This is a genomic window from Streptomyces sp. SX-6 (assembly GCF_059089585.1).
This window is the reverse complement of sequence record NZ_JBTHHU010000042.1, coordinates 1-55,075: the sequence shown is the minus strand read 5'-3', so window position 1 is coordinate 55,075 and position 55,075 is coordinate 1. Positions and strand designations below refer to the sequence as shown.

55 protein-coding genes and 1 pseudogene (1 of these 56 cut by a window edge) are annotated in these 55,075 nt (G+C 69.6%); 32 read left to right on the top strand and 24 right to left on the bottom strand.

Annotation, left to right across the window (positions count from 1 at the left end; all coding sequences use genetic code 11):
• Positions 1-540, top strand: partial view of a glycosyltransferase gene (locus ACV530_RS32765; protein ID WP_494336328.1) — the end only. 690 nt of this gene lie to the left of the window's left edge; only the last 540 of its 1,230 coding nucleotides appear in the window; its start codon lies beyond the left edge, outside the window; its stop codon occupies positions 538-540.
• 84 nt (positions 541-624) lie between these two features.
• A complete protein-coding gene (locus ACV530_RS32760) occupies positions 625-984 on the top strand; it encodes a peptidoglycan-binding domain-containing protein (protein WP_494336327.1) in 360 nt (119 codons plus the stop codon).
• Positions 985-1,050: 66 nt separating this feature from the next.
• Here the strand turns inward: ACV530_RS32760 and ACV530_RS32755 are convergent, their stop codons facing one another.
• A complete protein-coding gene (locus tag ACV530_RS32755) occupies positions 1,051-1,491 on the bottom strand; it encodes a DUF6196 family protein (RefSeq protein ID WP_494336326.1) in 441 nt (146 codons plus the stop codon).
• 4 nt (positions 1,492-1,495) lie between these two features.
• Positions 1,496-2,770: an MFS transporter gene (locus ACV530_RS32750; RefSeq protein WP_494336325.1), complete on the bottom strand. Its 1,275-nt coding sequence runs from the start codon at positions 2,768-2,770 to the stop codon at positions 1,496-1,498.
• 55 nt (positions 2,771-2,825) lie between these two features.
• Between ACV530_RS32750 and ACV530_RS32745 the strand changes: the two genes are divergently transcribed.
• Entirely contained in the window at positions 2,826-3,824 is a 999-nt protein-coding gene (locus tag ACV530_RS32745; protein WP_494336324.1) for a winged helix-turn-helix domain-containing protein, read from the top strand.
• Here ACV530_RS32745 and ACV530_RS32740 read toward each other — a convergent pair.
• Positions 3,819-4,691, bottom strand: a complete 873-nt coding sequence (locus ACV530_RS32740) for an aldo/keto reductase (RefSeq protein ID WP_494336323.1) — start codon at positions 4,689-4,691, stop codon at positions 3,819-3,821. The genes ACV530_RS32745 and ACV530_RS32740 overlap by 6 nt on opposite strands.
• Positions 4,692-4,751: 60 nt before the next feature.
• Here ACV530_RS32740 and ACV530_RS32735 point away from each other — a divergent pair, with 60 nt between their 5' ends.
• Positions 4,752-5,099 carry a MerR family transcriptional regulator gene (locus ACV530_RS32735; protein ID WP_494336322.1) on the top strand — a complete coding sequence of 116 codons (348 nt, stop codon included), beginning with the start codon at positions 4,752-4,754 and terminating at the stop codon, positions 5,097-5,099.
• Here the strand turns inward: ACV530_RS32735 and ACV530_RS32730 are convergent, their stop codons facing one another.
• Complete coding sequence (locus tag ACV530_RS32730; protein WP_494336321.1) at positions 5,100-5,909, bottom strand: AraC family transcriptional regulator; 810 nt, start codon at positions 5,907-5,909, stop codon at positions 5,100-5,102. It abuts the gene before it with no gap.
• Between the two features lie 56 nt (positions 5,910-5,965).
• On the opposite strand from ACV530_RS32730, the gene ACV530_RS32725 reads away from it, so the two are divergent.
• Positions 5,966-6,391, top strand: coding sequence for a DUF2000 family protein (locus tag ACV530_RS32725; protein WP_494336333.1), 426 nt, complete (start codon positions 5,966-5,968; stop codon positions 6,389-6,391).
• 35 nt (positions 6,392-6,426) lie between these two features.
• Here ACV530_RS32725 and ACV530_RS32720 read toward each other — a convergent pair whose 3' ends face one another.
• Positions 6,427-7,350: a hypothetical protein gene (locus tag ACV530_RS32720; protein ID WP_494336320.1), complete on the bottom strand. Its 924-nt coding sequence runs from the start codon at positions 7,348-7,350 to the stop codon at positions 6,427-6,429.
• A gap of 429 nt (positions 7,351-7,779) precedes the next feature.
• Here ACV530_RS32720 and glnA point away from each other — a divergent pair, with 429 nt between their 5' ends.
• The 7 genes from glnA (at position 7,780) to ACV530_RS32685 (ending at position 14,751) form a co-directional block, all read left to right on the top strand.
• Positions 7,780-9,141, top strand: a complete 1,362-nt coding sequence (glnA, locus tag ACV530_RS32715; protein WP_494336319.1) for a type I glutamate--ammonia ligase — start codon at positions 7,780-7,782, stop codon at positions 9,139-9,141.
• A 162-nt stretch (positions 9,142-9,303) separates the two neighbouring features.
• Positions 9,304-9,729 carry a DUF2563 family protein gene (locus tag ACV530_RS32710; protein WP_494336318.1) on the top strand — a complete coding sequence of 142 codons (426 nt, stop codon included), beginning with the start codon at positions 9,304-9,306 and terminating at the stop codon, positions 9,727-9,729.
• Between the two features lie 30 nt (positions 9,730-9,759).
• Entirely contained in the window at positions 9,760-11,211 is a 1,452-nt protein-coding gene (locus ACV530_RS32705; protein ID WP_494336317.1) for a WXG100 family type VII secretion target, read from the top strand.
• Positions 11,212-11,243: 32 nt separating this feature from the next.
• Positions 11,244-12,593 (top strand): S8 family serine peptidase, encoded by a 1,350-nt coding sequence (locus tag ACV530_RS32700; RefSeq protein WP_494336316.1) that lies wholly within the window; start codon positions 11,244-11,246, stop codon positions 12,591-12,593.
• 77 nt (positions 12,594-12,670) lie between these two features.
• On the top strand, positions 12,671-12,994 hold the full coding sequence (locus ACV530_RS32695) for a hypothetical protein (RefSeq protein ID WP_494336315.1): 324 nt from the start codon (positions 12,671-12,673) through the stop codon (positions 12,992-12,994).
• Positions 12,995-12,997: 3 nt separating this feature from the next.
• Positions 12,998-14,302: an amidase domain-containing protein gene (locus tag ACV530_RS32690; RefSeq protein ID WP_494336314.1), complete on the top strand. Its 1,305-nt coding sequence runs from the start codon at positions 12,998-13,000 to the stop codon at positions 14,300-14,302.
• Positions 14,303-14,367: 65 nt separating this feature from the next.
• Complete coding sequence (locus ACV530_RS32685; protein WP_494336313.1) at positions 14,368-14,751, top strand: hypothetical protein; 384 nt, start codon at positions 14,368-14,370, stop codon at positions 14,749-14,751.
• A gap of 287 nt (positions 14,752-15,038) precedes the next feature.
• Here ACV530_RS32685 and ACV530_RS32680 read toward each other — a convergent pair whose 3' ends face one another.
• Positions 15,039-15,686, bottom strand: a complete 648-nt coding sequence (locus ACV530_RS32680; protein WP_494336312.1) for a peroxiredoxin-like family protein — start codon at positions 15,684-15,686, stop codon at positions 15,039-15,041.
• A gap of 134 nt (positions 15,687-15,820) precedes the next feature.
• Between ACV530_RS32680 and ACV530_RS32675 the strand changes: the two genes are divergently transcribed.
• The 5 genes from ACV530_RS32675 (at position 15,821) to ACV530_RS32655 (ending at position 18,530) form a co-directional block, all read left to right on the top strand.
• Complete coding sequence (locus tag ACV530_RS32675) at positions 15,821-16,411, top strand: TetR/AcrR family transcriptional regulator (protein ID WP_494336311.1); 591 nt, start codon at positions 15,821-15,823, stop codon at positions 16,409-16,411.
• A 63-nt stretch (positions 16,412-16,474) separates the two neighbouring features.
• Positions 16,475-16,990: a GNAT family N-acetyltransferase gene (locus ACV530_RS32670; protein ID WP_494336310.1), complete on the top strand. Its 516-nt coding sequence runs from the start codon at positions 16,475-16,477 to the stop codon at positions 16,988-16,990.
• Positions 16,990-17,430: a hypothetical protein gene (locus ACV530_RS32665; protein ID WP_494336309.1), complete on the top strand. Its 441-nt coding sequence runs from the start codon at positions 16,990-16,992 to the stop codon at positions 17,428-17,430. The genes ACV530_RS32670 and ACV530_RS32665 overlap by 1 nt, the downstream gene beginning before the upstream one ends.
• An 88-nt stretch (positions 17,431-17,518) precedes the next feature.
• A complete protein-coding gene (locus tag ACV530_RS32660; protein WP_494336308.1) occupies positions 17,519-17,956 on the top strand; it encodes a hypothetical protein in 438 nt (145 codons plus the stop codon).
• Positions 17,957-18,110: 154 nt separating this feature from the next.
• Positions 18,111-18,530 carry a hypothetical protein gene (locus ACV530_RS32655; RefSeq protein ID WP_494336307.1) on the top strand — a complete coding sequence of 140 codons (420 nt, stop codon included), beginning with the start codon at positions 18,111-18,113 and terminating at the stop codon, positions 18,528-18,530.
• Positions 18,531-18,753: 223 nt separating this feature from the next.
• Here ACV530_RS32655 and ACV530_RS32650 read toward each other — a convergent pair whose 3' ends face one another.
• Positions 18,754-18,972, bottom strand: coding sequence for a hypothetical protein (locus ACV530_RS32650; RefSeq protein ID WP_494336306.1), 219 nt, complete (start codon positions 18,970-18,972; stop codon positions 18,754-18,756).
• A 137-nt stretch (positions 18,973-19,109) separates the two neighbouring features.
• Between ACV530_RS32650 and ACV530_RS32645 the strand changes: the two genes are divergently transcribed.
• From ACV530_RS32645 to ACV530_RS32615, 7 genes and pseudogenes are all read left to right on the top strand, one after another.
• Positions 19,110-19,964: a helix-turn-helix domain-containing protein gene (locus ACV530_RS32645; protein WP_494336305.1), complete on the top strand. Its 855-nt coding sequence runs from the start codon at positions 19,110-19,112 to the stop codon at positions 19,962-19,964.
• Positions 19,933-20,130 (top strand): DUF397 domain-containing protein, encoded by a 198-nt coding sequence (locus ACV530_RS32640; protein ID WP_494336304.1) that lies wholly within the window; start codon positions 19,933-19,935, stop codon positions 20,128-20,130. The genes ACV530_RS32645 and ACV530_RS32640 overlap by 32 nt, the downstream gene beginning before the upstream one ends.
• A 195-nt stretch (positions 20,131-20,325) precedes the next feature.
• Positions 20,326-20,496 (top strand): annotated as a pseudogene (locus ACV530_RS32635) (transposase); the annotation flags it as partial.
• A gap of 473 nt (positions 20,497-20,969) precedes the next feature.
• Positions 20,970-22,223: an MFS transporter gene (locus ACV530_RS32630; protein ID WP_494336303.1), complete on the top strand. Its 1,254-nt coding sequence runs from the start codon at positions 20,970-20,972 to the stop codon at positions 22,221-22,223.
• A gap of 97 nt (positions 22,224-22,320) precedes the next feature.
• Positions 22,321-22,938 (top strand): hypothetical protein, encoded by a 618-nt coding sequence (locus tag ACV530_RS32625; protein WP_494336302.1) that lies wholly within the window; start codon positions 22,321-22,323, stop codon positions 22,936-22,938.
• 192 nt (positions 22,939-23,130) lie between these two features.
• Positions 23,131-24,213: a hydroxymethylglutaryl-CoA reductase gene (locus ACV530_RS32620; RefSeq protein WP_494336301.1), complete on the top strand. Its 1,083-nt coding sequence runs from the start codon at positions 23,131-23,133 to the stop codon at positions 24,211-24,213.
• A gap of 95 nt (positions 24,214-24,308) precedes the next feature.
• The gene (locus ACV530_RS32615; RefSeq protein WP_494336300.1) at positions 24,309-27,362 is read left to right on the top strand and encodes a bifunctional [glutamine synthetase] adenylyltransferase/[glutamine synthetase]-adenylyl-L-tyrosine phosphorylase; all 3,054 of its coding nucleotides are present in this window, start codon (positions 24,309-24,311) and stop codon (positions 27,360-27,362) included.
• 84 nt (positions 27,363-27,446) lie between these two features.
• On the opposite strand, the gene ACV530_RS32610 is transcribed toward ACV530_RS32615, so the two are convergent.
• Together ACV530_RS32610 and ACV530_RS32605 are read right to left on the bottom strand one after the other, a co-directional pair.
• Positions 27,447-28,304, bottom strand: coding sequence for a phosphatase PAP2 family protein (locus ACV530_RS32610; protein ID WP_494336299.1), 858 nt, complete (start codon positions 28,302-28,304; stop codon positions 27,447-27,449).
• 220 nt (positions 28,305-28,524) lie between these two features.
• Positions 28,525-30,159 carry a glycoside hydrolase family 13 protein gene (locus ACV530_RS32605; protein ID WP_494336298.1) on the bottom strand — a complete coding sequence of 545 codons (1,635 nt, stop codon included), beginning with the start codon at positions 30,157-30,159 and terminating at the stop codon, positions 28,525-28,527.
• Between the two features lie 158 nt (positions 30,160-30,317).
• On the opposite strand from ACV530_RS32605, the gene ACV530_RS32600 reads away from it, so the two are divergent.
• A complete protein-coding gene (locus ACV530_RS32600; protein ID WP_494336297.1) occupies positions 30,318-31,286 on the top strand; it encodes an endonuclease/exonuclease/phosphatase family protein in 969 nt (322 codons plus the stop codon).
• A 9-nt stretch (positions 31,287-31,295) separates the two neighbouring features.
• Here the strand turns inward: ACV530_RS32600 and ACV530_RS32595 are convergent, their stop codons facing one another.
• The 6 genes from ACV530_RS32595 to ACV530_RS32570 all read right to left on the bottom strand — a co-directional run bounded on the left by ACV530_RS32595 (position 31,296) and on the right by ACV530_RS32570 (position 37,419).
• A complete protein-coding gene (locus ACV530_RS32595) occupies positions 31,296-31,976 on the bottom strand; it encodes a TetR/AcrR family transcriptional regulator (RefSeq protein WP_494336296.1) in 681 nt (226 codons plus the stop codon).
• 73 nt (positions 31,977-32,049) lie between these two features.
• Entirely contained in the window at positions 32,050-33,990 is a 1,941-nt protein-coding gene (locus tag ACV530_RS32590) for a hypothetical protein (RefSeq protein ID WP_494336295.1), read from the bottom strand.
• A gap of 147 nt (positions 33,991-34,137) precedes the next feature.
• Entirely contained in the window at positions 34,138-34,920 is a 783-nt protein-coding gene (locus ACV530_RS32585) for a tyrosine-protein phosphatase (RefSeq protein ID WP_494336294.1), read from the bottom strand.
• A 63-nt stretch (positions 34,921-34,983) separates the two neighbouring features.
• Positions 34,984-35,631 carry a LuxR C-terminal-related transcriptional regulator gene (locus ACV530_RS32580; RefSeq protein WP_494336293.1) on the bottom strand — a complete coding sequence of 216 codons (648 nt, stop codon included), beginning with the start codon at positions 35,629-35,631 and terminating at the stop codon, positions 34,984-34,986.
• Between the two features lie 53 nt (positions 35,632-35,684).
• On the bottom strand, positions 35,685-36,131 hold the full coding sequence (locus tag ACV530_RS32575; RefSeq protein WP_494336292.1) for a cupin domain-containing protein: 447 nt from the start codon (positions 36,129-36,131) through the stop codon (positions 35,685-35,687).
• Between the two features lie 22 nt (positions 36,132-36,153).
• On the bottom strand, positions 36,154-37,419 hold the full coding sequence (locus tag ACV530_RS32570; RefSeq protein WP_494336291.1) for a sensor histidine kinase: 1,266 nt from the start codon (positions 37,417-37,419) through the stop codon (positions 36,154-36,156).
• A 179-nt stretch (positions 37,420-37,598) separates the two neighbouring features.
• Between ACV530_RS32570 and ACV530_RS32565 the strand changes: the two genes are divergently transcribed.
• Positions 37,599-39,854 carry an MMPL family transporter gene (locus tag ACV530_RS32565; protein WP_494336290.1) on the top strand — a complete coding sequence of 752 codons (2,256 nt, stop codon included), beginning with the start codon at positions 37,599-37,601 and terminating at the stop codon, positions 39,852-39,854.
• On the opposite strand, the gene ACV530_RS32560 is transcribed toward ACV530_RS32565, so the two are convergent.
• From ACV530_RS32560 to ACV530_RS32550, 3 genes are all read right to left on the bottom strand, one after another.
• Positions 39,824-40,366, bottom strand: coding sequence for a winged helix-turn-helix domain-containing protein (locus tag ACV530_RS32560; protein WP_494336289.1), 543 nt, complete (start codon positions 40,364-40,366; stop codon positions 39,824-39,826). The two genes, ACV530_RS32565 and ACV530_RS32560, sit on opposite strands and share 31 nt — an antisense overlap.
• 331 nt (positions 40,367-40,697) lie before the next feature.
• On the bottom strand, positions 40,698-41,948 hold the full coding sequence (locus ACV530_RS32555; RefSeq protein WP_494336288.1) for an RNA-guided endonuclease InsQ/TnpB family protein: 1,251 nt from the start codon (positions 41,946-41,948) through the stop codon (positions 40,698-40,700).
• 104 nt (positions 41,949-42,052) lie between these two features.
• Positions 42,053-42,421, bottom strand: a complete 369-nt coding sequence (locus tag ACV530_RS32550) for an arsenate reductase family protein (RefSeq protein ID WP_494336287.1) — start codon at positions 42,419-42,421, stop codon at positions 42,053-42,055.
• A 118-nt stretch (positions 42,422-42,539) separates the two neighbouring features.
• On the opposite strand from ACV530_RS32550, the gene ACV530_RS32545 reads away from it, so the two are divergent.
• The 4 genes from ACV530_RS32545 (at position 42,540) to ACV530_RS32530 (ending at position 46,427) form a co-directional block, all read left to right on the top strand.
• The gene (locus ACV530_RS32545; protein ID WP_494336286.1) at positions 42,540-42,818 is read left to right on the top strand and encodes a hypothetical protein; all 279 of its coding nucleotides are present in this window, start codon (positions 42,540-42,542) and stop codon (positions 42,816-42,818) included.
• Positions 42,819-42,904: 86 nt separating this feature from the next.
• Complete coding sequence (locus ACV530_RS32540; protein WP_494336285.1) at positions 42,905-43,429, top strand: PadR family transcriptional regulator; 525 nt, start codon at positions 42,905-42,907, stop codon at positions 43,427-43,429.
• Positions 43,426-44,112 (top strand): ABC transporter ATP-binding protein, encoded by a 687-nt coding sequence (locus ACV530_RS32535; RefSeq protein ID WP_494336284.1) that lies wholly within the window; start codon positions 43,426-43,428, stop codon positions 44,110-44,112. Before ACV530_RS32540 ends, ACV530_RS32535 begins: the two co-directional genes overlap by 4 nt.
• A complete protein-coding gene (locus ACV530_RS32530; RefSeq protein WP_494336283.1) occupies positions 44,109-46,427 on the top strand; it encodes an FtsX-like permease family protein in 2,319 nt (772 codons plus the stop codon). The genes ACV530_RS32535 and ACV530_RS32530 overlap by 4 nt, the downstream gene beginning before the upstream one ends.
• 3 nt (positions 46,428-46,430) lie before the next feature.
• Here the strand turns inward: ACV530_RS32530 and ACV530_RS32525 are convergent, their stop codons facing one another.
• From ACV530_RS32525 to ACV530_RS32505, 5 genes are all read right to left on the bottom strand, one after another.
• On the bottom strand, positions 46,431-47,195 hold the full coding sequence (locus ACV530_RS32525; RefSeq protein ID WP_494336282.1) for a DUF4118 domain-containing protein: 765 nt from the start codon (positions 47,193-47,195) through the stop codon (positions 46,431-46,433).
• Between the two features lie 185 nt (positions 47,196-47,380).
• Complete coding sequence (locus ACV530_RS32520) at positions 47,381-48,223, bottom strand: geranyl diphosphate 2-C-methyltransferase (protein WP_494336281.1); 843 nt, start codon at positions 48,221-48,223, stop codon at positions 47,381-47,383.
• A gap of 32 nt (positions 48,224-48,255) precedes the next feature.
• Positions 48,256-49,383: a family 2 encapsulin nanocompartment cargo protein terpene cyclase gene (locus ACV530_RS32515; protein WP_494336280.1), complete on the bottom strand. Its 1,128-nt coding sequence runs from the start codon at positions 49,381-49,383 to the stop codon at positions 48,256-48,258.
• 10 nt (positions 49,384-49,393) lie between these two features.
• Positions 49,394-50,827, bottom strand: a complete 1,434-nt coding sequence (locus ACV530_RS32510) for a family 2B encapsulin nanocompartment shell protein (protein WP_494336279.1) — start codon at positions 50,825-50,827, stop codon at positions 49,394-49,396.
• Between the two features lie 192 nt (positions 50,828-51,019).
• Positions 51,020-51,574 carry an AAA family ATPase gene (locus tag ACV530_RS32505; protein ID WP_494336278.1) on the bottom strand — a complete coding sequence of 185 codons (555 nt, stop codon included), beginning with the start codon at positions 51,572-51,574 and terminating at the stop codon, positions 51,020-51,022.
• Positions 51,575-51,765: 191 nt separating this feature from the next.
• Here ACV530_RS32505 and ACV530_RS32500 point away from each other — a divergent pair, with 191 nt between their 5' ends.
• Positions 51,766-52,626, top strand: a complete 861-nt coding sequence (locus ACV530_RS32500; protein ID WP_494336277.1) for a S1 family peptidase — start codon at positions 51,766-51,768, stop codon at positions 52,624-52,626.
• Between the two features lie 282 nt (positions 52,627-52,908).
• The gene (locus ACV530_RS32495) at positions 52,909-53,643 is read left to right on the top strand and encodes a dienelactone hydrolase family protein (RefSeq protein ID WP_494336276.1); all 735 of its coding nucleotides are present in this window, start codon (positions 52,909-52,911) and stop codon (positions 53,641-53,643) included.
• A 114-nt stretch (positions 53,644-53,757) separates the two neighbouring features.
• Here the strand turns inward: ACV530_RS32495 and ACV530_RS32490 are convergent, their stop codons facing one another.
• Positions 53,758-54,639 carry an RICIN domain-containing protein gene (locus ACV530_RS32490; protein ID WP_494336275.1) on the bottom strand — a complete coding sequence of 294 codons (882 nt, stop codon included), beginning with the start codon at positions 54,637-54,639 and terminating at the stop codon, positions 53,758-53,760.
• Positions 54,640-55,075 lie beyond the last annotated feature (436 nt).

Below are 55,075 nucleotides of genomic sequence, written 5' to 3'. Positions count from 1 at the left end.
GAGGACTTCCTCACCGCCGGTCCGCCGCCCGTACTCATCGGCTTCGGCAGCATGGCCCCCGGCGACAGCGAGCGCCTGAGCGAGCTCGCGGTGGATGCGCTGCGCCGCGCCGGGCTGCGCGGAATCCTCCAGTCCGGCGCGGCGGGGCTCGCCGCGGATGCCGACGGCATCCTCACCGTCGGCGACCTGCCGCACTCCCTGCTCTTCCCCCGCCTCGCGGCCGTGGTGCACCACGCGGGCGCGGGTACGACAGCCGCCGCCCTGCGCGCGGGAGTTCCGTCGGTCCCCGTGCCGGTCACGGCGGACCAGCCGTTCTGGGCCCACCGCCTCGCCACCCTCGGCGCGGCCACGGCGCCCGTCCCCTTCGTGGACCTGACGGCCGAGCGCCTCGCGGACGCACTCAAGCGCGCGGTGGAGGAGCCGTCGTACGCGCACGCCGCCGGCGCGGTGGCCCGGGCGATGGCGGCGGAGGACAGCGCGGGGCGGGTGGCGGAGGCGGTGGAGCGGCTCGGCGTCCCAGCGCGTCGTCATGCGGGGTGAGCAACGGCCGAGGCCAGGCGGTGGGACGTCCCAGAGTCTCCCTGCGGCAGGCGGTGCCCGGCGGGGGTGGGACACCATGACGGCATGACAGCGAAGAGAGCAATCGGAGTGGGAATCGGGGCCGTACTGCTGGGAGTCGGCTCCCTCGCCGCGACCCAGGCGCAGGCCCAGGTGGCGCAGCCGCACTACTCGTGCAACTACAGCGACGACATGCCGACCATCGGCCTCGGCTCCTCCGGCCCGGCGGTCAAGCAGGCCCAGTGCGAGCTCAACAGCGTGCTCGACCGCCACGTCGTCGCCGACGGCAGCTTCGGCAAGAACACGAAGAGCGCGACCCGCGCGTTCCAGCAGTGCGCCGGCCTGGCGGACGACGGTGCCATCGGCCACGCGACGTGGCCGGAGCTGAACTACTGGTACAACGAGGCGATCGACTGCCACAAGTGAGTCGCGTACGGGTTTCCTTGCGCGCGGGGGCCTATGGCGTAAGGAAACCCGTACCCGACCGGCTGCCTACGGTCGCAGGCCGTCGATCGCCTTGACCGCGTCGCCGAGCAGGTCCGCCGGGCAGCCCCAGTGGTCGTAGATGCCGCCGCGGTCGCGGTTGCTGCCGCAGATGACGAACACGCCTGTGCCGAGCGTGCGCTTGAGGTGGGTGGCGAGCCAGCCGACGAAGCCGCTGTTGTCGAGGCCGGGAGGGAAGTGGAAGGAGAAGACGCCGAACCGCTCGACGTCCGCCGCCGTCGTCGCGTCGTCCGGGACGGGGACGAGCGCGCTCCAGGAGTCGGCGTCCCGCACCACGGCAAGTGTGTCCGGGGACAGGGACGGCGGCCGGGACGCCGGGGTCTCGTGGAAGTACCAGGTGCCGTCCTGGACGACCATCTCGGCGGCGGCGAGGACATGGCGGAGCCGTGCCTCGGTCTGCTCGGGCGTTTCTCTGCTGACATCGACCATGGGGTCACCTTAGGGCTGTGGTGCTCAAGTTGACGTCTGAGGTGATCTGTTGCTGCTGTGGCAGCTCGCGGCGCGTACGGACCGGCGACAGCAGGATCGGCAGAACCGACAGCGCCAGGCAGCAGCCGCCCGTCCACAGGGCCGTGCGCATGCCCGCGAGTTCGCCGATCGCACCCGCGACGGCGGAGCCCACCGCGAGGGCGCCGGTGAGCATGAAGCGGAAGGTGGCGTTCATGCGGCCGAGGAGGGGGTCGGGGGTCAGGCGCTGGCGCAGCGTGACGCCGAGGACGTTGCTGACGCCCGTACGGAACGTGGCGAGCAGCCACCCCGCTCCGGAGGCCCAGATCCAGAAGCCATGGCCGGCGAGGGGGACGAGCAGGCCGGCCGGCGCGAACCACAGGCCGCAGGAACCCAGCGCGCGGCCGTGGCCCAGGAGGCGGGCGAGCGGGGCGGCGAGACGCGCGCCCAGGAACATGCCGACGCCGCCCGCGGCCCAGTAGAGGCCCAGCGCGCTTGCGGGCAGGCCGAGTTCGCGGGTGAAGAGGACGGGGAGCAGCGTGTTGATGATCTGCGAACCGAAGTTGGAGAGGGAGGTGGCGAGCACGAGGGCGCGCAGTTCCGCGTTGCCCAGGACGTGGCGCAGGCCCTCGGCGATCTGCGCGCCCATACGGTCGTCCGGCCGAGGCTGTACGGGACGACCCGTGCCGCGGACCGCCGTGAGGCCGAGCGCGGACGCGAGGTAGAGGGCGCCGGTGGCGGCCACGGCGACCGGTGCCGTGAGGAGCTGGACGAGGCCGCCGCCCGCGCCCCGCCCCGCGACGCTTCCGGCGGCCTGGAGCGTGACGACGGCGGAGTTGGCCCGTACCAGCCCGTCGCGCCCGACCAGTTGGGGCAGGATGCTCTGCGAGCCGACGTCGAAGAACACCGTGGCGCAGCCGTTCAGCAGGGTGACGGCGTACAACTGCTCCAGCGTGAGGGTGTCAAGGGCCCAGGCCACCGGTACCGAGGCGAACAGGATCGCGCGGGCCAGGTCCGCGGCGACCAGCATCCGGTTCTGCCGCATCCGGTCGACCCAGGCCCCGGCGGGCAGGCCGATGAGGAGGAAGGCGGCGGTGCTCAGGGTGGCCAGCAGGCCGACCTGGCCGGGGCTCGCGTCGAGGGTGGTCACCGCGATGAGGGGGACGGCGACATAGCCGGTGTTGGTGGCCAGCTGGCTGAGCGCCGATGCGGCGAAGAGTCTGCGGAAGTCGGTTGTCCGCCAGGGGTTTTCGGTGGGCATGACGGGTACGGTGCCGGGCTCCCGGCGCCCGGCCCAATGATTTAGCCTGGGCTGAATGGTGGCCCATGAGGAGCTCAAAGGCGGCACGCTGGAGGTCGAGTTCTCGGCCGAGGACGTGGCCCGCACGCGGTTCGCGGTCTCCCCGCTGTGGGAGGTGATCGCGAGCGTACGGGTGCTCAAGGGCGCGGACGAGAACGGCCTGCACCGGCGGTGGGCCGATGACGTACGGCCGCGGATCGCGGCGGCGAAGCTGGACCTGTCGCCGCTGTCGCGCCTGCTCCCCGCACCCGGCGGCGTCCCCGGCTTCCTGGTGCCGCCGCCCACCACCCCGCAGGCGTCGCTCGAGGTGGAGCTGGCAGTGCTGAGCGCGACGCCGCCCGAGCTGCTGACCACGACAACGCCGGGCGCGCGGGCCGGTGTTGAGGCGCTGCGGGAGGAGGGGGCGGGCGGTCTGGAGCGGCTGACGGAGGTGATCGCCGCGTACTGGGAGGTGGCGCTGGCTCCGTACTGGCCGCGGCTCCTCGCCCTGTTCGAGGGGGACATCCTGCACCGGGCCCGGCGCCTCGCGGACGGCGGCGCCCGGCGGCTCTTCGACGACCTCGGCCCCCGACTCGCCTGGGACGCGGGCACGGTGCGCATGGTCAGCCGCTGCACCCGCGGGGTGCGGAGGCTGGACGGCAGGGGGCTGCTGCTGGTGCCGTCCGCGTTCGTGTGGCCGCGGGTCTTCTCGACGTTCGCGAGCGACAAGTGGCAGCCCACCCTCCGCTATCCGCCGCGCGGCATCGGCACGTTGTGGGAGCGGCGTCCCCAGCCGTGCTCCGACGCCCTGGCCGGCGTGCTGGGCCGGGGCAGGGCCCTGCTGCTGGCCGAACTGGCCGCCCCCGCCTCCACCACGGAGCTGTCCCGCCGCACCGGCCTCACCCCGGGCGGCGTCTCCCAGCACCTGACGGCACTGCGCGCGGCGGGCCTGGTGAGCGCGCACCGTACGGGGCGGGTGGTGCTGTACGCGCGGACGAGCGTGGCGGAGGCGCTGGTGGGCGGCGGGGGCTCATGACCGTATCGCGGACAGGGCGGCGAACTGCTCGCCGGTGAGCCGGATATCGAGCGCCGCCGCATTCTCCGCGAGGTGCGGGACCGAGGCCGTGCCCGGGATGGGGATCACGGTGGGGGAGCGGTGCAGCAGCCAGGCCAGGGCCGTCTGGGACGGGGTCGCGCCGATCTCCCGCGCGACGGCGGCGAGCGCACTGTCGGGCCCGGCCGCGTGGTTGCCCAGCGAGACGGGGAAGTAGGGGATGAAAGCGATGCCGTGCTCGGCGGTGAAGTCGACGACGGCCTCGCTCGTGCGGTCGCCGAGGTTGTAGAGGTTCTGCACGCTGCGGATCGGGGCGATGGCGGAGGCCTCGCGGATCTGCTCGACGGTGACCTCGGACAGCCCGATGTGCCGGACCTTGCCCTCGTCCTGCAACTGCTTGAGCGCACCGATCTGGTCGGCCAGCGGGTACTCGGGGTCGATGCGGTGCAGCTGGAGCAGGTCGATGCGCTCGGTACGCAGCCGGCGCAGGCTCAACTCGGCCTGCTGGCGCAGGTAGGCGGGGTGGCCGAGGGGCACCCACTCCGTGGGCGACGGGCGGGTGTTGCCCACCTTGGTGGCGACGGTGACGGAGCCCTCGTACGGGTGCAGGGCCTCGGCGAGGAGCTCCCCCCCGCCGCCGAGGGAGTAGGCGTCGGCGGTGTCGAAGAAGTCGATGCCGAGCTCGACCGCGCGCCGCAGCAGGGCGATCAGCTCGCTGTGTTCGTCGGCGACCCGCCAGATGGTGCCGGACATGCCGCGCCGGTCCTCGGGAGCGCCGGTGAGCCGCATGGCTCCGTAGCCGATGCGGCGCACGGGGAGGTCGCCGCCGATGGGGAAAATGGTCTGCATGGCGGCAACGCTAGAAGCTCACATGGGTGTGAGCTTCAAGGGCATGTGAGGGGGATCACGATGAGGATCGGCGAGCTGGCGGAGGCCACGGGGGTCAGCGTGCGACTGCTGCGCTACTACGAGGAGCAGGAGTTGCTGGCCTCCACGCGGACGCCGGGAGGCCACCGTTCGTACGCGGCGGACGCGCCGCTGACCGTCCGCCGCATCCGCATGCTGCTGGAGGCCGGACTGCCCACGCGGGTCATCCGCGAGGTGCTGCCGTGCATCGAGGGCGACGGCATGGAGGTCCACCCCTGCGTGAGCGGTCAACTGCGCGACCAGCTGCGGGGGATGGACGAGCGCATCGCCGGGCTCCAGGACAGCCGCAGCTCGCTCGCCGCGATCCTCGCCGCGACGGACGCAGCGTAGTCAGCGCCCTGTGCGGGCGTACCGCCCCGGCGCGATGCCGACGACGCGCTTGAAATGCCGTGTCAGGTGCGCCTGGTCGTAGAAGCCGGTGTCCGCCGCGACCGTGTGCGGCGGCAGGCCCTCGAGCAGCAGGTGGCGGGCGCGGTCGACGCGGCGGGTGGTGAGGTAGCGGTGCGGTGGGATGCCGAACTCGGCGCTGAAGGCCCGTACGAGATGAGCGGGGTGCGCATGCAGGAGGCCGGCGGCCTCCTGGAGGGGCAGGCCCTCGGCGATGCGCTCGTCGAGCAGCTCGCGCAGGCGGTGCGCGAGCCGGCCGCGGTCACGGCGCGGCAGCGCGGGCAGGCCGCGCCGGTCCAGGTGCCGGACGAGCCGGTCGCAGACCAGGGCGAGCCGGCTCTCGGCCTCCAACTCCTCGCCGCGGTACGCCAGTACGGTGTGCAGCTGGTGCACGCGACGGCGCAGGAGCGGGTCGTCCAGTACGGATCCGTCGACCGCCGCACCGGTGTGCCGTTCGCTCAGCAGGTCCGTGTCCAGGTAGAGCACGCGCTTGCGGAAGCCGTGCGGCGTCGCCGGACAGCCGTTGTGCGGGACATGTGGGGGAAGGAGGCACACCGCGCTGGTGGGAACGCCGTGTTCGTGGCGGTCGAGGTCGTAGCGGATCGCGCCGTCGTCCACGATGAGCAGCGTCCACGTGTTGTGGGCGTGCATGGGGTAGGCGTGGTCCGTGAAGCGGGCGTGGAAGACCTCGGTGACGCCCGTCAGGGCCGGCCGCCATGCCGTGACCTCGGGCCGGGCGGCGTCGGCGGGCATGCAAAGAGCGTACAAGACCGGAATCTTGGGGCACGGCGAGACTGCGACGCATGAACATGTACGCGGAGACCGAAGCACCCCGAACGAAGATCGCCGTCCTGCTGCGGGACGACCTGGCGACCTGGCAGCGGCTGAACGTCACGGCCTTTCTGGTCAGCGGGTTCGGCACGGAACTCAGCGAAGTGATCGGCGAGCCCTACGCCGACGCCGACGGCTCGCGCTATCTGCCGATGTTCCGGCAGCCGGTGCTGGTCTTCGAGGGGACGAAGGAGGTGCTCGCCGCCGCGCACACCCGTGCGCTGGGGCGTGACCTGCCGATGGCGGTGTTCACCTCGGACCTGTTCGCTACCGACAACGACCGCGATAACCGCGCCGCGGTGCGGGCGGTGGGCCGGGATCACCTGGACCTGGCCGGGCTGGCGGTGTACGGCCCGCGCAACGGTGTGGACAAGGTGCTCAAGGGGGCGAGCATGCATCCATGACCGCTGTGCGGGCCGGGGCCCTGCCAGGGGAAGCCTCAGCCGTTCTTCGCGCCGAGGAACATGGCCGCACCGATGATGTCCTGCGGCTTGAGCTCCTTCGCACCGGCCGGGGCGGTGGGTTTGCCGGTGCCGCCCTTGAGCCCGATGATCAGCGGGAATTCGCCGTGGATCTTCTTGTCGAACTGGGCCAGGTCGACGGACAGTCCGTTGACCGCGCCGTTCTTGATGCCGACGACGATGGTGGCCTTCTCGTTCGGGGCGTTCTTCTTCATGTTCTCGAGGTCGCCGTCCTTGCCGAGTTTCTTCTCGACCGGCTTGAGAGCGTCGGCGAGAATTCCGGCCGCCTTCTTGGCCGGGACGGTGACCTCGATGTGGTTCACGCCGTCGTGGGTCCCGGCGTCCTTGAACTCGGCGCTGTCGCCTATCGCCTTCTTGAGGCCGTCGAAGACCTGCTTCTGGGTCTTCGGGTCGAGCTCGTTCTTCTCGCCGGAGTCCCCGCCCGCCGCCTTCGCGAATTGCCTGACACTCTCGGCGTCGACGACGACCCATTCGCCCTTGACGACGGCCTTGAACGAGTCGAGGGAGGCGGGCAGCTTGTCGGCGTCCTTGAGCATGTCCTCGACGTCCTTGTCGGGCGCGAGGCGGGTCAGGGCCTTGAGGTCGGCCCGCACGTAGGCCTTCTCATCGATGTAGCGGAGGTCGAACAGGTCCTCGTCGCCGCTCTTCGCCACGCGCATCGACATGGAGGAGGTGTCGTCGTCCTTCGCCGTGACCTCCTTGAGCGGCTTCTTGTATTCCGCGCTCACGGCGAACCGGAGTCCGGCGAGCAGGTCCGCGTCCTTGCGCTCGAAGTCCTTGGAGTCCTTCATCGCGGAATAGATCTTGTCCGCGTCACCCTCGAAACCGAATTCCGCGGAGAACGACTTCTGTTCTCCCAGCTTCTCGAAGGCGCGCTGCACCTTCACTCCCGCGCTCAGCTGCTCGGCGGTTCCGCAGGCGGTGGACGCTGCTGCGACGACGACGATGCAGCCCGCGGCTGCCAGACCCTTGCGCTTCGTAAAGATGACGTGCTCCCCACGGTTCGGTTCTGTTCAGGTAAAGCGAAAGTAAATGTCAGGCCAAGGGTTGCTGTCAAAGTGATTCTGGATCAGTGCAACTCCGCACCGGACGGTCCGACCGCGCCCCCGGGGTCCACATCCCCTCGCGGCTCCCTCGCGCAGCAGTGCGAGCAACACGGGCCAAGCGGGCATAAGTACGATGCCCTCAGGGGTTGGATGGGGTAACGCGACCGGCCGGAAACCGTCCGGTAACCCGCAGACGTGATACTCAGGACCAGCCCCGCCCGCACTCGGTGCACCGAGCCGTCTGACCTGCGAGGATAGGTAGCCATGGATAAGCAGCAGGAGTTCGTGCTCCGCACGCTCGAAGAGCGCGACATCCGGTTCGTGCGGCTGTGGTTCACCGACGTGCTCGGCTATCTGAAGTCCGTGGCCGTCGCCCCCGCCGAACTCGAGCAGGCCTTCGATGAGGGCATCGGCTTCGACGGGTCCGCGATCGAGGGATTCGCGCGGGTCTATGAATCGGACATGATCGCCAAGCCGGACCCCGGCACCTTCCAGATCCTGCCGTGGCGCGCCGAGACCCCCGGCACCGCCCGGATGTTCTGCGACATCCTCATGCCGGACGGCTCCCCGTCCTACGCCGACCCGCGCTACGTCCTCAAGCGCATCCTCGCCAAGACCTCCGACCTCGGCTTCACCTTCTACACCCACCCCGAGATCGAGTTCTTCCTGCTCAAGGACAAGCCGGTGGACGGCCGCCGCCCCGAGCCCGCCGACTCCTCCGGCTACTTCGACCACACCCCCACCGGCGTGGGCATGGACTTCCGCCGCCAGGCCATCACGATGCTCGAATCCATGGGCATCTCGGTCGAGTTCAGCCACCACGAGGGCGCCCCCGGCCAGCAGGAGATCGACCTGCGCTACGCCGACGCGCTCTCCACGGCCGACAACATCATGACTTTCCGCATCGTGATGAAGCAGGTAGCCCTGGAACAGGGCGTGCACGCAACCTTCATGCCGAAGCCGTTCTCCGAGTACCCCGGCTCCGGCATGCACACCCACCTCTCCCTCTTCGAGGGCGACCGCAACGCCTTCCACGAGTCGGGCGCGGAGTACCAGCTCTCCAAGGTCGGCCGCTCCTTCATCGCCGGCCTGCTCCGGCACGCCGCCGAGACCTCCGCCGTCACCAACCAGTGGGTCAACTCCTACAAGCGCATCTGGGGCGGCTCCAAGCGCACCGCGGGCGCCGGCGGCGAGGCCCCCTCATACATCTGCTGGGGCCACAACAACCGCTCCGCCCTCATCCGCGTCCCCATGTACAAGCCCGGCAAGACCGGCTCCACGCGAGTCGAGGTCCGCTCCATCGACTCCGGCGCCAACCCGTACCTGACGTACGCGGTACTGCTCGCCGCCGGCCTCAAGGGCATCGAGGAGGGCTACGAACTCCCGGCCGGCGCCGACGACGACGTCTGGGCGCTGTCGGACGCGGAGCGCCGCGCGATGGGCATCGAGCCCCTGCCGCAGAACCTCGGCGAGGCGATCGAGCTCATGGAGCGGAGTGAGCTGGTCGCCGAGACGCTGGGTGAGCACGTCTTCGACTTCTTCCTGCGCAACAAGAAGCAGGAGTGGGAGGAGTACCGCTCGGAGGTCACGGCGTTCGAGCTGCGCAAGATGCTGCCGGTGCTGTAGGCGGAAGTCGGCCTGCCCGTATGTGGGTTGGACGTACTCGTTCGGGTGACTAGAGTGACTGTAAGCAACAGTTAGTTGCCCGTGGTTCTTGGAGGTGTGGGGGGCGGGTCATCCCGCGCCCCACACCTGCGTCGGTTGCTGGGGTTTTTGAGGGGGAACATCATGGGGTCGCCGCCCGACCTGCACGCTCCGAGTGACTCGCTGCAGGACTTGAAGAAGAGCGTCGAGAAGCTGCTGCGAGACCTGAACAAGTCGCCGGGCTCACACGACAGCATCGAGCGCCAGAAGGTGAGCCAGGCGTCGTACGGGCACCTGACGGAAGCTCAGGAGCTGGGCAAGCAGTACGACGTCGTGCATGCGAAGTTGGTGCTGCTCGCGCGCGTGCTGACCGACCAGTTGCAGGCGGCGGGCATCGCCGTCGACTGCGCGGACAAGGGCTACCAGAACGTCGACGGCGACTACGCGCGACGGCTTGCCGCCATCGAGGAGCGCTCTCGGCATGACTGGAAGCAGCAACAGGAGTGGGCGCAGCACGCAAGCCCTGACGTCGGCGCCAGCAAGCCGACCAGTGGCACTGGAACGAAGTGATCGGGGGCGAGGATGACAAGCGTTGACGGTGTGCCGTACGAGACCATGTACGCCAGCTTCCAGGGTGCCAATGGGCAAGAGCTGATGGACAAGGGCAACGCTCTGCTCGATGCGCACAAGCACATCAACGACGTCGGTGAAGCCCTGAAGCAGCATGCGTCCCGGGTGACGTGGGACGGCGACGGCGGCAATGCCTTCCGGGAGTGGGGTGATTCCTTTGCCAAGGACGTCCTCAAACTCGCCGGGGTTGCGGAGAAGACCGGCCACAGCATGGTGCGTGCAGGGGTGGCGTTGAAGACGGCGACGAGTCAGCTGAAGCCGCCGCCTGCGGGTGCGTCCTCGTCCGTCTGTTCCGCGGACCCGGAGAAGGACAAGGGCCGTTTGGAGCTCGAGCGGATGGCCAAGGAGCATCAGGCCGTTGCGAACAGTGCGGCCTCGCAGTGCCACGTCGAGGCGCAGGCGCTTCAGGAGCAGAACAAGCAGATGCCGCAACTGCGGCTCATACCGACTGAGGCGCTGCCGCCGGCATTCCGTCATGACGGTTGGCAGCAGGAATATGGCTCTTCGGCGGATGGCCAATCCGGTTCCTACGGAGGCGGCGGCAGAGACGGAGTCAGTACTGGTTTCGCCGACACGGGTTCCGACGCCCAGAGCGACCGTTCCGTTGGGCACACGACGAGCAGGGTTCAGGGCGACGTGCTGAGCAACCCAACTCACCATGATCCTGCGCCGACCCGTGACCCCGTGCCGACTCACGACCAGACCAGCACAAGGACCGACAGCACGGACATAAAGACCGTGCCGCCGACCACGCCGTCCGGCCCAAGCACACCTACGCTGCCAAGCCACACAGGGCACAGCCAGACCACCACGCTGCCACCGATACCGGGCCCGGTTCCGTCGCAAGGGCCCGGCCCGACGAAGCCTGGCACACAACCCCGTACCAGCGAGGTCAGGCTGCCTTCTCAGGGGGTTGGGCGCACGGGCACCGTTCCGGGAGTGGGGCGTCCGGGCTTTCCGGGCAACACCGGCGTGATCAAGCCGCCGGCCACGCCACGTGGTGACACTGGCGTCATCGGCGGGACGCCAACACAGGGGCAGCCGGGTTCTGGCGCTGCGCGAAGCGTGTCTCGTGGCACCGTCATCGGTGGCGAGCCACAACAAACGGGCCGGGGCCCCATGGGGGTTGGCGGGCCTGGGGCCGTCGGCGCGGGCAGCGGCTCGCCACGCAGCGGTGGTTCCTCGAGGAGGCTTGTTTCCGAGCCCGGAGGTGTGGTGGGCACGTCCAGAGGAGGTCGCGGTACTGCTCGGGGGGAGTTCACCCCAGGTGGCAGTGGACTCGTCCGAGGCGCCCAGGCCCAGGGGCAAAGGCGTCCGGCGGAGAAGAAACGCCAGGGTTCGCAGGTTCCGGACTACCTCAGCGAGGACGAAGACACCTGGACGCCCAAAAACCGTAAGGTCGTCCCGCCAGTGATCGATTAGAAGTGATGGCGAGCAAGGAATCGGTTCGTGTCATGAAGATGAAGGTGATGCGTGTGCGTGGCCGAACGATGGCAGCACTCTCTCTGCTCGGTTCCTTGCTCGCCGTTGCTGGCTCCGTTGCCCCTCCGGCTCTGGCCGACACGATGCGCGAGCGTCAGTGGTACCTGGAGACCATGGAGGCCGAGAAGATGTGGAAGGTCACCACTGGCGCGGGGGTCACCGTTGCAGTCCTTGATACCGGCGTCCAAGCCTCACAGGCTGAGTTGGATGGCAAGGTGCAACCGGGTAGGAACTTTGTCGGTGGTGATTCGGAAGACGGCCGCATGGATCACGACGGGCACGGAACGGCGATGGCCACGCTTATCGCTGGTGACGGTTTGCACGACCAGGGTGTCCAGGGTGTAGCCCCGGACGCAAGGATTCTCCCGGTCAAGGTGATCGGTACGACAGGCAAGGAGAAAAGAGGCAGCGTAAAGGCGGTAGTTGCTGGCATTCGCTACGCGGCAGACAGTCCTGCACAGATCATCAACCTGTCGATGGGGGTTCCTGAATATGCCCTCGCAGACGGCGACCGGGCAGCGCTCCAGGCAGCTGTCGATTACGCTATCCAGCGCGGCAAGTTGCTGATGGCAGCGACCGGTAACAGCGGCAAGGACAGCACCGTCGATTACCCAGCTGCTAGTTCAGGCGTTGCCGGAATCGCGGCAGTCGATGACAACGTGACCGTGTCCAAGGAGTCGACCCAAGGGCCGCAGGTAGCTTTCGGTTCTCCCGGTGAAGAGATCCCAATTCCCTGCGTCGACGGCAAGCCCGGTTACTGCCGCAGTGGTGGCACCAGCCAGGCAACAGCCATCGCCGCCGGCTCAGCGGCGCTGCTCTGGTCCATGCACCCGAAGTGGACCGGCAATCAGGTCCTTCGCGTACTGATGGACACCGCCGGCAGGCCGACATACGGCCGTGTCCCCAACGAGCTCATCGGTTACGGCTTCATCCGCCCCCGCATCGCGGTCCTGGAGAAGAAGGGTGACCCCGGCTCGCCGGACGTCAACCCGCTCGTGGCGGCCAAGGCATCCAAGACCGCTTCTCCCAGCCCGTCTCGGAGCACCCCAAACGAATCGGCCACCCCTGCCCCTGCGACCGGGGCTAATGCATCAGCCTCTGACAACAAGGGCGTTGGCGTCCTTCCTTGGGCGATTGCCGGGGCAGTGGCGGTTGCCCTGGCCGGTGCCGGAGTCTTCGTCCTGCTCCGCCGCCGGGCGAAGGCCCAGCAGACCGCTGCCGTGAGGGCTAATCCGTACGCGAACATGCCCTACGGCACCCCGCCCCCGCCAACTCGACCGCCGCACAACCCTTACAGCGGCTCGCCGAACGGAGACCGCTGAGCAGTGAATCGGCCGCCATCACGTTATGCGAACAACCAGCCGTAGCATTTCGGCTATTCGGTCACTCAGGGGGATCAATGAGCATAGACGTCACCACGGGCCAGGTGCGGAAAGGCGCCGGAGGAACTGAGTCGGCTGCACATACAGCGCTGGATAAACTCCGCCGGTCCCTCCATTCGAGCGGTACGGCAGCCGATGGTCACCACGGCTGGACAGCTGCGGCAGCTTTGAAGCAATGCGCGAATGCCTGGGAAGACCACATGGTTGACCTGGCCAAGCAGATGAACACCATGGCAGAGGCTCTCCACGGCTCGGCGAACGCCTACGACACGACTGATGTGCAGGCGAGGGACGCCTTTTCCCGACTCCAGCACGGACTCTCGGAATTCGGGAGGCGCTGAGCCATGGTCTCCTATCACGACCTGTACGACTGCCGCGTCGAGCAGTGGAGGAAGGCAGCCGACGACTGGGTCGCCCTCTCCGGCCAGTCCCAGACCGCCGCCGAAGACATCCGCGACCAGGGCAAGAAGCCGCTCGACGAGCACTGGGCGGACGCCACCGGCAAGAAGGCGGGCAAGCGCTTGGAGGACATCGCCAATCGCCTGGAGGCCGGCGGCGACATCACCAAGGGCGTGGCCATGGTGCTCGACGGTCTGGTCTACTCGATGGAGTTGGCCCAGCGCACGTTGTTCCACGCGGTCGAGCTCGCGAACGGGTACGGGCTCCACATACGGGATGGCCAGGCCGTCGGACTCTACGGCGGTGCCCCTCCGTTGGGGCCCACCATTCCGCAGGCCGCGTGGGACTCCTACAACAAGGAGCAGAAGCACACAGCCGAGGTCAACGGCCTGATCGAAGAATCGTTGCGCCAAGCCACACAGGCCGACGAGAAAGCGGCCGCCGAGCTGGCCAAGCTGGCGAAGACGGTCAATATCGCCGACACCAGCAAGGCGCACAACGAGATCGAGGTCGAGACCTCCCATGTCGAGTTCGACATGCTCAGGGCGGACATCCCGGTCGGCAAGGACCCGGCCCTCATCCGCTCCTGGTGGGACGGGCTGACATCAAAGCAGCAGCAAGACCTCATGCGGGCGGATCCCGTAACGCTCGCGGACCTCAAGGGGCTGCCGAAGGGCGTCTATACGGAGCTTCAGGGACCCGACGGGAAGATCGACCGGGTCGAGATGGTGCGGTATGCACTGGACCACTGGAACAAGAAGGACGACCTGGACTACGGGTCGGTCGGCAACTGCACCAACTTCGTGTCGTCGGCACTCGAAGCCGGCGGGATGGAGAAGAAGATCGACACCTGGTCGGGTCTGCTCGGCGACAACACCTGGGGCCGGGAGACCGGTGTGGGCTGGGCTAGGCTCGACAAGAAGTTGTACCACTCCGAGTCATGGGCACGGGCCGAAAGCCTGCAGAACTTCCTGCTGCGCAATGGCGGCAAGGAGGTCTCGAGGTCGGAAGCGCGCCCCGGTGACATCATCTTCTACGAGCAGGTGGCTCCCGGCAATCCGGAGACTGCACAGGGTGAGACCCACCATGCCGCCGTCGTCACCTCGGTGACCCCTGACGGCGACATCAAACTGACCCAGCACACCAACTCGTTCCAGAATGTGAGCCTGGACAGCCGGGAGCACATCGCCAACAAAAATTGGGGTGAGCAGCGCATGCGCATCGTTCGGCCGAAACCGAATTGGTACTAATGGCTACTTCCCCTTCCCCGGGTAAACTCGACGACCCTGCGCAGCAGCGCTCTGTCACACCAGGCATGGTGATCACGGCACTGCTGGTTCCGCTCATAGGCGTTGCCGGCCTGCTCACATCCTTGAACACCGACGACATTGAAAACGACTGGGCAGACCGGCAACGGGAGGCATGCCGACACATGCCCTTCCCGAAGACGGAATACGCTGCCGCGTGGGCCGGACTGGTCCTCGGCGTAAGCGCGTTGATCGTCTGCGTGCTGCTCACCAGGAGGCTCCGCCGACAGTACGGCGCCCAGCTCGGGGAGGCATGGCCGCGTCTGGTGACCTACATCGGCGTGCAGCTGTGCATGTGGCTCACGGTGTTGACGATCCCGGTCGAGCTGATCCAGCTGTACGCCGCGTACAAGTCTGCTGGATCGGGGATCGTCCTGGGCGACTGCGGATAGAGGCCATCCGCCCGCCATGGCGGCAATCGCACTTGCCGGAGCTGGTGCCGACGGTCACCAGGGTGGGCTTGGCGGGCGCGTGGAGGGTGGAGAACCAGTCCCAGGCCAACTCCTGGTGGCCATGAGAGTGGAAGCCGCAGGGCCACCGCGTCAAGCGCCGCTGTCAGTCGTCGCCTTCGGCACGCCGAAAGGTTGCGCGGATGCGACGGCAGGGCCCCGGAAGATCCCACCCTCGGGTCCGACGAGGAATTGCTCAAATGCGTTGAGCTGTATCGGGAGCGTAGTGGCTACCCCAGTGCGTCGAGTGCCGCCAAGATCTCGGAGGGTTCGGCCCGTACGGTGTAGTCGGTCTCGACGAAGGCCCACCGGATGGTTCCGGTGCGGTCGATGACGTAGGTGGCGGGCAGCGGCAGGGTGCGGGCGTGGCCGTCGTTCACGTGGTGCAGGTCGAACCCGAACCGGTCGTAGAGCTCGCCCAGTTCGCCGGAGAGATCGAAGGCTATGCCGAACTGCTTCGCGACGTCAGAGCCGATGTCGCTGAGCACGTCGAAAGCGAGCTGTTCCTTCTCGGTCAGGGAGAGCGACTCGTCGGGGATCTGCGGTGAGACGGCCACCAGGCGCGCCCCTCGGGCCGTGATCGCGTCGTGGTGCTGCTGGAGGGCGCGCAGGGCGAGGTTGCAGTACGGGCACCACGCGCCGCGGTAGAAGGTCAGCACGACAGGTCCGTCCGCGAGCAGGCCCTCCAGCGTGACCTCCGTCCCGGTGGCCGTGGGGAGCGTGAATCGCGGAGCTTGTGCGCCGACTCCAAGGGCGCGGCCCGCCATGCCGGTTGCGGCAAGCTCGCGCGCGCCCCGGTCCATGACCTCGAGTGCGTCGGCGGGCAGCTTGCGGTGCTTGTTCTCGTACAGGTCCAGCAGCTCGTCGCGGAGGCTCATGTCCGCCGTCCTCTCTCTGGGGGGATCCTGGAATGATCGTTCCCGGATGGGCTGGTGACAGGATGGCCGCCTGGGCGGGTACGCGTCAAGAGTTATCCTGGAACGGTTATTCCAGGCACTGGGAGCGGCAACTCATGCCCGATATCAAGCACTTCGACCCTGAGCATGCGCTGGAGTGTGCCGAGCACCTCTTCTGGCAGCACGGCTCCGCCAAGGTGTCGATCCAGGAGGTCACCGTCGCGACGGGCCTCAACCGATCCAGCCTCTATGCCACGTTCGGCAGCAAGAGTGAGCTCTACCTCGCCGCCCTGCGCCGTTACGTTCACCACCGAGCGGGGCCGGCGCTGCGAGGGCTCGCGGATGACGGCCGCGGCCTGCCCGCCGTGCGGGATTTCTTCGCCGGGCTGATAGCGGTTCGCTGTTCGGGCGAGTATGCGGGCTGGGGCTGCATGCTCGTCAACGCTCACTCCGACACCGGCCAGACCGACCCCGAGATCGGTGCCGTGCTGGAGGAGCATCACCGGCAGCTGCGGGATGCGTTGCGGTCTGCGCTGGAAACGGCGCGTGACCGAGGGCAGTTGTCGGCGGGGCTCGACCTCGAGGCCGCCGCCGAGGCCTTGGTGTTGCTTGCCTATGGGGTGAATGTCCGTTCCCGCACGGGGGTCGACGCCGATGCGCTTCTCGGTACCGTCACTGCAACCCTCGGGCTGCTCGGTCCGAGATGAGCTTCGCGCGGCGTCCCATGGAATCCGATGGCGCGACGCGGTTTTGGCGTCAAGAATCGCCGGATGCGTGAAGTGAAGCTGTCCGACGGGGTCATCACCTTGTCCCCGCTGTGCCTGGATGATGCTGAGGCGCATCTTGCCGGGGAGGACGAGTTGCTCGTTCGCTATCTCAACGGCGGTCCCGGCACGCGCGAGGGCGTCGAGGCCTACATCCGGCATTGCCGGGAACAGTGGGACACGGCCGGGCCGCTCCGCGCCTTCGGCATACGGGCCGGCGCTGACGAGGTGCTTGCGGGGACGGTCGACCTGCGGTTCGCGGCGGAGGGGTTGACTCCCGGCCAGGTGAATGTCGCCTACGGCCTCTACCCTCCCTGGAGGGGGCGCGGCCTGGCCACCCGTGCGGTCCTCCTGGTCTGCCGATACGCGGCAAGCGAGGGCGGGGAGGAGGCGGTGATCCAAGTAGAGCCGGAGAACGCCGCATCTGTCGCAGTCGCCCAGCGGGCAGGGTTCATCCCCGGCAGGGACGGGACACGGCTCGACTGGTACACCCGGGACCTGCCCCATCCGGATTGGTGCTGATGGCTAGTTCACCTTCCTCTGCCCTTTCCGGCCACGCAACACAGAAGCGGCTCGTCACGCCCGGCACGCTGATCGCTGCGTTGTGCGTGCCACTCGCGACCGCTGTCGGGGTGGTCATTTCCCTGCAGGCGCAGTACATCGACCAGGATTGGGTCGAACGGCAACAGGCGGTATGCCGGAACATGCCTTTCCCGAAGGTGGAATATGTCGTCGTGTGGGCGGGGTTGCTCCTGGGTATTTCGGCGGTCGTGGTCTGCTTCCTACTTGCCAGGCGGATCCGCCGACGGCATGGCGCCCGGATCTCGCAAACGTGGTGGGGGCTGCTGGCCTGCACTACTGCGTGGTTCGGTGTGCTGACGATTCCGCTGGAGCTGTTCATGCTCTACGCCACGTACTCGCCACTCCAGACAGGGATGCCGATCCTGGGCGATTGCGGCTGAGCTTGATCTTCATTCCTGCTGCCAAGGCCAGTTGTCCACCAGTGGTACGGGCTGGCCGCACTGTCCTACCGAAAACGAATTGGTACTGATGGCCACTTCCCCCGCTTCCGAGAAGTTCGAGGCCGCCCCGCAGACGCGTCCTGCCGCGCTCGGGATGGTGATCGCCGCGCTGTTGGTGCCTGCCATGACCGTTGCGGGTGCGGTCAGTTCCTTGCGCGTTCAGGACATCGAGAACGATTGGTCATGGCGGCAACAGCTCGCATGCCGGCACATGCCCTTTCCCGTGACGGAATACGTTGCCGCATGGCTGGGGGTGACCCTCGGCGTGGCGGCTGTGGTCGTCTGCGTGCTGGTTTGCAAGCGGATCCACCGCCGGGACGGCGTCCCGTTCTGGCAGCGATGGCCTGGGCTCGTGGCCTTCATTTGTGTGTGGCTCAACGTCCTCACGATTCCGATAGAACTGATCATGCTGTACGAGGCGTATTCCGTCGCCGGATCGGGGGTGTTCCTGGGGGACTGCGGGTAAGTTGCCCGGCCTTGCTGCTTACGCAGTTCTGCGGTGATTATGAGAAATGAATGAGTAAGCTGTGGAGACGTTGGCGAAACGTGGCCTCTGCTGAACTGGGGCGCAGTGAGAGGGCCGTAAGGGCTTTCTCCCCTCCCGAGAGGCTTGGATCAGCATGAATCGCATCCGTATATCGCGTCGTAAGTCCCTCTACGCCACCGGTATTGCGGCGGCAGTTCTCGGCACGGTGGCTTTGGGCGGGACGGCCTTCGCCGCGGACAGTCATTCCGGTAGCAATGCCAAGCCGTCCGCGAAGTCCGCTCAGTTTGCGCAGACTGACAGCAAGGGGAGCGTCTGCTTCTCGACCACCAAGCCGATGAAGGACGGTGTGAAGGCCGTCCCGGCGCAGAAGGTCAATGGCAGCGCCAAGGCCGCAGCGGGCAAGGGGAAGGTCGTCCGCCTGGACGCCAAGTCGGCGAAGGCGTGTGCTCCGCTGCAGAAGGCCAACGGCAAGTACGTTGTCGCGGACCGCTACGGCAATGTCCACCAGACCGACGTCATGCCGTCGGGCGGCGCCCCCGCGCAGAAGCGGTGACCGAACTCGGCTGAGCGGCCGGGGTGCCGCGCCCTCATCGCTTGTCGGTGCGGTGAGGGCGCGGTGCGTCATGCGTGTGTCTTCCAGAAGTGGGCGCTCATGGCCTCGGTCAGCTTCACGGCTGTTTGGCGGTCGCCGGTCGTGAGGGCTAGGGATCTCTTGTACTTGATGTCCTGGCACTCCTGGCAGCGAGGTGCTGTGCCGGCTTCGCGAGTCTGCTTGTTCATGCCCGGCCCTGCCCCTGGTTGCTGCGGCTGTTGACGTCGGCCAGCTTTGCTCGCAGCCGGTCGTGCGTGGTCGCCGGGCGGACGTCGCAGGGGAGGGCTTCCCAGGTCCGGCCGTCGGACGGGGAGCGCAGCAATAGTCGTCCGTCGGACGATTCGACGACCTCGCCGAGGCGGTCCCGGCGGGCGTCGACAACCAGTGTGCCAGGGTCGTGCATGCGCTGATGCTCCCATCATTGGCCCCCGGAAGGGGGACGGTGTGGCCGTCAGCCTTGCCGAGGAGGCGTGCCGGGTCCACGCTTGGGCTGTTACCAAAGCCCCCTTGTGGACAGCGAGTTGAAGGCGCGTTCGATCAGTGGAACTCAACAATGAGGACGGCAGCAGGCCCACACCGCGCACGGCGCTCGGGCGGCGCTTGCGTCGGCTGCGGGAGGGGCAAGGGCTCTCGCTGCGTGCGCTCGCGGAGAAGGTCGGGTACCCGCACACTTACCTCAGTCGGGTCGAGCGCGGAGAGCAGCTCCCGTCCACCGCCCTTGCCGAGGCGCTGGACATGTACTTCGCCGCCGACGGGCTCTTTGTCGAGCTGTTGGCCATGGCGCAGGACTCCTCGATCCCCGATTACGGGCGTGTGGTCGTGGACAGTGAAGGGAAAGCGGCTCGGATCCAGGTGTTCGCCAGCAGCTTGGTCCCCGGCTTGCTGCAGACCGAGGATTATGCGCGTGCGCTCTTTCGTGTGTCGATTCCGGGAGAGTCCGAGGAGCAGGTGAGCGAACGGGTGGCTGCGCGAATGCGTCGCAAGCGCGTATTCGAAAGCGAAGAAACACCGTTCTACTGGGCAATCCTGGATGAAGCGGCACTGAGGCGTCCAATCGGCGGCGCAGCGTGCATGGCCGGGCAGATTCGCCACATGCTCGAGGTGATGGAGTCGCCTCACGTCTCCGTTCAGGTTCTTCCCTTTGTGCAGGGCGAACATCCCATGCTGGGCGGGAGTTTGAGCCTGCTCACGTTCCGCAACGGCACCACGATCGGTTACGTCGAGAGCTTTGATTCCGGCGAACCGGTCGAGTCGCCGAAGAGGATCCTCAAGCTCACGCAGATGTTTGACGTGGCTCGTTCGAAGGCGCTACCGGAGAAGGAATCTCTCGATCTTGTCCGCAGTTACCTGAAAGAGTACGAAGATGAAGACGATGTGGCGCAAGTCCAGCTATAGCAACGGACAGGGCGCCGAGTGCGTCGAGATTGCCGATGGGTTCCCCGGTGCCGTCCCCGTCCGTGACTCCAAGAACCCGTACGGTCCGTCTCTCCGCATAGCCTCAAGAGCATGGGCGGAGTTCATATCCGGCATACGAACCGGAGCCTTTCCTGCGGTCGGCTAGAGGGTGTTTGAAGTCCCTTGCGGGAAAGCTGACTTGGTAGTCGCTCCTTCGGTGGAGGCGGGCGGTGGCTGGTCGGCGGGCTGCGTATGTGACGGATCTGTCCGACGCGGAGTGGGGGCTTCTTGCGCCTCTCATGCCGCAGCCGAAGCCGGGTGGCCGGCCGCCCAAGCATCCCCGCCGCGCGAAGTGCCGCTGTTCACCGTGGTCCCGCGCAGGCGGGTGATCGAGCGGAGTTTCGCCTGGCTGGGACGCTACCGGCGACTCGCCAAGGATTACGAGTACCGACTCGGCACCTCCGAGAGCGCCGTCTGTCTCGCCGCCATCATGCTCTTGCTCCACCGAACAGCTGCAAGAGCCCGCCCCTGAGCGGGACTTCTCAGACACCCTCCAGCTCGGTGCCAGCCTCACGGTGGAGAGGTGGGGGGCGCGCGTCCCATGCAGCGCCCGGGTGGTGTGCTCTGCGCCCGGGTGGCACGCCCTTTGCGCTGGTTCCGCGCCCTCTGGTGTTGGCTGCGGGGACGCAGGATAGTGACCGCAATTCGCCGTACAGCGGATCCACAAACAGGATTCCGTGGGCGGTCAATGTGATCCCGACGCGGAGGATCAAGCAGTTCCCCTAGCTCAACTAACCAGTCCTGACAGGGGTTCTGCGCGCAAAGGACAGTCAACTGCTTCGGGCCCTGGTCGGTTCCTGGTCGGTTACGGGCCGGATTCTGGTAGCTATCTGGAGGCCGACGGTGGGACAGTGGGCGCCCGTCTCTGTGGCGACGGTTTTTTCGGTTTTCACGCGAAATCGCGCTAGTAGCCCAGTCTTTGCTTCGGGCGCTGTGCGCCGAGCGGTGATCGCGAGTCTGCTGGGCAGCACGTTGGTGTGGTACGACTTCTTCCTCTTCGTCAGAGCCTCCGCCATGGCGTTCGATCACTTGTACTTTCCGGCGGCTGTGCCGCTGACGGGCACTCTGCTTGCGCTCGGCATGTTCGGATCCGGGTTTGTGACACGGCCTTTGGGCGGCCTGGTTTTCGGATACATCGGCGACCGATACGGCCGACGTCCGATGATGGTGGGGGCTTTGATGCTCACGGCGGTTCCCACCGGGTTGATCCCGCTGTTGCCTCCGTACTGGACGATCGGGCTCGGCGCTCCGATCGTTCTGGTCATCCTGCGTCTGGTGCAGGGCCTGGGTCTGGGGGGAGTCTGGGGTGCCGCCGTGGTCCTGTCATGGGAACACGCTCACCCGAGCCGACGCGGGCTGGTCACAGCCTGGGCCTTGGTCGGGATGCCGGCCGGCTACCTTCTGGCGGCGGTGGCCCTCAACACGATGTCCACCGCCCTTCCCGCGCATGACTACCTGGCTTGGGGCTGGCGGGTGCCGTTCCTGCTGTCCCTGGTTCTGGTGGTTGTCGCGTGGTGGACACAGCAGAACGTTGCACAGGCCTCGGTGTTCGCCACACCCGCCGACAAGCGCACGCGGGTCCGGTTTCCGCTGGTCGAGGCAGTGCGGCGTCACCCGCGACGCCTGCTTGTCGCGATCGGCGTGACGATTGGCGTCGAGGTCGCGTTCTACACGTTCTCGTTCGGTTTTGCCCTGTCGTACTTCCTGAGCGTCGCAGGCATGCCGCCCTCCGAAGTCATCATCTTGTTGACCGGTGGGCCGGTCCTGCTGGCAGGGCTGATCCCGGGGTTCGCGGCACTGTCGGATCGCTATGGCCGGCGACGGGTCTGCCTGATCGGACTCCTCGCCACCGCAGTCCATACGGCGGTGTTCTTCCCTCTCGTCGAGACTCTCTCCCGAACCCTGATGATCGCGGTATTTGTCGTGGGTCTCGTCGCATTCGCCGCACTCTGCGGGCCCACGGCCGCACTCCTGGCCGAACAGTTTCCCTTCTCGGTGCGCTGCACCGGAGTCTCGGCCGGCTACCAGGGCGGGGCGCTGTTGGGAGGCACCCTCGTCCAGGTTCTCCTTGTGCGAGGGGATTTCCCCAGTCCCCACCTGGTCTCGGTCTACACCCTGGCCGCGTTGGCTGTCGCCGCACTCGCTCTGGCATTTGCCCGACCGGAAGCGCCCCAGGACGCCCCCCACCACGACCTCTGATATCCCCGGCCCGGCGGAACACCGCCCGCACGCCTCTCCTTGCCAACGCCCTATCGACCGTCAGTCCCCCCTCCCTTCGAGAATGGAGGAACACATCATGAAACCGGATCCCGTCAACGGGGCACAGCACGACGGCAAGCCTGGGCGCCGGTGGTGGATTCTGGCCGCCGTACTCACGATCCTCGTCGGCACGGGCGGCCTCCTGGGCGTTTCCGTGAACCAGGCCAACGCGGCCCAGACCATCACCTGCAACATCACGTGGACGCAGCACTGGGACACCCCCATCAGCACTACTCCCGCCACCGTTACGTTCAAGACGGTGCCCACCACCAGCGCCAGAATCTGGTCCTGCAGTGGAGATCCCTACCTGAACAGCGATGTCGCCGACGGCAACACGTTCCAGGCGCAGAGCTCGCCGACGGACGCCAGTTGCCTGGCCGGCGTCTACGCGAACGACGGCTCCACGCAAGAATCCTTCTGGAACGTCTCCGGCGGGCCTGCCACCAGCACCTTCATCTGGAACGAGCCCTCGCTGGCCGACCTGACCAACGGGGCCCAGACCATCTCCGCGTCGTACACCTCCGGAAGGTACGCGGGTGGCACCGTCACCATTGTCGTCAGCGGAACCCAGCCGGAACACGCCGTGACGGCATGCTCGACGAGCGGCTTGTCCGATCTCACGGTCACCGGGGTCATGACGATCGTCGTGCCGTGACATGACACCCGAGTGTGTGGTCCGGGTCAGTGGGACCACACACTCGGCCAACGCGATCCTGGTGAGAGCCTGATGAGAGGTAGTGCCGTGGGGTTGGGAAGGTACGTTCCGGCGCGAGGAATCTACACGGAGTCGGCTCGGCTTCAACGGCTCAACTGGATTCGCTCCATAACCGGGCTCGGCCTGAATTCCATGGAACACACGCGGCTCGACGCCAGTAGGCTGACCGGGAATATCGAGGGATTCGTCGGCAGCGTCGAGGTCCCGGTCGGCCTGGCCGGGCCGTTGCTGTTCCGTGGAGAGAACGTCAAGGGAGATATCTACGCCCCCTTGGCGACTACCGAGGGCGCTGTGGTGTCATCGGTGACTCGTGGATCGCTGGCTGCCAGCATGGCGGGCGGAGTCAGTACCTGTGCCGTCTCTCAGAGAATGACACGTGCACCGGTGTTCGCCTTCTCCAGGATGTCGGCCGCCAGACTCTTCGCGTCAACGATTGCCCGGTACTTGGGTGAGCTTCGGGCGGTCGTCCGGCAGGTCTCGAAACATGCGGAACTCATCTCGATCGAACCCGTATTGCTGGGCAGGACCGTCCACTTGAAGTTCACCTACACCACCGGGGACGCAGCCGGCCAGAACATGACCACCGCCTGCACCTGGCATGCCTGTCAGTGGATCCAGGCACAGCCTCACCTGATCAAGGGCCGGGAGCTCGAGTCCTTCATCATCGAGGGAAACACATCCGGCGACAAGAAGGCGTCCGTCCAGAGGATGACGGAAGGCCGCGGAATCAGGGTGACCGCCGACTGTGTCCTTCCCGAAGGCATCATCAAACGGGTCTTGAACACAACGCCCGCTGAACTGGTCATGGGATACCACCACATCGCGTCCGGGGCAGTCCACGGCGGAGTATTGGGTTCGAACGCGAATGTCGCCAACATTGTGGCGGCGATTTTTGCCGCGACAGGTCAGGACATCGCATGTGTTCACGAGTCAAGCGTGGGGCAGTTCATTCTCGAACGGACGTCGGACGGCGTCTATGCCAGCATGACTCTCCCCGGCCTGGCCGTCGGAACGGTCGGTGGCGGCACCCACCTTGCCGCGCAGCGCGAACTTCTGGAGTTGATGGGCTGCACGGGAGAGGGAAGTGCGGCCCGCCTGGCCGAAATCATCGCCGGCTTTGCCCTCGCCCTCGACCTCTCGACGGTCTCCGCAGCAGTTTCCGGACATTTCGCCAGCGCTCATGAACGCCTCGGGCGCAACAGATATACCGGCTAGCCAGCCGTCGCGGTGTCGGCGGTGGTGGATAGGCTGGAGCCAGAGGTCCACCGCAGAACGACACCGCACGCCAGAGCCAGAGCCGGAGGCTGCCGATGACCGTGCCGCAGGGGCGTCGCAGCAGTACGTACACCCAGTTGCTGCGTTGCGGCTTCACCGATCCCGCCCTCGCCGAGCGGCTCCTCGGCGAGCTCCCCGGGCTGCGCGGTGATGCCATGCTCCTCGACGCGCTCGGCGCCACCGCCGACCCCGACCTCGCGCTGCGCGGGCTCGTACGGTTTGCCGAGGCGCTGGACGAGGGGGAGCGGCGGGTGCTGCTCGACACCCTTGTCGCCGCCAAGCCGCTGCGCGACCGGCTGCTCGGGGTGCTCGGTGCGTCCGAGGCGCTCGGCGACCACCTCGCCCGGCACCCGGGGGACTGGCACGTCCTGGTCGCCTTCGAGCCGGATGATCTGCATCCCGCGACACCGGAGTTCGCCCGAGCGCTCGCCGAAGGCATGGAGAGAGCGTACGGCGCCGGGCTCACGCCCCCCGACGCGCTGCGTGCCGCCTACCGGCGTTGTCTGCTCGCGATAGCCGCCCGGGACGTCACCGGCACCATCGACGTCGCCCAGAGCGCCGCCGAGCTGGCCGACCTCGCCACCGCCACGCTGCGCGCCGCCCTGGTGATCGCCGCCGAGGAGCTGCCCGAGGAGGCCGCCGCCTGTCGGCTCGCCGTCATCGGCATGGGCAAGTGCGGTGCGCGGGAGCTGAATTACGTCTCGGACGTGGACGTCATCTTCGTCACCGAGGCCCGCGACGGCGCCGAGGAGGGGCTCGCCCTGCGTGCCGCCACCCGGCTCGCCTCCCGCCTGATGCAGGTGTGCTCCGACACCACCGCCGAGGGCACCATCTGGACCGTCGACGCCAACCTCCGCCCCGAGGGGCGTAACGGTCCGCTCGTGCGCACGCTCTCCAGTCACCTCGCCTATTACCAGCGTTGGGCGAAGACCTGGGAGTTCCAGGCTCTCCTCAAGGCCCGGCCCGTCGCCGGTGACAGCGCCCTCGGGCAGAGCTACGTCGACGCCCTCGCCCCCCTTGTCTGGCAGGCCGCCGAGCGCGAGAACTTCGTTCCCGATGTGCAGCAGATGCGGCGTCGGGTCATCGCCTCGATCCCTGTCGGGCACGTCGAGCGCGAACTCAAGCTCGGGCCGGGCGGGTTGCGTGACGTCGAGTTCGCCGTGCAGATGTTGCAGTTGGTGCACGGGCGCAGCGATGCCACCCTGCGTCAGCCGGGCACCCTCGAGGCGCTGGCCGCCCTCGCGGTGGGTGGCTACGTCGGGCGCGCCGATGCCGCCGCGCTCGACGCCGCGTATCGCTTCCTGCGTGCCATGGAGCACCGCATCCAGCTCTACCGGCTGCGCCGCACCCACCTCATGCCCGAGGACGAGGGTGAACAGCGGCGCCTGGGGCGCTCGCTCGGCTTCCGTACGGACCCCGTCACGGAGCTCGGCAAGGAGTGGAGACGCCATGCGCGTGAGGTGCGGCGGCTGCACGAAAAGCTCTTCTACCGGCCCCTGCTGGACGCCGTCGCCCAGCTCGAGCCCGGCGAGATCCGGCTCAGCGCCAAGGCCGCCGGCCAGCGCCTCGAGGCCCTCGGCTACGCGGACCCGCGTGCCGCGCTGCGCCACCTGGAGGCACTCGCCTCGGGCGTGACCCGCAAGGCGGCGATCCAGCGTACGCTGCTGCCCGTGCTGCTGGGCTGGTTCGCCGACTCCGCCGATCCCGACGCCGGACTGCTCAACTTCCACAAGGTCTCGGACGCGTTGGGCAAGACCCCCTGGTACCTGCGGCTGTTGCGCGACGAGGGCGCCGCCGCCGAGAACCTGGCCCGTGTGCTCTCCGCCGGGCGGCTCGCCCCCGATCTGCTGCTGCGCGCTCCCGAGGCCGTCGCCATCCTCGGTGCCGAGGAAGGGCTGCGCCCGCGCGACCGGGAGGCGCTCGAGCAGGAGACGCTCGCCGCGGTCGGCCGTGCGGAGGACGCCGAGGCGGCGATCGTCGCGGTGCGCGGGGTGCGGCGGCGCGAGCTGTTCCGTACGTCCGCCGCGGACATCATCGGTGCGTACGGCAGCGGGGCTTCGGAGAAGGAGAAGGAATACGGTACGGGCTCGCGTGGTGCCGCCGAGACCGCCGGTGAGCCCGGCGATCGCGTCGATGTCGTCGGCCAGGCCGTCTCCGATCTGAACGCTGCCGCTATCGCCGGTGCGTTGCGGGCTGCCGTGCGGGCCGAGTGGGGCGACACCCTTCCGACGCGCTTCGCGGTCATCGGTATGGGCCGGTTCGGTGGTCACGAGCAGGGCTACGGGTCCGACGCGGATGTGCTGTTCGTGCACGAGCCGCGGGACGGTGTCGGGGAGCAGGAGGCCGCGAAGGCGGCCTTCGCCGTCGCCAACGAGATGCGCAGGCTGCTGCAACTGCCCACCACCGACCCGCCGCTGCTCATCGACGCCGACCTGCGGCCGGAAGGCAAGTCCGGGCCGCTCGTGCGCAGTCTCGGCTCGTACAGGGCGTACTACCGGCGGTGGTCGCTGGTGTGGGAGAGCCAGGCGCTGCTGCGTGCGGAGCCGATGGCCGGCGATGCGGATCTTGGCCGTGAGTTCGTCGAGTTGATCGATCCGCTGCGGTATCCCCCGGAGGGGCTCGGCGACGACGCGGTGCGCGAGATCCGCCGTCTCAAGGCCCGTATGGAGAGCGAACGCCTCCCGCGCGGCGCGGACCCCACCACCCACACCAAGCTCGGGCGGGGCGGTCTGTCCGATGTGGAGTGGACTGTTCAGCTGCTCCAAATGCGGCACGGGTGGGCCGAGCCGGGTCTGCGTACGCCCCGCACCCGCGATGCCCTCGCGGCCGCGTGCGCGGCCCGGCTGATCTCCGCGGAGGAGGCGCGGATACTGGACGAGGCGTGGGTTCTCGCGACGAGTGTGCGCAATGCGGTGATGCTCGTGCGGGGGCGGGCGGGCGACATGTTCCCCGCGGATGCGCGGGACTTGGCGGCGGTCGGGCGGTATCTCGGCTATGAGCCGGGGCATGTGGGGGAGATGCTCGACGATTATCGGCGGACTACGCGGAGGGCTCGGGCCGTGGTGGAGGAGTTGTTCTACGGGGGGTAGGGGTTTTGTGCCCCGGTCCCGCCCTTTCACCGTTTCTTGGGGGCTGCGCCCCCAAACCCCCGCAGCACGCTGCGCGCGCTGTCCTCAAACGCCGGACGGGCTGGATTGTGCCGCCACCCGCCTCGCCAGCCTCGACGGGAGCGAGCCGTACCACGCGTACGACACCCCGAACCCGAAGCTGAGGCAGAGCAGCCCTCCCACCGCGTCCAGCCAGAAGTGGTTCGCCGTCGAGACGATCACGAGCAGTGTCGCCACCGGGTACAGCAGGGCCAGTACCTTCACCCACACCCGCCCGGCGAGCATCGCGATGACGACCCCGCACCACGTCGACCACCCGATGTGCATCGACGGCATCGCCGCGTACTGGTTGGAGACGTCCGCGAGGTTGCCGGAGGCCATGGAGCCCCACGTGTTGTGGACCACGACCGTGTCGATGAAGTCGATGCCCTCCATCAGCCGTGGCGGCGCGAGCGGGTACAGGTAGTAGCCGACCAGCGCCACGCCCGTCGTGGCGAAGAGGGCGAGGCGGGCGGCGGCGTACCGTCCGGGATGCCAGCGGTAGAGCCATACCAGTACGCCGATGGTCAGCACGAAGTGCAGCGTGGCGTAGTAGTAGTTCATCCCCACGATGAGCCACGTCACCGAATTCATGGCCTGGTTGACGGTGTGCTCGACCGCGATGTGGAGGGTCTGCTCGGTGCGCCAGATCCAGTCGGCGTTGCGGAGCGCCGCGGCCTCCTGCTCGGGAACGGCGTTGCGGACAAGGGAGTATGTCCAGTAGCTGACCGCGATGAGCAGGATCTCGAACCACAGCCGCGGATGGCGTGGCGAGCGGAGTCTCCGCAGCAAAGAACGGTCTGCAGGCGGCCTGTCCGCACGCTCCTCGGTGGGTGGCGGGACGGCCGTCCGGCTTTCCAGGGTCCTTGCTGTCGCTTCACCCATAGGCCAAGAGTGTGCCAGACGATGGACAGCCGCAGATCATCCCTAAGTCTGGTCTTGGCCGGTTTCGGCCTGATTCGCGCCCGTGGGGTGGGGCCTTGCGAGGGGCCCCGGTAGCTCCGAAAGCCCCCGTTCACACGCAGGAGTGAACGATGAGTGTGTGATCAGTTGCCGAGCGTCGTCGGGTGACGCCCGGCACTCCGCCGTTCGGGTGACGTTTGGCCTAGGCCTCCCACCAGGTGCAGGAGTCCGCGGGCAGCCAGGCCGTCTCGCCCATGAGCCCGGGTGCCGCGGTGGCCAGCACCGGGCGGCGGCCCGGCATCGGCAGCTCCACCGGGCGGCCGAGGGTGTTGAGCGTGCAGACGAAGCCCGGGCGGGCGAAGGCCAGGACGCCCTCCGGGGCCTCGAGCCAGGTCATCTCGCCGCCGCCGAGCCCCGGCAGCTCGCGCCGCAGCGCCAGCGCCGAGCGGTAGAGCTCCAGCGTCGAGCGCGGGTCGCCCGACTGCGCCGCCACCGACAGCTCGCGCCACGCCGCGGGCTGCGGCAGCCAGCTGCCGCCCGGCCCGAAGCCGTACGGGGCCGCGTCGCCCGACCACGGGATCGGCACCCGGCAGCCGTCGCGGGTGCCGTCCTGGCCGTCGCCGCGGAAGAACGCCGGGTCCTGGCGCACCTCGTCCGGCAGGTCCACGACCTCCGGCAGGCCGAGCTCCTCGCCCTGGTAGACGTACGTCGAGCCGGGCAGGGCCAGCATCAGCAGCGCCGCGGCCCGGGCCCGGCGGTCGCCCTGTGTGCCGCCGCCGTAGCGGGTGGTGTGCCGCACCACGTCGTGGTTGGACAGCACCCAGGTGGTGGGTGCGCCGACGGACAGGGTGGCCGCCATCGATTCCTCGATCACGGCCCGCATGGGGTCCGCTCCCCACGCGCAGTTGAGGAACTGGAAGTTGAAGGCCTGGTGCAGTTCGTCGGGGCGTACGTACAGCGCGAGCCGTTCGGGGGTCGGGGCCCACGCCTCGGCCACGCCGATGCGGTCGCCGTCGTAGGAGTCCAGCAGTCGCCGCCAGGAGCGGTGGATCTCGTGCACGCCGTCCTGGTCGAAGAACGGCAGCACCTGGTTGCCGATGAGTTTGGCCTGTTCCTTGCGGCCGATGTCCGGCAGCCCCGGCGCCTTGATCATGCCGTGTGCGACGTCGATACGGAAACCGTCGACCCCCAGGTCCAGCCAGAACCGCAGGACGGACTCGAACTCCTCGCGTACCTCGGGGTTCTCCCAGTTGAGGTCCGGCTGCTCGGGCGCGAACAGGTGGAGGTACCACTCGCCCGGGCTGCCGTCCGGCCGCACGGTGCGCGTCCAGGCGGGGCCGCCGAAGACGGACTCCCAGTCGTTCGGCGGCAGTTCGCCGCCCGGCCCCTTGCCCGGGCGGAAGTGGTAGCGCGTACGGTCGCGCCCGCCCGGCCGGCCGGCGAGCGCGGCGAGGAACCAGGCGTGCCGGTCGGAGGTGTGGTTGGGCACGATGTCGACGATGACCCGCAGCCCCAGCCGGTGCGCCTCGCGCACCAGGTCGTCGGCGTCCGCCAGGTCGCCGAACAGCGGGTCCACCGCACGGTAGTCCGTGACGTCGTACCCGCCGTCCGCCTGCGGGGAGGCGTAGAACGGGGTCAGCCACACCGCGTCCACGCCGAGACCGGCGAGATAGGGCAGCCGTTCGCGGATCCCGCGCAGATCGCCGACGCCGTCCCCGTCGCTGTCGGCGAACGAGCGCACGTACACCTGGTAGATGACGGCGCTCCGCCACCAGCCGTCCGCCGGGGCGGAGGAGGCTGCTACGGACTCGGGGGACGGCGCGAGGTTCTGGGTCATGAAGGTCCTTACGAGGGGCCCGTGTTGAGGAGAGGAAGCTAACAGGACCCCAAGGCTCGCGGAAGACCGTGCTGTGCGGTGGCATCCCGCGCGGAGGCACTCGGGGGTGTGCATGACAATGGTGTTTCAGTCAACCCCCTTGGGAGAGCATTGTGAGAATGTCCCGGATACGCACCCTGACGCGTCGCCTCACGGTCGGCGTGCTCGGCGGGGCGGCCGTCGCGCTGGCCCTGCCGGCGGACGCGAGTGCCGCCGTGGAGTCGGTGCGGGCCATGACCTGGAACATCTGCGGCGAGGCCGGCGGCCCGCCCGGTGACTCCAGCTACTGCCCGTACCGCAACGAACCGAAGCAGAAGGCGAAGGCCATCGCCGAGGTGGTGCGGGTGCGCAAGCTCAACGCGGTGATGCTGCAGGAGGTGTGCTCGGGGTCGCCGCGGCGCGGCGGGGCCACCGGGCCCAGCCAACTGACCGTGATCCTGGGCGCCTTGGGCCGCGGCTGGAACGCGGCGTGGGCGGAGAGCAAGCGCTATGACGGCCGTTCCGACTGCCGGGGAAAGCTCTCGGGCACGCTGAGCACCGCGATCCTGGTACGGGGGAAGATCAACCACCGGCCCGCACCGGTGCCGCTGCCGGTCCCGCTGCACAAGGACGCCGACCGCAACCAGGTGATGTGCGTGGGGGTGGCCGGCTGGAAGACCCATATCTGCACCACCCATATGTCCAACAACGACCAGCTGTTGGCGGCGGGGGTGTACGAGAAGGAGATCGCCACCGTCAGGAAGGTGATTTCCGCCTATCCCCGGGTGGTGCTCGGCGGCGACTTCAACATGGGCCTGTACAACCACCGGATCCCCGCCCGGCTGCAGCCGCTCTACCGGATGATGCCCGAGTGCGACCGGAAGTCCTACACGCCGGGCGACGCGACCGACGAGCCCACGCACTTCAGCTATGACCCGCGCACCGGCGGCTACACCGAGTCGAAGATCGACTACCTCTTCGGCACCGCCGGCTTCACCGGCTGCGATTCCTGGACACAGTTGGCCGACCACGCCGACTACCGGCACACCAAGCAGCCCACCGGCATCTCCGACCACGCGCCGCTGTACGGCTACACCAAGGCGAGCTGAGTCCGGGATCTAGGACGCGAGTGCGGCGAGGCGGTCGGCCAGGCCGTCGAACGGCTCGTCCGTCAGCATGTGCCGCAGCACCGCCGCCAACTCGTCGTCGTGCGCCGCGCTCACCGACGTGAGCGCCACGAAGGCCTGGACGAGCTGCAGCTCCAGCTCCGCGCGCGGGACGCGGCGGCCGTCCAGCCACAGCAGCGCGGTCGTCTCCGCCAGGGACATCCAGGAGCGCAGCGCGACCTCCAGGCGCGGGCCGGGCGCCGCGACGCCGAGGTGGACGAGCAGGTGCTCGTACGCCCTGCGGCGCACCCCGTCGGTCACCGCCTCCGTCTCGGGGGAGAGCGCACCCGCCGGTGCGCCGCGCAGCAGCGTGGCGAAGCCGGCGCCGTGGGACTCCACGAAGTCGAAGAAGCGGTTCACCACCCGCAACAGCCGTGTGCCGGGCGGTCCTTCGTACGGTTCGGCGAAGAGCGCGGTCAGCTCCTCGGCGGCGCGGCACAGCGCAGCCTCGTACAGGCTCTGCTTGCCGGTGAAGTAGCGGTAGAGGAGCGGCCGGGATATCCCGGCCGCCTCGGCGATGTCATCAAGGGACACGGCGTCGGGGGAGCGGTGGCTGAACAACTCGAGCGCGACGCCGATCAGCTGCTCGCGCCGCTCCTCGACGCCCATCCTGCGGCGCACCCCGGTGGTCATGGGATGCATCCTAAACGGACGCGGTAAAAGACCTGTCAGCGCCCGGTACTTGATCACTGGATCGCCGGATCCGCTAGTGCAGCATGCCGATCTTCTTTCCGTCGTCCAGCCGGGCGCTGAGTTCGGCCTGTGCGCCCGGCTTCGCCGGGAGTGCCAACGCCGGGCCCGGCGCGGTGCCGTGAACGCCGCCGGTGGCGGTGATCGAGGCGACGTCCTCGCTGCCCGCGGCGAGCGCGTACCACGTGCCCGCGCGCGACTTCCACAGCACACCCGCCAGTACGTGCGGGTCGTGCGCCCCGCACGCGGGGGAGTCCGCGGCCTGGGTGACGGCCGCCGCCTGGGAGGCGGGCCTGCCGCCCGGGGGCTGGAACTGGGCCAGCACCCGGCTGCCCGGGCCGCGCCAGGTCTCGCCTCGGGTGCAGTACCACGCGGCGCTCCCGGCGCCGCCGGGCAGCGGCTGGGCCGCGAACTGCCAGGCGTTGACCGACCGCATGCCCTGCGACCGCACCGTCTGCAGCCGGCACGCGGTGTGGGCCCACGCGGTGCGCGCCGCCGCGCTGTTGACGTCGTGCGGGGCCTCGGGGCTGCCGCCGGTGAGGCGGGCCGGGACGAGCTCGCCCAGGTCCGTCACCAGCCGGCCGCCGAGCTGGAGGGCCGTCCAGGAGGCGCAGTCGCCGGCCGCCGCGGGGACGGGGCTGCGGACGGGGTCGGTCACCCCGTCCGCGTCGCGGTGCAGCGGCTGTGCCGCGCCCTCCGGCTTGAGCAGGTCGCGCAGGGCCGCGCTGTCGGCCCAAGGGGCCGTCAGATAGCGGACGTTGCCGTCGGTGCGGCTGACGACGACGGCCGTCGCGGAGTCGGCGTCGGCCGCGTCCGTGCGCGCGAAGTCCAGGGCGGCGCCGCTCGTGTCGCCGTTCTTCGCCTCGGCGTAGCGCACCACGCGCAGGCCGTCGTAGAAGAGGGCGACCGCGGCGGAGTCCACGTCGCCCGCGTAGAGCAGCTGCGGGGGGCCCGCCGCGGGGCCCGTCTGGGTGCCCGGTGTCCCGGTGACCTGGACGGTGCCGCCCGGGCGCGCCCAGACGGCGAGCGCGCGGCGCAGCAGCGCCTCGTCGCCGGTGCGGTTGCCGCGCGCGGGCCAGGTGGCGAAGCCGGGGCGGTCGGCGCGCTGCCACGCGGTGGCCGATACGCGGCTCAACTGGGCCGGATCCAGGGCGCGTTGGGCCGACGCGTTGCTCGCGTACGGCGGGGCGGCGGCGCCGTCGCTGCCCCAGCCGTCGCCGGGCAGCCCCAGCAGCGCACCGCACAGCACGACCGCCGCGGCCGCCGCGGACGCGGCCCGGGTGTGCTGGCGGCGGCGCATCAGGTCGGTGGGCCGGGCCTGGAGGGAGCACGGGTCGAACTCCACCGACTCCAGCAGCGAGACGTCCCGGCTGCCGGGCGGGGTGCGCACGCCGGCCGCCTCGGCCAGGGCCGCGCCGGGGCCGTCTACCCCGGCGGCGGCCAGCAGGAGGTGGACTTCCCGCTCCGCCGGCAGCTCGAGGGCGCGCAGGACGAGCGCGGCCCGGCCGGGCGCGGACAGGCCCGCGAGGGCCTGGTCGAGGGCGAGTTCGTCGGCTCCGCCCGAGCGCGGGAACAGCCGCAGCCCCCACACCTGCGGGAGCAGCGGCGGCAGTTGGCCCACGCGGGGCAGCTGCCGCCGCCCGCGCGGACGGGCCGCGGCCAGCGCGGCTCTGAGCACGCGCTGGCGCACATAGGCGTAGCCCGGGTCGTCCGTGTCATGGGTCTCGCCGGTGACGCGGTTGCGTGGCAGGGACCGCTGGACGAGCGCGTGTGCGGTCAGCACCCGGCGGTGGCGGCCCAGTGTCGGCGGCAGCACGAGATAGCAGAGGCGCACGAGACGGGGGTAGTGCTCGATGAGCGCGGCTTCGGCCTGCTCGATGTCGACGTGGACGGTGGGGGCGGGGATGTGACCGGGGTCCGGGGCGAAGGGCCGGGGGGCTGTCGCTTGCTGCTCCACGTCCGTAGAACGAGTGAATGATGCGATGGTCACCTCACCCGTCGGTGTGTGTGGCGCTCCCGAAGTCCGCGCCGGCGGACGGCAGTTCGTGTGGTCCGTGGCCGATGCCACGGACCGTCGCGTCACGTCGCGGGACGCGATCCGCTCTCAGGCCACGTACCGTGCTCGTACCCGGTCCACCGACCGGCCCGGGACGCCGAGGCCCTCCCGTACGTAGCCCTCCGCCGACCCGTGCCGCCGCAGCATCTCCTCGAGGGCCGCCGCCAGATAGGAGGCGCGCACCCCGAACACCGCCTGCGCGATCTCCGGGTTCCCGCCGGCGGCGGTGAACCGGTCCACCACCGGGGCGAAGGGGGCCACGGAGCCGCCCGCGAGGTACTCGGCCTCCGCCGTTGCCTCGTCCGCGCCGAGCAACAGCAGCAGGACCACCGCGGCCCACCCGGTGCGGTCCTTGCCCGCCGTGCAGTGGAAGAGCAGCGGACCGCAGTCCGGCTCCGCGAGCGTGCCGATCAGCCGGCCGTACGCCCGGCAGGCGGGCTCCGAGGTCACGAACGACCGGTAGACGTCGCACATCAGCTTCTCGGCCTTGCCGCCCCCGAGCTGTTCCTCCGCCGCGGACGGGCTGCCGAGCGCCGACTCGAGGTGGGCCGGCATCGCGCCGGCGGCTGCCGTGGAGGCCAGGACGTCGGCGACGATCAGGCGCGCTCCCTGCGGCATCCGGTCGGGCCGCTCCTGCCGCTCGGCCTCGGTGCGCAGGTCCACGACGGTGCGGATGCCGAGCGCGGCCACGGCCGGGTCGGCCGCTGTGTCGAGCCGGTCGAGCTGTCCGGAGCGGAGCAGCAGACCGGGCCGGACGGCCGAGTTGCCGGCGAGCGCGACGCCCCCGAGGTCGCGCAGGTTGGGCACGGTCGAGGCGTCGAGCTGCGGCATGGGCACGTCTCCTTTGTCGGGCCTTCCGGCCCTATTGTGGCGAATGCCGGGGACGGCCGCCCGTCAGCCCCGGTCGAGATACGCCAGGACCGCCAGCACACGCCGGTTGTCGTCGTCGGACGGCGGCAGCCCCAGCTTGCCGAAGATGTTGGAGGTGTGCTTCGCGATCGCGCGCTCCGTGATGAACAGCTGTGCCGCGATGGCCGTGTTGGACCGTCCCTGCGCCATCAGCTCGATCACTTCGCGCTCCCGCGGGGTCAGCCGCCCCATCGGCGCGTCCTGCGACCGCCGGGTCAGCAGCTGTGAGATGACCTGCGGGTCCATCGCGGTGCCGCCCGCGGCCACGCGGCGTACGGCGTCGATGAACTGGTCCGCGTCGAAGACCCGGTCCTTGAGCAGATAGCCGATCCCGCCGCTGCCGTCGGCGAGCAGCTCCTGCGCGTACAGCTGCTCCACGTGCTGCGAGAGCACCAGCACCGGCAGTCCGGGCGTCGCCCGCCGGGCCGCGAGGGCGCACTGCAGGCCCTCGTCGGTGAAGGAGGGCGGCAGCCGGACGTCCACGATGGCCACGTCCGGCCGCAGTTCGGCGAGCGCCTCGGTCAGTGCCGGTCCGCTGTCGACCGCTGCCGCGATCTCGAAGTCGTACGCCTCGAGCATCCGTACCAGCCCGTCGCGCAACAGGAACAGGTCTTCGGCAAGGACAACGCGCACGGGAGCTCCAGAGTCGGGGGCGCCTCCGAGGCCGGGGGCGCCCCCATCCTCCCTTATACGGGCGGATACAGCATGAAGTCCTCGTAGGAGAAGCCCGGGGCCACCACGCAGGAGACCAACACGGGCTCGTCACCGGCCGGTTCCGCGGCCTGCCACGTGCCGCCGGGGAACACCACCTGGGGCCGCTCGCCGTGCTCGATGCCGGGGCCGAGCACCACCTCCGTCACACCCGCCTCGTCCGGGGTCTCGCCCTCGCCGCCGAAGCGCAGCCGCAGGGGGCCGCCCCGGTGCCACAGCCACATCTCGTCGGAGCGGACGCGGTGCCAGCGGGAGGACTCGCCGGGGTGGAGCAGGAAGTAGATGCCTGTCGCGAACGGCCGCGGGCCCGGGTAACCCTCGGGCACCACGGCGCCGTCCGTCTTCCACGTCTCGCGGAACCAGCCGCCCTCGACGTGCGGTTGGAGGCCGAGGAGGGTGACGAGTTCAGAGGTGTCGGTCATGTGACCACTGTGCCCCACCGCGTCAGGCGTTTGCCCTGAGTGTGCAGGGGATCTCGACGGTGACCATCGTCGGCCCGCCCGCCGGGCTGTTCACCGCGAGGACGCCGTCGAAGGCGCCGAGCCGTCGCTCGATGCCCGCGAGGCCCGTACCGAGCGACACATCGGCCCCGCCGTGCCCGTTGTCGGTGACGGCGATGCGCAGCATCCCCTCGGCGTGGTGCGCGTCCAGCCAGATCTGCCGGGCGCCCGAGTGCTTGACGGCGTTGGTGAGGATCTCGCTGACCGCGAAGTACGCGGCGGCCTCGACCGGTTCCTCGGCCCGGCCGGGCATCTCGACGGCCACCTCGACGGGCAGCGGCAGCCGCAGCGCCAGGGCCCGTACGGCGTCGGCGAAGCCGCGCTCGGCGAGTACGGGAGGGTGGATGCCGCGCACGAGGTCGCGCAGTTCGGTCAGCGCCTCGGCGGAGGACGCCCGGGCGGCGGCCAGCAGCTCCCTGGCCTTGGCGGGGTCCTTCTCGATCAGCGCCTCGATCGTGCCCAGGCTCATGCCCACGGCGACGAGCCGAGCCTGTGCGCCGTCGTGCAGATCGCGCTCGATGCGGCGCAGTTCGGCGGCCGAGGTGTCAACAGCGTCGTGTCGGGTCTCGGTCAGGCGCTCGACGCGCTGGGCCAGCGCCTGCGCGGGGGTGGGGGCGAGGAACGACTTGGCGAGGAGGAAGTTCGCGCGCAGCAGTGCCGGGTTCACGAACAGGCCGAGTACGCCGTACGCGACCCCGAGGACCGCGGCCATGTTGGCGGTGGTCTGGTCGGTGATGCGGAGGAAGGTGAACCACTCGTTGCCGCCGTTCTCGACGATCGGCTTCCAGACACCGAGGGCCAGCACGGGGCCGTACAGCACGTAGAGGAACAGGATCGGCGGCAGGATGGACAGGACGAAGCCCGCGATCATGTCCACCAGCAGCCACTGCAGGTCGCGCCAGGTGGCCTTGTCCTTCAGCAGGTCCCGGCACAGTTCTATCTGACCGAAAACACCGGGATATTGCTGCTTCAGTGGCAGATAGGGCGACGGAATGTCCACATCTGCCCAGGACTTGGCCTGGGCCCGGCGCGTGCCGGTGTAGGCCCGCACGGCCTTGATGACGTGTGGGGTGGTGAAGACACCGATGCCGGCCGTGATGAGGGCGATCGACACGATCGTGAGCGTAAACAAAATGATCGATGTGATCAGCCCGCTGATCGCCAGCCACCCTGCCCGTGCGGTGGCCAGTGGTGCTCTGCGGATCTTCATCGGTGCTCTCCCCGGTCGTGCCGAGGGCCCGTGTTGCCCGGGCCCTGCGTCCATTCTGCAAGGTCGGAGAGGGGCCGGTCACGGGGCGCAGACGGTCGGCGGGGGTGTACCCAGCACCACCCTCCGGGCGGGGGCCCCGGCGGCTGGGGGATCGCCGCCCGGATTCCTAGCGTCGGAGCGTGACCACTTCCACTCTTCCCCGGGCCCCTCAGCACGGCGGCCCGCCGCGCAGTCTCGCCGCCCGCCTCGGCGTCTGGAGCACCCGGCACCGCCGGACCGCGATCCTCGGCTGGCTGCTCTTCGTCGTCCTGGCCTCGGTGGCCGGGGGTGCGGCCGGCGTGGCGAAGATGACCACCGTCGAACAGAGCACGGGCGACACCGCCCGGGCCGAACGCATCCTCGCCGACGCGGGTATCCGCCATCCCGCCGCCGAAGCGGTCATGATCTCCGGCCCGGAGGCGGGCGGTTGGCGCTCCGCCGCCGGCGAGCTCGCCCGGGCCCTCGACGCCACCGGCCGCACCGAGGGCATCAAGAGCCCCCTGCCGTCCGCCGACAACAAGGCTGCCCTCCTGCGCTTCGCCGTCCGGGGCGACCCGGACACCGCCGGCGAGCGGGTGCAGCCCGTACTCGACGCGGTCGGCAGGGCCAGGACGGCCCACCCGGAGCTGGCCTTCCACCAGTACGGTGCCGCCAGTGGCGCCAAGTGGCTCGACACCATGCTCGGCGACGACTTCGGCACGGCCGAGTGGGTGGCCGTGCCGCTCGCCCTCGGCATCCTGCTCGTCGTCTTCGGCGCGGTGGTCGCCGCCCTGCTGCCGGTCGGCCTCGCCGTGACCGCGTTCGTCGCCGCCAACGGCCTGCTGGCCGTGGCCAGTCACGCGCTGCACGTGTTCCAGACCACCACCTCGGTGATGCTCCTCATGGGCCTCGCCGTCGGCGTCGACTACTGCCTGTTCTACCTGCGCCGCGAGCGCGACGAGCGGGCCGCCGGACGGGACGCCGGCACCGCGCTGCGCATCGCCGCCGCCACCAGCGGCCGGGCGGTGCTGGTCTCCGGGATCACCGTCATGGTGGCGATGGCCGGGCTGTTCCTGTCCGGACTCATGCTCTTCAAGGGCTTTGCCCTCGCGACCATCCTGGTCGTCCTCATCGCCATGCTCGGCTCGGTGACCGTCCTGCCCGCGCTCCTGTCCTGGCTCGGCGACCGCGTGGAGAAGGGCAGGCTGCCCCTCCTCGGCGCCCGCGCCCGGAAGAGCCGGACGCCCAGGGCGCGTCTCGCGGGTGCGGTGCTGCGGCCCGTCCTCGGCAGGCCCGCGGTCATGGCGGCCGGAGCCGTCGCCGTCCTGCTCGTGCTGGCCGCACCGGCCCTGGGCATGAAGACCCAACAGCTGGGCCTGCAGCAGCAGATGCCGAAGGACGCCCCGCTGCGCGTCTCCTACGAGCAGATCACCCGCACCTTCCCCGGCGGGCCCGACCCCGCCAAGGTCGTCGTCGCGGCCGACGACGTGACCTCGCCGCGCTTCACCGCCGCCGTGCAGGACTTCACCCGGCGGGCGCAGGCGAGCGGCCGGTTCGGGCACGGCATCACCGTCACCCCGTACGCGCGGCGGCACGTCGCGGAGATCTCCGTCCCGCTCGCCGGAGACGGCCGGGCCTCGCTGGACACGCTCCGGCACGACCTCGTCCCGCGGACGCTCGGCCCCGTGTCCCGGCACGCCTATGTGACCGGGGAGCTCGCCTCCGCCGCCGACTTCGACGACCAGCTCGGGCGCGGCATCGTCCCGGTCTTCGCGTTCATCACCGTCGCGACCTTCCTGCTGATGCTGCTGTGCTTCCGCTCACTGCCCGTTGCGGCGGTGTCCATCGCCCTCAACCTGCTGTCCGTGGCGGCCTCGTACGGGGTGATGACCGCCGTCTTCCAGCACGGCTGGGGCGCGGGCCCGCTCGGGGTGGAGGCGGCCGGGGCCGTCGAGAGCTGGATGCCGCTGTTCGTCCTCGTGGTGCTCTTCGGACTGTCCATGGACTACCACGTGTTCGTGGTGTCCCGGATCCGCGAGGCACGCGCCGGCGGGCTGTCGACCCGCGACGCCATCCGCGAGGGCATCCGGGCCACCGCCGGACCGGTCACCGGGGCCGCCACGATCATGGTCGCCGTGTTCGCGGTCTTCGCCATGCTCTCGATGCAGGACATGCAGCAGATGGGCGTCGGCCTCGCCGTGGCCGTCCTGCTCGACGCCACGGTCGTCCGCATGGTGCTGCTGCCCTCGGCCCTGGCCCTGCTCGGCGAGCGGAGCTGGCAACTCCCGCGCGGGCTGCGGTGGTTGCCGGACCTCTCGCACGCCGAGCACGCTTCGCACGCCGTGCACGCCTCGCCTGCCTCGCCCGCCGAGCAGTCGTCGGCCCGTCAGGAGCCGGTCGGGGGCGCGTACTTGTAGCCCACCCTGCGCACGGTCACGATCGACGCGCGGTGCTCCGCCCCCATCTTGCGGCGGAGCCGGGCGACGTGGACGTCGACCGTGCGCCCGTCGCCCACGTGACCGTAGCCCCACACCGTGGTCACCAGCTGGTCGCGGGTGTGCACCCGGTTCGGGTGCGCCACGAGGTGGGCCAGCAGCTCGAACTCCAGATAGGTCAGGTCCAGGGGCTTGCCCGCCACCCGCGCCGTCCGCTGCTCGGGGTCGATACTCACCAGCGCGTCCCCCCGGCCGACGGGCGGGGCGCTGTCGGTGCCGGGCCGTTCGGCCGGTACGAGCACCAGGTAGCCGACCATCGGCGGCTGCCCCGGCAGCGCGGGGAGGGAGTGCTGCGGTGCGGGCAGCCAGGTCGCCCCGGGGTGCAGCAGCTCCGCCACCGGCGGAACCTCGCCCGGGGCCACGGCTCGCAGCCGGTGACGGTGCGCGGCGCGGTCGGCGGGAAGGGTGCTGGGGAGGGTACGGAGAGTCGTCATGGAGAGCTCAGCTCTTTCGCGCGAGAAGCCGTCGAGAGGGACGTGCGGTGCGCGGGCCGTTGGCCGGCAGTGGTGCCGGTCGGCTGACTTCGACGTGGGTCAGCGAGAGAAGGGGGCCTGCGCGGGAAGGTACGCGCGACAACACACCCGGTCGAAATCGTGATGCTGGCGAGAAGGCCAGAAAGGCTCGAGGTCGTAGCGACCCTTCGCGGAGTTCTGGTGGCTGGCCATGTCCCCTATTGAAACATGATCGGCGGCCGGTGAGCAGTCCTTTGTCGGGGGCCTGACGCTGACCCTCGGTAATAACCCCTTACGCCTTGGGGAAGGTCAACTACACCGTCGCTGAGAGTGACGGGCTTGCACAACGGGCATCACTGGCGGTGATGCTGCGTTTGCGTCCAGCCCCGCGCCGCTGGGACGGTGGTGGGGCAGGGGCCGTTGACGGGGCCCCGCGTCGCCACAACTCCCGCGCACGGGCGCGGATGTTGCGGGAGCCGTTCCGGTCCGCGTGCGCAACGACGCCGCAGGACCGGCACGCGAACCACGCCTGTGAGACCCGGTTCGCCTTGTCGATGTGCCCGCACTCGGCGCAGGTACGGGAGGTGTACGCCGGATCGACGTAGACCACCGGTACCCCCGCTCTGCGGGCCTTGTACGCGATGAACTGCCCGAGCTGGTGGAACGCCCAGGAGTGCAGGGTGGCCCGTTGGGGCTTGTGAAGCCGTACCCGCTCGCGGATGCCCGTCAGGTCTTCCAGGGCGATCCCGCGACCGGTGCGTTCAGCCTCGGCCACCACATGTTTCGCGATCTTGTGGTTGATGTCCCGCGCCCGCCGCGCCTCCTTGCGCCTGCGCTTGTTCAGCCTGCGCCTGGCGGACGGGGTGTTCTTCTTCTGCAGCTTGGCCCGCAGCTTCCGCTCCCGCACCCGGCCGCGGTTGAGCTCACGCCCGGCCATGATCTCGCCATCGCTGGTGGTGGCGATGTTGACAATGCCCAGGTCGACGCCGAGGAAGTCCACCGGATCGGTGTTCAGCTCGTTTTCGGGCACCTCGCAGGTGGCCAGCAGGAACCACATACCGTCCCGGCAGACCAGATCGGACTCACCCCTGCGGTACAACGCCAGCGCGGCCAGCTGCCCGGGCGACGCCGTGAACACCACACCCTTGACCCGCCCGTCGACCGTCCAGATGGACACCCGCCGCTCAGCGACCTGCCAGGACAGCATCCGGTCGTCGTACGGCTGCGCCCCCTCCAGGCGGAAGACGACCGGCTTCTCCACCGCCCGGCGGTAGCGTTCCGAGCCCGGCCTGCCCAGGTTCCCGGCCCTCAGGTTCGCCTTGAGCGCAGTGTACGCGTCACACGTCTTCTTGATCACATGCTGGGCCGCCTGCGCCCCCAGCCCCCACCGCGCCTTCACCGTGTCATATGCGAGCCTGCGCAGCGCGAAGTTGTTCTTCACGCCCTGTTCGAAGGCGACCTGACTGGCCCAGGTGGCCGCCTTGTTGCAGGCACGCAGGGTCGCCTCAAGTGCCGCCGCCTGCAACGGTGTCGGCAGCAGCTTCACCTGCACCACCAGCTTCACCCCCGCGACGCTACCCGCCGATCCCGGGCCTCGCATTCGAACACGGGGAACTCCCCTGTTTATCCCGAGGGCCGTCGAGTGGGGACTGGTCGTGCCGTAAACCGTCAACTCCCCGACCGCGAAAGCGCCTCCCGCACCGCCTCGTCCGTGCGGGCCACCAGCGCCGAGCCGTCGTCCGCGGTGATGATCGGCCGCTGGATCAGCTTCGGGTGCTCGGCGAGCGCCTTGATCCAGCGGTCGCGCGCGGTGGCGTCGCGCGGCCAGTCCTTGAGGCCGAGCTCCTTCGCCGCCGCCTCCTGTGTGCGCGTGATGTCCCACGGCTCGAGGCCGAGCCGGTCGAGCACCGCGCGGATCTCCTCGGGGCCCGGCACGTCCTCGAGGTAGCGGCGGACGGTGTAGTCGGCGCCCTCGGCGTCGAGCAGGTGCACTGCGGAACGGCACTTCGAACAGGCCGGATTGATCCAGATCTCCATGCGCCACACCGTATCGCGCACCACTGTCAATTGCCGTCTGAGCTGGGGCGATTGTCAGTGCCCCGTCGTAAAATGGAGACAGTCGAACAAGGCCGCACGACACCTCTGGAGGATGCCGATGGCCGTGACCGCAACCCCGCTTCCGAACCTGCCGAGCCTGCCCACCCTGCCGAAGAAGCGCCTGCCCGCCGGGCACCCGCGCCACTGGTACGAGTCGCACAACCGTCAGCTCAAGGCCATGCGCCTCGCCATCGCCCTGCTCCACTCCGGCGTCTACGGCCCGGAGCGGGCGACGGACCGGAGGATACGCACCGCCGCCGAGCAGATCGGGGTGCACACCCCGTCCGCGACCACGTGCCGGCTGGTGCGTGCCCTCATCCGCGACGCGGGGCGCTGATCGGCTGACCCGCTGATCCGCTGACCCGTTGAGCACTACATCCCGTGTATACATCGCGTGTATACACGGGATGTAGTATGGCCCGCATGTCTATCGGACACACGCTGCTCGGCCTGCTGGAATCGGGCCCCCGCCATGGCTACGACCTCAAGCGGACCTTCGACCAGCGCTTCGGCCATGACCGCCCCCTGCACTACGGGCAGGTCTACTCGACCATGTCCCGCCTGCTGAAGAACGGTCTCGTCGAGGTCGACGGCATAGAGCACGGCGACGGCCCGGACCGCAAGCGCTACGCGATCACTGACGCCGGGATCACCGACGTCGAGCGCTGGCTGGCGCAGCCCGAGAAGCCCGAGCCGTACCTCCAGTCGACGCTCTACACCAAGGTCGTCCTCTCCCTCCTCAGCGGCCGCGACGCGGGCCGCCTGCTGGACGCCCAGCGCTCCGAGCATCTGCGGCTGATGCGCGGGCTCACCGAGCGCAAGCGCACCGGTGACCTCGCCGACCAGCTCATCTGCGACCACGCCCTGTTCCACCTCGAAGCCGACCTGCGCTGGCTGGAACTGACCGCCGCCCGGCTCGAGCAGCTCAGGCAGGAGGTGACCGCATGACCCCCGCCGGCGCCCTCCTGACCGCGACGGACGCGCACAAGACCTACGGCCGGACGCCCGCGCTCGACGGCGCGGACTTCTCCATCCACCCCGGCGAGGTCGTGGCCGTCATGGGCCCGTCCGGCTCCGGCAAGTCGACACTGCTGCACTGCCTCGCCGGCATCGTGCCGCCCGACACCGGCACGGTGACCTACGACGGACGTGACCTGGCCCTCCTGTCCGACGCCGGGCGCAGCGCCCTGCGGCGCAGCGAGTTCGGCTTCGTCTTCCAGTTCGGCCAACTCGTGCCCGAGCTGACCTGCCTCGAGAACGCCGCCCTGCCGCTGCGCCTGACCGGCGCCGGCCGCAAGGAGGCCGAGGTCCGCGCCCTCGCCTGGCTGGAGCGGCTCGAGGTGGCGGACGTACGGCACCACCGGCCCGGCCAGATATCCGGCGGCCAGGGCCAACGGGTCGCCGTGGCCCGCGCGTTGGTCACCGGCCCGCGCGTGGTCTTCGCGGACGAGCCGACCGGCGCCCTCGACTCACTCAACGGCGAGCGTGTGATGCAGCTCCTCACCGACGCGGCACGGGAGACCCGTGCCGCCGTCGTCCTGGTCACCCACGAGGCGCGTGTGGCCGCGTACTCCGACCGCGAGGTCGTCGTCCGCGACGGCCGGGTGCGCGACATGGCGGGCGCCCTGTGAGGACCTGGTTCCGCGACCTCTCCCTGGGCGCGCAACTCACTGTCAAGGGCGGCCGCGACAGCGTGCTGCGCACCGTGCTCACCGCCGTGGGCGTCGGCCTGTCCGTGGCGTTGCTGCTGATCGCCGCGGCGGTGCCGCAGATGCTGGCCAACCGCAGCGAACGCGGAGTGGCCCGCGAGAGCTACCAGTTCAACAACCGCGTCGAGAAGGGCAGCGGCACGCTGCTCCTCGCCACCAGCGACACGGTCTTCCGCGGCGCCGGGGTACGGGGTCGGCTCGTGCACCCCGAAGGGCCCGAGGCCCCGCTGCCGCCCGGCCTGTCCGCGTACCCGCGTCCCGGCGAGATGGTGGCGTCCCCCGCCCTCGCCGCACTGCTGCGTTCCGGCGACGGTGACGGGAAGCTGCTGCGCGAGCGGCTGCCCTACCGCGTCGTCGGCACGATCGGGGACCAGGGCCTCATCGGCCCCGACGAGCTCACGTACTACGCCGGAAGCGACGCCCTGAAGCCGGGCGTCAAGGGCTGGCGATCGGACACGTGGGGCGTCGGCGCCGCGCGCGACGCGATCAGCGCCGTGATCATCCTGCTGACCGTGCTCGGCTCCGTCGCCCTGCTGGTACCGCTCGCGGTGCTCGTCGCGGGCGCCGTACGGACCGGCGGCGAACGCCGCGACCGGCGGCTCGCCGCGCTGCGGCTCGTCGGCGCGGACGTACACATGATCCGGCGGATCGCGGCGGGCGAGGCGCTGTGCGGCGCGGTGCTCGGCCTCGCGGCCGGGGCGGGGTTCTTCCTCCTGGCCCGGGGCATCGCCGAGGACGTCGCCATCCACGGCACCAGCGTCTTCGCCGCCGATCTGACGCCCGACCCCTGGCTGGCGGCGCTGATCGCCCTCGCCGTCCCCGTCGGTGCCGTCGTCGTGACGCTGTTCGCGCTGCGCGGCATCACCATCGAACCGCTCGGCCTCGTACGCAACACCGCCACCGGGCGCCGCCGTCTGTGGTGGCGGCTGCTGATCCCGGCCGCGGGCCTCGCGCTGCTGCTGCCGTACTACGGCTCGATCGAGCGGAACGACCGCACGCTCGACACCGCCCAGATCGCCACGGGCGCCGGGCTGTTGCTGATCGGCGTCACCGCGCTGCTGCCCTGGGCTGTCGAGGCGTTCGTACGCCGCTTGGGCGGCGGGGGCAACCTGTCGTGGCAACTGGCCACGCGCAGGCTCCAGTTGCACAGCGGCTCGGCCGTCCGCGCCGTCAGCGGCATCACCGTCGCGGTGGCCGCGGCCACCGCCGTGCAGATGCTCCTCTCCGGTACGCAGGGCGACTTCGAGAAGCCCACGGGCCAGGACCCCGCCCGCGCCCAGGTGCGCGCGTCCTTCCCCGCCTCGTCGGGCTCCGCGGCCGTTGCGGCGGCGGACCGGTTCCGCGAGACGCGCGGCGTGACCACCGCCCTCGGCGTGGTCGAGGCCTACGGCAACCGCCCCGACGCCGCGAGCGGGGGCACCCGCATCAGCATCGCCGACTGCACCACCCTGCGCGAACTCGCCCGCATCGGCACCTGCAAGGACGGCGACGTCTTCTACAGCGCCGACCCCGATCCCGCCGTCGGCACGGCCAAGATGAAGCCCGGCACCAGGCTCGGCATCGGCGACGCGGGCGCTGACGAAGACGGGAGGCTCCCGCAGTGGACCGTCCCCGCCTCGGCCCGCGAGACCGAGGCCCGCACGGACCCGCTCGGCGAGGTCCGCCACGGCATCCTGGCCACTCCCGGCGCGATCGACCCCGCGCTGCTGGGACCCTCCCGGGCCGTCGTCATGCTGCGCCTCGACGGCGCCGACCGCGATGCCGCGGAGCGCGTCCGCAACACCGCGTCCGCCATCGACCCGACGACGGCGGTGACCGAGCTGACCGGCGCGGTGGTGGACGACCGCTACGCCTCGGTCCGGCGCGGCATCCTCGTCGCCTCGGTCCTCACCCTAGGCCTGATCGGCGTCGGCATGGTCGTCTCCACCCTCGACCAACTCCGCGAGCGCAAGCGCCACTTCTCGGCCCTCGTCGCCTTCGGTACGCGGCGCAGCACCCTCGGCTGGTCGGTGCTGTGGCAGACCGCCATCCCCGTGCTCCTGGGGATGCCCCTGGCCGTCGCGGGCGGTCTCGGCCTCGGCTGGACGATGACCCGGCTGGTCAACGCCCGGGTCAAGGACTGGCTGGTCTTCCTGCCCCTCACGGGCGCGGGCGCGGCCGTGATCGCCCTGGTGACGCTCGCGGGCCTCCCGGCCCTGTGGTGCATGACGCGACCGGACGGTCTGCGGACGGAGTGACGTTCACGCCCGCCCGGAGTTGCCGAGCGCCGTCCCCGCCTGGTCGGCCAGCGTCACCGCGACCAGCCGGGCGGCGAGCGGCGGCACCGCGCCCGGGGTGGGCCGGAGCATGAACCGGCCGTGGAAGCGCCCGTTGTGCATCACCCGCAACTCCACTTCCTCGTCCGGCAACCCCTGCCGGTCCGCGTCCCACACCCGGCGCCCCCAGGTGACCGTGCCGTCCTCGCGCAGGCGCGGGGGATGCCCCATCAGCGAGCCGTACTCGAACCGGCAGCCCCGCAGGGTGAGCAGTTCCGTCAGCTGCTGTTGGACGTGCTCGATCACGTCCTCGGGCCCGGTGGCCGACTCGGCCAGGCGCGCGGTGTGGTGGATCCGCCGCAGGTACGCGTCATGGGTGACCGCGATCACCTTCATCTTCCGTGCCCGCGCGGCGAGTTGGGACACCACCACGCCCACGACCAGAAGCAGTACGGACGTGGTGATGTCCGAGGCCCTGGTGATGGTGAGCTGCTCGTACGGGCGCGTGAGGAAGAAGTCGAACCAGATCGCCGCGAACAGCGCCGTCACCACACCGGCAACCCGGTTGCCGAGCGCCGCCACGGCGACCACGGCGACGACCAGGACCAGCGCGGCGTTCGTGTTCGACATGCCCGTCCGGAACGGCACGAGCACCGCGCACACGGCGAGCGGCAGCACCACGGCAGCGACGAACGCCAGCCGGTCCCGGGGCAGGTACCGGTGGTGCCAGTGGTGCAGGTGCCGAGGCATGAGCGCTCACCTCCACCTCCGGTGTAACGCGAAGCCGTGGGGGCTCGCCACTGCAACGGCTACTTACTGTGCAGCTCTGCTTGCGCAGAGTGCTCACGGATATAGAAGTGCAGTTAGTAGAAGTGTGCTTCTACGTTCTGGAGCGGCGGGCCCCGGCGAGAGCGTCTCTCGCCGGGGGTGGCCGGTCAGATGCGGTCGGCGGCGATGAGGAGGTAGTGGAAGCTGCCTTCCTTGTACGCGGTGAGGAAGGGGTCTTCGACGCCGGTGGCGAGGGAGGACTGGGCACGCAGCTCCCAGTAGGGGATGGTCGCGGCCGTGAGGTCCACGACGTTCATCGGGACGAGGCCGTTGGCGGCCATGGCCTTGAAGTAGGCGCTGCGCGGGTGGATGTTGCACGTGTAGTGCTCGTCGATGCGGCTGACCGCCTTGGAACGGCCGCCCGTCACGTCGTTGGAGCAGCCGGTGATGACGACGTAGCGGCCGCCGAAGGCGAGCTGGCGGGCGTGTTCGGCGAAGAGGTCGAACAGGTCGACGTACATGGTGGATTCGTTGTTCCATGCGCCCTGGAAGGCGCCGGTGGGCAGGCCCGTGTCGAGCATGTTGCGGAAGTGGTAACGCACCTTGTCGTCCACGCCCCGCTTGCGGGCCTGGCCGTTGGCGAACTCGACCTGCTGCTCGGAAATGGACACGCCGTCGACCTGGCAGCCGAAACGCGCGTTGGCCATGATGCTGCTGCCGCCCCGGCCGCAGCCTGCGTCGAGGAGGCGGTGCTCGGGGGTGATGGGGCCGAGGTGGTCGAGGAGGACGTCGGACTGGGCCGACTCGAGGCGGTGCAGTTCCTCGATGATGCGGGCGTCGCGGGTGTCGGCGGGGCCTTCGAGGACGGCGGGGTCGTAGTCGCCGAGGCCGTAGTGGTGGTGGTAGAGGCCGTCGACGTCGCCCAGGCGCAGGTTGACCGGGTCCTTCTCGTTGTTCCAGTACTCGGCGACGGACTTCTGGTACGCCGTGCGCAGGACGGGGGCGGACATGGTGGAGCTCCTTACGTACATGAACATGGAGGTCAGGCGGCGTTGTAGCGGGGGCTGCCCGCGTGCCATGCGCGGCTGCCGCCGAGCCAGGCCCACACCCCCGCGAGGAAGCGGCGCAGCTGAGGGGAACCGGTGAGGGCGAGGGCCGCGGACTCGGCCTCGAAGGTGCGTACCAGCTCGTCGTGGATCGCCACGCTCCGCTCGACCGCCTCGCGCAGTGAGCACCGCTCCTCGTGGGCGATCACGGTGGGCAGGTTGAACTCCATGCCGGAGGAGTCGTGTTCCTTGGCCATCGAGTACAGGTCGTTGACGAGTGTGGAGGCCGTGGACGCCATCGTCACGGCGCGGCGCACCCGCGGATCGCCGTACTCGGCGGCGGGCAGCGCGTAGCCGCCCACCACGTCGGTCAGGGCGATGCAGGGGAGGAAGGCATTGATCTGACGGTGCGCCAGGTACTCGGGGACGGTGGGCATACGTCCCTGGGAGCGCCAGGAGCCCTCCTGGGCGTAGCCCACGAACAGCACCGCGACTTCGTGGCGCAGCCGGGCCGCTTGGGACCAGTCCGCGTACCGGGCGAGGTGAGTGAGCCCGGAGCGGAGGGCGACGCGTACGGGGTCGTCGCGCAGGGCCTTCTCCCCGGCGGGCGCGTAGCCGACGGGGAGGTGGGACGGGTCGATCGCGGTGTAGGCGAGACCGAGGTGGCCGCCGAGGCGTTCGGGGGCGGAGGCCGGGTCGTCGCAGTAGTAGTCGTCGGTGGCCCACTCCGCCAGCGCGCACTTCCCGGCGGCCAGCAGCCGGTCCGGGTCGTCGGTGTCGGGGTGGGCCAGCATCATCAGCCGTCCGAAGTCGGCGGCCCTGACGCGGTCGAGCCGTCCGGCGTAGAGGCCGACGCCCTCGGCCCACTCCACCAGGCGCGCGTTGACCTCCTCGCCGAGCGCCCGGTCGTCGCGGAGCGCGGGCGGGCAGTACAGCTCCGGAACGCCGTTGCCGGCGGCGGGCTTTCGCGCGGTGACGCGGGCGGTGATACGGGCGGCGGAGGTGCCCAGCCCGGTCGGTCCGGTGGGGAACGCCCGGGTGGTTACGGGCTGCAGCAACGTTGCCACGAGCCGCGCCACCTCGTGGTGGGCGGCGGGCGCGGTCATCCGGGTCAGCAGTGACACCAGTTCTCCTCTAGGACGGCGAGTGGAAGACCTCGACGTTGTCGAGGACACCGAGCGCGTCGGGTACGAGGACGGCCGCCGAGTGGTAGGTGCTGACCAGGTAGGAGATGATCGCCTGCTCGTTGATGCCCATGAACCGGACGTTCAGGCCCGGCTCGTACTCATCGGGGATGCCCGTCTGCCGCAGGCCGACGACGCCCTGCTCGGACTCGCCCAGGCGCATCGCCAGGATCGAGGTCGTGCCCTCGTCCGAGACCCGGATCTTGCCGCAGGGGAGCAGCGGCACGCCCCGCCAGGCGGGAACCTGGTGACCGCCCACGTCGACACGGTCGAAGGCGAGCCCCCGCTTGTTGCACTCACGGCCGAACGCGGCGATGGCCTTGGGGTGCGCGAAGAACGCCTTCGTCCCGCGCCGCATGCTGAGCAGTTCGTCCATGTCGTCCGGGGTGGGCGGACCGGAGTGGGTCGAAATGCGCTGGCTGTAGTCCGCGTTGTGCAGCAGCCCGAAGTCGGGGTTGTTGACCAGCTCGGACTCCTGGCGCTCGCGCAGTGCCTCGATGGTCAGGCGGAGCTGCTGCTCGACCTGGTCCATCGGGTCGTTGTAGAGGTCCGCGACCCGGCTGTGCACCCGCAGGATCGTCTGCACGACGCTCAACTCGTACTCGCGCGGGCTCAGTTCGTAGTCGACGAACGTTCCGGGCAGGACGGGCTCGCCCGCGTGGCCGGCGGCGAGGGAGATGTCCGCCTCGCCCTTCCTGTTCTGCGGCCGCGCCTTCTCGGCCTGGCGGTGCCGGACGTGTGCCCGCAACCGCTCGTGCCGCCCGGCCACTTCCTCGTACGCCCGCCGGGGCAGCGACAGCACCGTGCATGCCGTCATCGCCCGCGCCGTGAACTCCCACGCACCCGGCTCCTCGGCCACCACCCGCGCGCCGAAGAACCCGCCGTCGGACAGGACGCCGCGCCGGGCGTCGGCGTCGTACTTCCCGGAGACGAGCTTCTCCACCTTGCCGTGCGCGATGAGGTGGACGTGGTCGAGGTCCCGCCCCTGCTCGGCTATGACCTGGCCCGGCTCGTACGCCCGCTGCTCGCACCGCTCGGCCAGGGCCCGCAGTACGTCAGTGTCGTCGAAGCCGCGCAGCAGCGGCAGTTCGCCCAGCTCGGCGGGGACGACCCGGACCGTGGCCCCCTCCTGGACGAACGTCACCCGGCCGTCGCCGACCTCGTACGCCAGGCGCCGGTTGACCCGGTACGTACCGCCCTTGACCTCCACCCACGGCAGCATCCGCAGCAGCCACCGCGAGCTGATGCCCTGCATCTGCGGCACGCTCTTGGTGGTCGTCGCCAGGTTCCGCGCGGCGGCGATCCCCAGGCTGAGCTGCGCCCGGCCTGCGGCGGTTGCCTGTCCGGGCTCGTCCGGCTGCTGCTGGGGCACTGCGGTCGACATCCGGCCGGGTCCTTTCGTATGGGCTTTCGGACCGGCAAGTGAAGCAGCGTCAGATGATGTTGGTCGAACGGAGGGGAGGGGGTCTGTTGGATTCCGGCCAGGTGGTAGGTCCGGTATGTCGTGATGATCCGCTATTTCTGGCTGGATTGAGCCGATATCTCCCCGCTGTGGGTGGCTGATAATGCACGTTCGTCAGCGAGGCGACACCACGGCCCGACCGGGGGCGTGGTGCGCGATCACGTCAGCGGTCTCCTCGGGGGAGAGCTCGGCGGTGTCCAGCCACCACCCGACTCCGCCCAGCTCCGCGCGCATGGAGCGGTCGAGCGGGCCGAAGTCGTAGTCGACGCGCTCCACGGCGCGACGCGTGGCATTGCGGTGCCGGCACACCTCGAGAGGCGGCGCGAGGACGACGAACAGGACGGGGTGAGGCGCGAGAAGGCCGACCATGAAGTCCAGCACGCCCCGGTCCGGGACAACGTGGTCGAGCACCGGCACGAAGCCCTCGTCGGCGAAGTTGCGGGCCAGCGTGCAGATGTTGCGGGCGCGGAGCAGGAGTTGGCGTTGCGCCTCCGGCTCGGGCAGCCGTACGACGCTGACGCGACCGTTGACGATCATGTCCGCGACGTCGTCCCCGGCGATGCGGGCCGACCGCGGGAACCGCTCCGCGACGAGTCGCGAGACGGTCGTCTTTCCTGCGCCGGGTGCGCCCGAGAGGATCAGGCATCCGGGGAGTTGCGGGCTGGCCAATCCTGCCCCCTTTGGCTGATGGTGCTGTCGTCAGGGCATTCTGCCGGTGGCCGGGGCGGGCGCGCACCCGAAAATAGCGCCGCCTTCGGGGGTGCAACTCGCCGCCGTGCGCCGGAACATGGCGCTCAGCGTGCTGTGCGGTCCAGACACCCACGGGAGGCAAGATGGACAAGCGGCGCCCGATCATCCGAATGACAGCCATCGTGGTCACCGCCCTCGCGGCGGTTCTCGCCCTGCCCGGCGCCGTCGGATCCCCGGTCCGGCCGTCGCCGGCCGTCTCGTACGCCCGGCTCCAGGCGGTCGGTGATGCGCTGAGAGCCAAGGCCGGGACGCCGGGTACGGCGTGGGCGGTCGATCCTGCGGCCGGGCGAGTAGTGGTGACCGCCGACCGAACGGTCACCGGCGCCCGGTTCGTGGAACTCGTCACGGCGGCCCGGGCATTCGGCGGCGACAGGGTCGAAGTGCGGCGTACGAAAGGGCAGTTCAGACCGTACATGCGTGGCGGTGATGCCGTCGGCAGGGGCTGCTCGGTGGGCTTCAACGTGGTCGCCGGCGACGGCACCCCGTACTTCCTGACCGCCGGGCACTGCCTGGGCGCCGTCGGCACCGTCGTGTACGACAGCGGCGGCCGGGAGATCGGGGTCACGGCCGGGAGCGTCTTTCCGGGCAGCGACTACGGGATCGTGAAGTACAACCCGGGCATCGAACACCCGAGTGAGATCAACCTCTACAACGGATCGGCGCAGACCGTCTCCCGCGCGGCGGATGCCACTGTGGGCGAGAGAGTGCAGCGCAGCGGCAGCGGCAGCGGAGTGCACGCGGGGACGGTCACCGGGCTGAACGCGACCATCCAGTACCAGGAGGGCACGCTCTACGGCCTGATCGAGACCGACCTCTGCGCCGAACCCGGGGACAGCGGCGGCCCGCTCTTCGACGGCGATACGGCACTGGGCCTGACCGTGGGCGGCAGCGGCGACTGCACCACCGGCGGCAGCACTTACTACCAGCCGGTGACCCAGCCGCTGTCGGCGTACGGGGTGTCGATCGGCTGAGGGGCTCGAGTTCAGGATTCCGAGGTGTTGACCGAGATCATTCTCGCGCCCAGCACTGGGAGATAGGGGCTGGCAGCGGCTTCATCCGGTGGGCTATGTTGTGCAGCCATGACTACCGGGACGGCATTGCGCCACACACGGATTGGCGACCCGGTGCTCTCCTGAGCGCCGTACGGGCCGGTGCCGGCCCGTTGATGGGCCGAGGGGCTGGTGCTGCCGCGCGGGCTCCACCTCCGTCGTGTTGATCACAAGCTCGACACATCAACCACGACAGGAGAGTTCATGCCCACCAAGATGCTGCAGATTCCCACCGCGGACGGCCAGGCCGACGCGTTCGCCGCCTTCCCCGACGGTGGCGGGCGGCACCCGGGGGTGCTGATGTACGCGGACGGCTTCGGCATCCGGCCCGTGCTGCGGGAGATGGCCCTCGAACTGGCCGGGCACGGGTACTTCGTGCTCGTCCCCAACTTCTTCTACCGGCACGGCCCGGCACCGGTGATCGAACTTCCCGAGTACATCGGGGAAGAGGCCCGGCCCGCGGTCTTCGCCCAGCTGATGCCCTTGATCGAGGCGCACACCGCCGAACGTGCCGTGAGCGACGCCGACGCCTACCTCAGGTTCCTCACCACCCAGCCCGAGGTCAGCGCCGGACCGGTCGCGGTGACCGGCTACTGCATAGGAGGCCTCCTGGCGATGCGCACCGCCGCGGCCCACCCCGGCCAGGTGGCCGCCGTCGCCGCATTCCACGGCCCCGTGGGTGTCGATGGGCCCAACCTCTTCTCCAAGCTCACCGCCCAGGTCCACCTGGGTCACGCCGAAGGCGACATGACACCCGAGGCCCTCGGCGAGCTCAACCAGGCCCTGGATGCCGCAGGTGTCAGCTACACCTCAGAGATCTACCCCGGCACCATCCACGGCTTCACCATGTCCGACACCGACGCCTTCAACTCGGCCGCATTGCAGCGCCATTGGGACCGCCTGCTGCCCCTTCTCGGCCGCACCCTGGCCAACGGCTGAGGCTCCGGCCCGGAAACCAAACCCGAAGTACACGTCTCCGAAGCCCTGGTGATGTTTCGGAGCCGGTGTGGGGGCGGGCGCGGTCCGCCCCCACACCGGTTGTGATGAGCGCGATCAGACGCGCTCCATCCGCCACTTCTGCGCGTCGGTGTCATTGAACGTGTACTGCTGCACGTTGGCGCTGTTGTCCTTGGAGCCGCCGGTGACGTCCATGGCCTTGCCGCTGCGGACGCTGCTGATCACGAAGACGCCGTTGCCGATCGGGGTGACCCACCAGCGCTGGTTGGAGCCGTCGGTGCGCTCCCACTGCCGGATGTTCGCGGTGTCCTGCAGGGCCGCGCCGTCGACATCCAGGAGCTTTCCGCTCGCCTTGGAAGCGATCTCGTACTCGCCGGTGACGTTGTACGCCGGGTTGTTGCGCGCGTAGTCACGTCGTACGGGCGTGAACGTCCACTGCTGGTTCGGTCCGCCGTGGCGGGTGTACTGGCCGACGTTCGCCCCGTTGTCCTGTTCCTTGCCCAGGATGTCCAGCACCTTGCCGCTGCCGATGTTCGTGAGGATGTAAGTGCCTTCCTCGACGGGCAGCTTGCGGATCACCTGTGCGGCGTCGGAGCCGAGCGGGAAGATGCGTATGGAGGCCGTCCGGTTCTTGAGCACCGGGCCCAGCTTGTTGCGGGACTCGCCCACGATGTTCCCCAGGCCGTCGATCTCCCGGGTGTCCTTCTCGGCGATGGACCGAAGCTCGTCCCTCGGGCCCACCTGGGCGGCGAAGCCCTTGGAGTCGGCCTCGACGTGCAGGGCCATGCTCTGTTCAGTGTGGTTCACCACCGACAGGACGTGGCCGTCGAAGCCGAAGGCCCGTACGTCACCGAGCGTCTGGTCGGAGAGCAGGACGCGGCCTTGCTCCTTAGTGTTGAAGTCCTCGTGCTCGTAGAGCGCGTACCAGCCCTGCGGGCACAACGCGACGCCACTGCCCTCGACGATCTTGACCGTCACCCTTGTCCATCCCTCTCTGATCACATCCCGCGCGCACCGCGGGCCACGGTTTCACCTTAGGGTTCCGGTGCGGTCACTAGTAGTGATCAAATTAGGTCACTGGCCTGCCGGTTTCCCGCCAGTCGCCGCTGTGCCAGGAACGTGCCGTTCGCGGGACTGTGGGGCCTGCCCAAGGAAGTTGACGATGCGTCGGCGGTGAGTAGGTGACGTGACAAAAGGGGCAGGGCCTGGCATTTGAACGTAACGAAGAGCGCGTCGATTAATTAGGTGCTGGTCTGGTCACGTGTGTGGTGTGGGGATGGCGGCTTGTCCGGTGAGCTGGGCGAGGTCGTGTGCGGTGGTGGCTTTGATGAGGCCTGGTGGGATGGTGTGGTCAAGTTGCTGTAGGGCGTGGGTTGTTTCCCTGACGGCGTTGCCGATGGTGGCGGAGGTGGTG

Coding starts and splice junctions, on each gene's coding strand:
- ACV530_RS32560 (WP_494336289.1), bottom strand. CDS start 40,366: ATGACGACTCTCCGTACCCTCCCCAGCACCCTTCCCGCCGACCGCGCC.
- ACV530_RS32655 (WP_494336307.1), top strand. CDS start 18,111: ATGAATCGCATCCGTATATCGCGTCGTAAGTCCCTCTACGCCACCGGT.
- ACV530_RS32615 (WP_494336300.1), top strand. CDS start 24,309: ATGACCGTGCCGCAGGGGCGTCGCAGCAGTACGTACACCCAGTTGCTG.
- ACV530_RS32650 (WP_494336306.1), bottom strand. CDS start 18,972: ATGCACGACCCTGGCACACTGGTTGTCGACGCCCGCCGGGACCGCCTC.
- ACV530_RS32510 (WP_494336279.1), bottom strand. CDS start 50,827: ATGTCGACCGCAGTGCCCCAGCAGCAGCCGGACGAGCCCGGACAGGCA.
- ACV530_RS32700 (WP_494336316.1), top strand. CDS start 11,244: ATGAAGATGAAGGTGATGCGTGTGCGTGGCCGAACGATGGCAGCACTC.
- ACV530_RS32540 (WP_494336285.1), top strand. CDS start 42,905: ATGTCTATCGGACACACGCTGCTCGGCCTGCTGGAATCGGGCCCCCGC.
- ACV530_RS32680 (WP_494336312.1), bottom strand. CDS start 15,686: ATGAGCCTCCGCGACGAGCTGCTGGACCTGTACGAGAACAAGCACCGC.
- ACV530_RS32660 (WP_494336308.1), top strand. CDS start 17,519: ATGGCCACTTCCCCCGCTTCCGAGAAGTTCGAGGCCGCCCCGCAGACG.
- ACV530_RS32600 (WP_494336297.1), top strand. CDS start 30,318: ATGTCCCGGATACGCACCCTGACGCGTCGCCTCACGGTCGGCGTGCTC.
- ACV530_RS32745 (WP_494336324.1), top strand. CDS start 2,826: ATGGTGGCCCATGAGGAGCTCAAAGGCGGCACGCTGGAGGTCGAGTTC.
- ACV530_RS32550 (WP_494336287.1), bottom strand. CDS start 42,421: ATGGAGATCTGGATCAATCCGGCCTGTTCGAAGTGCCGTTCCGCAGTG.
- ACV530_RS32740 (WP_494336323.1), bottom strand. CDS start 4,691: ATGCAGACCATTTTCCCCATCGGCGGCGACCTCCCCGTGCGCCGCATC.
- ACV530_RS32625 (WP_494336302.1), top strand. CDS start 22,321: ATGAAACCGGATCCCGTCAACGGGGCACAGCACGACGGCAAGCCTGGG.
- ACV530_RS32670 (WP_494336310.1), top strand. CDS start 16,475: ATGCGTGAAGTGAAGCTGTCCGACGGGGTCATCACCTTGTCCCCGCTG.
- ACV530_RS32500 (WP_494336277.1), top strand. CDS start 51,766: ATGACAGCCATCGTGGTCACCGCCCTCGCGGCGGTTCTCGCCCTGCCC.
- ACV530_RS32690 (WP_494336314.1), top strand. CDS start 12,998: ATGGTCTCCTATCACGACCTGTACGACTGCCGCGTCGAGCAGTGGAGG.
- ACV530_RS32640 (WP_494336304.1), top strand. CDS start 19,933: ATGAAGACGATGTGGCGCAAGTCCAGCTATAGCAACGGACAGGGCGCC.
- ACV530_RS32695 (WP_494336315.1), top strand. CDS start 12,671: ATGAGCATAGACGTCACCACGGGCCAGGTGCGGAAAGGCGCCGGAGGA.
- ACV530_RS32710 (WP_494336318.1), top strand. CDS start 9,304: ATGGGGTCGCCGCCCGACCTGCACGCTCCGAGTGACTCGCTGCAGGAC.
- ACV530_RS32735 (WP_494336322.1), top strand. CDS start 4,752: ATGAGGATCGGCGAGCTGGCGGAGGCCACGGGGGTCAGCGTGCGACTG.
- ACV530_RS32610 (WP_494336299.1), bottom strand. CDS start 28,304: ATGGGTGAAGCGACAGCAAGGACCCTGGAAAGCCGGACGGCCGTCCCG.
- ACV530_RS32620 (WP_494336301.1), top strand. CDS start 23,131: ATGGAACACACGCGGCTCGACGCCAGTAGGCTGACCGGGAATATCGAG.
- ACV530_RS32665 (WP_494336309.1), top strand. CDS start 16,990: ATGGCTAGTTCACCTTCCTCTGCCCTTTCCGGCCACGCAACACAGAAG.
- ACV530_RS32520 (WP_494336281.1), bottom strand. CDS start 48,223: ATGTCCGCCCCCGTCCTGCGCACGGCGTACCAGAAGTCCGTCGCCGAG.
- ACV530_RS32575 (WP_494336292.1), bottom strand. CDS start 36,131: ATGACCGACACCTCTGAACTCGTCACCCTCCTCGGCCTCCAACCGCAC.
- ACV530_RS32760 (WP_494336327.1), top strand. CDS start 625: ATGACAGCGAAGAGAGCAATCGGAGTGGGAATCGGGGCCGTACTGCTG.
- ACV530_RS32525 (WP_494336282.1), bottom strand. CDS start 47,195: ATGCCTCGGCACCTGCACCACTGGCACCACCGGTACCTGCCCCGGGAC.
- ACV530_RS32595 (WP_494336296.1), bottom strand. CDS start 31,976: ATGACCACCGGGGTGCGCCGCAGGATGGGCGTCGAGGAGCGGCGCGAG.
- ACV530_RS32605 (WP_494336298.1), bottom strand. CDS start 30,159: ATGACCCAGAACCTCGCGCCGTCCCCCGAGTCCGTAGCAGCCTCCTCC.
- ACV530_RS32585 (WP_494336294.1), bottom strand. CDS start 34,920: ATGCCGCAGCTCGACGCCTCGACCGTGCCCAACCTGCGCGACCTCGGG.
- ACV530_RS32685 (WP_494336313.1), top strand. CDS start 14,368: ATGGTGATCACGGCACTGCTGGTTCCGCTCATAGGCGTTGCCGGCCTG.
- ACV530_RS32725 (WP_494336333.1), top strand. CDS start 5,966: ATGTACGCGGAGACCGAAGCACCCCGAACGAAGATCGCCGTCCTGCTG.
- ACV530_RS32535 (WP_494336284.1), top strand. CDS start 43,426: ATGACCCCCGCCGGCGCCCTCCTGACCGCGACGGACGCGCACAAGACC.
- ACV530_RS32730 (WP_494336321.1), bottom strand. CDS start 5,909: ATGCCCGCCGACGCCGCCCGGCCCGAGGTCACGGCATGGCGGCCGGCC.
- ACV530_RS32545 (WP_494336286.1), top strand. CDS start 42,540: ATGGCCGTGACCGCAACCCCGCTTCCGAACCTGCCGAGCCTGCCCACC.
- ACV530_RS32570 (WP_494336291.1), bottom strand. CDS start 37,419: ATGAAGATCCGCAGAGCACCACTGGCCACCGCACGGGCAGGGTGGCTG.
- ACV530_RS32675 (WP_494336311.1), top strand. CDS start 15,821: ATGCCCGATATCAAGCACTTCGACCCTGAGCATGCGCTGGAGTGTGCC.
- glnA (WP_494336319.1), top strand. CDS start 7,780: ATGGATAAGCAGCAGGAGTTCGTGCTCCGCACGCTCGAAGAGCGCGAC.
- ACV530_RS32495 (WP_494336276.1), top strand. CDS start 52,909: ATGCCCACCAAGATGCTGCAGATTCCCACCGCGGACGGCCAGGCCGAC.
- ACV530_RS32750 (WP_494336325.1), bottom strand. CDS start 2,770: ATGCCCACCGAAAACCCCTGGCGGACAACCGACTTCCGCAGACTCTTC.
- ACV530_RS32755 (WP_494336326.1), bottom strand. CDS start 1,491: ATGGTCGATGTCAGCAGAGAAACGCCCGAGCAGACCGAGGCACGGCTC.